General features: G+C 65.4%; 46 protein-coding genes and 2 pseudogenes (1 of these 48 running past the window's edge). 42 read left to right on the forward strand and 6 right to left on the reverse strand.

The features are described 5' to 3' along the window. Nucleotides 1-197 precede the first annotated feature (197 nt). Nucleotides 198-1,208, reverse strand: a complete 1,011-nt coding sequence (locus tag QP413_RS06650) for an NUDIX hydrolase (protein WP_284781226.1) — start codon at nt 1,206-1,208, stop codon at nt 198-200. A 126-nt stretch (nt 1,209-1,334) separates the two neighbouring features. Here QP413_RS06650 and QP413_RS06655 point away from each other — a divergent pair, with 126 nt between their 5' ends. Both QP413_RS06655 and QP413_RS06660 read left to right on the forward strand, forming a co-directional pair. After that, nucleotides 1,335-2,333, forward strand: coding sequence for an NAD(P)H-dependent glycerol-3-phosphate dehydrogenase (locus QP413_RS06655; protein WP_284781227.1), 999 nt, complete (start codon nt 1,335-1,337; stop codon nt 2,331-2,333). A gap of 66 nt (nt 2,334-2,399) precedes the next feature. Further along, nucleotides 2,400-3,488 carry a D-alanine--D-alanine ligase family protein gene (locus QP413_RS06660; protein ID WP_284781228.1) on the forward strand — a complete coding sequence of 363 codons (1,089 nt, stop codon included), beginning with the start codon at nt 2,400-2,402 and terminating at the stop codon, nt 3,486-3,488. Between the two features lie 117 nt (nt 3,489-3,605). On the opposite strand, the gene QP413_RS06665 is transcribed toward QP413_RS06660, so the two are convergent. Beyond that, complete coding sequence (locus tag QP413_RS06665; protein WP_284781229.1) at nt 3,606-4,733, reverse strand: DUF3515 family protein; 1,128 nt, start codon at nt 4,731-4,733, stop codon at nt 3,606-3,608. A 29-nt stretch (nt 4,734-4,762) separates the two neighbouring features. Between QP413_RS06665 and QP413_RS06670 the strand changes: the two genes are divergently transcribed. From QP413_RS06670 to ffh, 17 genes are all read left to right on the forward strand, one after another. Continuing rightward, the gene (locus QP413_RS06670) at nt 4,763-5,740 is read left to right on the forward strand and encodes a thiamine-phosphate kinase (protein ID WP_284781230.1); all 978 of its coding nucleotides are present in this window, start codon (nt 4,763-4,765) and stop codon (nt 5,738-5,740) included. Nucleotides 5,741-5,771: 31 nt separating this feature from the next. Beyond that, a complete protein-coding gene (locus QP413_RS06675) occupies nt 5,772-6,407 on the forward strand; it encodes a uracil-DNA glycosylase (RefSeq protein ID WP_148813334.1) in 636 nt (211 codons plus the stop codon). Nucleotides 6,408-6,417: 10 nt separating this feature from the next. Further along, nucleotides 6,418-7,992 (forward strand): DAK2 domain-containing protein, encoded by a 1,575-nt coding sequence (locus QP413_RS06680; RefSeq protein WP_284781231.1) that lies wholly within the window; start codon nt 6,418-6,420, stop codon nt 7,990-7,992. Further along, on the forward strand, nt 7,993-10,206 hold the full coding sequence (locus QP413_RS06685; protein WP_284781232.1) for an ATP-dependent DNA helicase RecG: 2,214 nt from the start codon (nt 7,993-7,995) through the stop codon (nt 10,204-10,206). It begins immediately after the preceding gene. Nucleotides 10,207-10,278: 72 nt separating this feature from the next. Further along, nucleotides 10,279-10,842 (forward strand): RsmD family RNA methyltransferase, encoded by a 564-nt coding sequence (locus QP413_RS06690; RefSeq protein WP_149121871.1) that lies wholly within the window; start codon nt 10,279-10,281, stop codon nt 10,840-10,842. A 70-nt stretch (nt 10,843-10,912) separates the two neighbouring features. Continuing rightward, a complete protein-coding gene (coaD, locus tag QP413_RS06695) occupies nt 10,913-11,407 on the forward strand; it encodes a pantetheine-phosphate adenylyltransferase (protein ID WP_070758831.1) in 495 nt (164 codons plus the stop codon). A gap of 102 nt (nt 11,408-11,509) precedes the next feature. After that, the gene (locus tag QP413_RS06700; RefSeq protein ID WP_070758832.1) at nt 11,510-12,244 is read left to right on the forward strand and encodes an ATP synthase F0 subunit B; all 735 of its coding nucleotides are present in this window, start codon (nt 11,510-11,512) and stop codon (nt 12,242-12,244) included. 84 nt (nt 12,245-12,328) lie between these two features. Further along, on the forward strand, nt 12,329-12,904 hold the full coding sequence (locus QP413_RS06705; protein ID WP_284781233.1) for a DUF177 domain-containing protein: 576 nt from the start codon (nt 12,329-12,331) through the stop codon (nt 12,902-12,904). Continuing rightward, a complete protein-coding gene (gene rnc, locus QP413_RS06710; RefSeq protein WP_148813344.1) occupies nt 12,888-13,625 on the forward strand; it encodes a ribonuclease III in 738 nt (245 codons plus the stop codon). The genes QP413_RS06705 and rnc overlap by 17 nt, the downstream gene beginning before the upstream one ends. Beyond that, nucleotides 13,618-14,487, forward strand: coding sequence for a bifunctional DNA-formamidopyrimidine glycosylase/DNA-(apurinic or apyrimidinic site) lyase (gene mutM, locus QP413_RS06715; protein ID WP_284781234.1), 870 nt, complete (start codon nt 13,618-13,620; stop codon nt 14,485-14,487). Before rnc ends, mutM begins: the two co-directional genes overlap by 8 nt. 69 nt (nt 14,488-14,556) lie before the next feature. Then, nucleotides 14,557-16,062, forward strand: coding sequence for a sodium:alanine symporter family protein (locus QP413_RS06720; RefSeq protein ID WP_015381515.1), 1,506 nt, complete (start codon nt 14,557-14,559; stop codon nt 16,060-16,062). Nucleotides 16,063-16,113: 51 nt separating this feature from the next. Further along, nucleotides 16,114-16,410: an acylphosphatase gene (locus tag QP413_RS06725; protein ID WP_284781235.1), complete on the forward strand. Its 297-nt coding sequence runs from the start codon at nt 16,114-16,116 to the stop codon at nt 16,408-16,410. A gap of 51 nt (nt 16,411-16,461) precedes the next feature. Continuing rightward, nucleotides 16,462-19,950, forward strand: a complete 3,489-nt coding sequence (smc, locus tag QP413_RS06730) for a chromosome segregation protein SMC (RefSeq protein WP_284781236.1) — start codon at nt 16,462-16,464, stop codon at nt 19,948-19,950. A gap of 79 nt (nt 19,951-20,029) precedes the next feature. Further along, on the forward strand, nt 20,030-23,584 hold the full coding sequence (locus QP413_RS06735) for a hypothetical protein (protein WP_284781237.1): 3,555 nt from the start codon (nt 20,030-20,032) through the stop codon (nt 23,582-23,584). Nucleotides 23,585-23,589: 5 nt separating this feature from the next. Next, nucleotides 23,590-25,272: a signal recognition particle-docking protein FtsY gene (gene ftsY / locus QP413_RS06740; protein ID WP_284781238.1), complete on the forward strand. Its 1,683-nt coding sequence runs from the start codon at nt 23,590-23,592 to the stop codon at nt 25,270-25,272. Nucleotides 25,273-25,489: 217 nt separating this feature from the next. Then, complete coding sequence (locus tag QP413_RS06745) at nt 25,490-26,830, forward strand: ammonium transporter (RefSeq protein ID WP_284781239.1); 1,341 nt, start codon at nt 25,490-25,492, stop codon at nt 26,828-26,830. A 144-nt stretch (nt 26,831-26,974) separates the two neighbouring features. Continuing rightward, nucleotides 26,975-28,561: a signal recognition particle protein gene (gene ffh, locus QP413_RS06750; protein WP_284781240.1), complete on the forward strand. Its 1,587-nt coding sequence runs from the start codon at nt 26,975-26,977 to the stop codon at nt 28,559-28,561. A gap of 78 nt (nt 28,562-28,639) precedes the next feature. On the opposite strand, the gene QP413_RS06755 is transcribed toward ffh, so the two are convergent. Further along, nucleotides 28,640-30,232: a protein adenylyltransferase SelO family protein gene (locus tag QP413_RS06755; protein ID WP_284781241.1), complete on the reverse strand. Its 1,593-nt coding sequence runs from the start codon at nt 30,230-30,232 to the stop codon at nt 28,640-28,642. A 31-nt stretch (nt 30,233-30,263) separates the two neighbouring features. On the opposite strand from QP413_RS06755, the gene QP413_RS06760 reads away from it, so the two are divergent. The 5 genes from QP413_RS06760 (at nt 30,264) to trmD (ending at nt 35,320) form a co-directional block, all read left to right on the forward strand. After that, nucleotides 30,264-31,400, forward strand: coding sequence for a hypothetical protein (locus QP413_RS06760; RefSeq protein WP_262369298.1), 1,137 nt, complete (start codon nt 30,264-30,266; stop codon nt 31,398-31,400). Nucleotides 31,401-31,640: 240 nt separating this feature from the next. Continuing rightward, nucleotides 31,641-32,156, forward strand: coding sequence for a 30S ribosomal protein S16 (gene rpsP / locus QP413_RS06765; RefSeq protein WP_070758844.1), 516 nt, complete (start codon nt 31,641-31,643; stop codon nt 32,154-32,156). Nucleotides 32,157-32,505: 349 nt separating this feature from the next. Beyond that, nucleotides 32,506-33,849 (forward strand): NADP-specific glutamate dehydrogenase, encoded by a 1,344-nt coding sequence (gene gdhA, locus QP413_RS06770; RefSeq protein WP_148813358.1) that lies wholly within the window; start codon nt 32,506-32,508, stop codon nt 33,847-33,849. 8 nt (nt 33,850-33,857) lie between these two features. Continuing rightward, complete coding sequence (rimM, locus tag QP413_RS06775; protein ID WP_015381525.1) at nt 33,858-34,442, forward strand: ribosome maturation factor RimM; 585 nt, start codon at nt 33,858-33,860, stop codon at nt 34,440-34,442. Next, a complete protein-coding gene (gene trmD, locus QP413_RS06780; RefSeq protein WP_284781243.1) occupies nt 34,439-35,320 on the forward strand; it encodes a tRNA (guanosine(37)-N1)-methyltransferase TrmD in 882 nt (293 codons plus the stop codon). Before rimM ends, trmD begins: the two co-directional genes overlap by 4 nt. Nucleotides 35,321-35,377: 57 nt before the next feature. On the opposite strand, the pseudogene QP413_RS06785 reads toward trmD, so the two are convergent. Next, nucleotides 35,378-36,412, reverse strand: a pseudogene (locus QP413_RS06785) (GMC oxidoreductase); the annotation flags it as partial. Here QP413_RS06785 and QP413_RS06790 point away from each other — a divergent pair. From QP413_RS06790 to QP413_RS06840, 11 genes and pseudogenes are all read left to right on the forward strand, one after another. Beyond that, a pseudogene (locus tag QP413_RS06790) lies at nt 36,402-36,722 on the forward strand (aldehyde dehydrogenase family protein); the annotation flags it as partial. The pseudogenes QP413_RS06785 and QP413_RS06790 overlap by 11 nt on opposite strands. A 114-nt stretch (nt 36,723-36,836) precedes the next feature. Next, nucleotides 36,837-39,023, forward strand: coding sequence for a choline BCCT transporter BetT (gene betT / locus QP413_RS06795; protein WP_284781244.1), 2,187 nt, complete (start codon nt 36,837-36,839; stop codon nt 39,021-39,023). 80 nt (nt 39,024-39,103) lie between these two features. Continuing rightward, a complete protein-coding gene (locus QP413_RS06800) occupies nt 39,104-41,467 on the forward strand; it encodes a Tex family protein (protein WP_284781245.1) in 2,364 nt (787 codons plus the stop codon). Nucleotides 41,468-41,597: 130 nt separating this feature from the next. Then, the gene (gene rplS, locus QP413_RS06805; RefSeq protein ID WP_012360058.1) at nt 41,598-41,939 is read left to right on the forward strand and encodes a 50S ribosomal protein L19; all 342 of its coding nucleotides are present in this window, start codon (nt 41,598-41,600) and stop codon (nt 41,937-41,939) included. A 140-nt stretch (nt 41,940-42,079) separates the two neighbouring features. After that, nucleotides 42,080-42,973 (forward strand): signal peptidase I, encoded by an 894-nt coding sequence (gene lepB, locus QP413_RS06810; protein ID WP_284781246.1) that lies wholly within the window; start codon nt 42,080-42,082, stop codon nt 42,971-42,973. A 2-nt stretch (nt 42,974-42,975) separates the two neighbouring features. Beyond that, nucleotides 42,976-43,701, forward strand: a complete 726-nt coding sequence (locus QP413_RS06815; RefSeq protein ID WP_284781247.1) for a ribonuclease HII — start codon at nt 42,976-42,978, stop codon at nt 43,699-43,701. After that, nucleotides 43,698-44,006, forward strand: a complete 309-nt coding sequence (locus tag QP413_RS06820; RefSeq protein ID WP_012360061.1) for a DUF2469 domain-containing protein — start codon at nt 43,698-43,700, stop codon at nt 44,004-44,006. Before QP413_RS06815 ends, QP413_RS06820 begins: the two co-directional genes overlap by 4 nt. A 236-nt stretch (nt 44,007-44,242) precedes the next feature. Next, nucleotides 44,243-44,707, forward strand: a complete 465-nt coding sequence (locus QP413_RS06825) for a YraN family protein (protein WP_284781248.1) — start codon at nt 44,243-44,245, stop codon at nt 44,705-44,707. Beyond that, a complete protein-coding gene (locus QP413_RS06830; RefSeq protein ID WP_284781249.1) occupies nt 44,707-46,323 on the forward strand; it encodes a YifB family Mg chelatase-like AAA ATPase in 1,617 nt (538 codons plus the stop codon). The genes QP413_RS06825 and QP413_RS06830 overlap by 1 nt, the downstream gene beginning before the upstream one ends. Continuing rightward, nucleotides 46,320-47,576, forward strand: a complete 1,257-nt coding sequence (gene dprA / locus QP413_RS06835; protein WP_284781250.1) for a DNA-processing protein DprA — start codon at nt 46,320-46,322, stop codon at nt 47,574-47,576. Before QP413_RS06830 ends, dprA begins: the two co-directional genes overlap by 4 nt. Next, nucleotides 47,563-48,621, forward strand: coding sequence for a tyrosine recombinase XerC (locus tag QP413_RS06840; protein ID WP_284781251.1), 1,059 nt, complete (start codon nt 47,563-47,565; stop codon nt 48,619-48,621). Before dprA ends, QP413_RS06840 begins: the two co-directional genes overlap by 14 nt. 47 nt (nt 48,622-48,668) lie before the next feature. Here QP413_RS06840 and QP413_RS06845 read toward each other — a convergent pair whose 3' ends face one another. Continuing rightward, nucleotides 48,669-49,229, reverse strand: a complete 561-nt coding sequence (locus QP413_RS06845; protein ID WP_284781252.1) for a peptidoglycan DD-metalloendopeptidase family protein — start codon at nt 49,227-49,229, stop codon at nt 48,669-48,671. 582 nt (nt 49,230-49,811) lie between these two features. On the opposite strand from QP413_RS06845, the gene rpsB reads away from it, so the two are divergent. The 5 genes from rpsB (at nt 49,812) to QP413_RS06870 (ending at nt 54,232) form a co-directional block, all read left to right on the forward strand. Beyond that, the gene (gene rpsB / locus QP413_RS06850; protein ID WP_070758859.1) at nt 49,812-50,621 is read left to right on the forward strand and encodes a 30S ribosomal protein S2; all 810 of its coding nucleotides are present in this window, start codon (nt 49,812-49,814) and stop codon (nt 50,619-50,621) included. A 178-nt stretch (nt 50,622-50,799) separates the two neighbouring features. Further along, nucleotides 50,800-51,618: a translation elongation factor Ts gene (gene tsf, locus QP413_RS06855; protein WP_070758860.1), complete on the forward strand. Its 819-nt coding sequence runs from the start codon at nt 50,800-50,802 to the stop codon at nt 51,616-51,618. Nucleotides 51,619-51,822: 204 nt separating this feature from the next. Then, nucleotides 51,823-52,518: a UMP kinase gene (pyrH, locus tag QP413_RS06860; RefSeq protein WP_222863800.1), complete on the forward strand. Its 696-nt coding sequence runs from the start codon at nt 51,823-51,825 to the stop codon at nt 52,516-52,518. 99 nt (nt 52,519-52,617) lie between these two features. After that, a complete protein-coding gene (gene frr, locus QP413_RS06865; protein ID WP_070758862.1) occupies nt 52,618-53,175 on the forward strand; it encodes a ribosome recycling factor in 558 nt (185 codons plus the stop codon). Between the two features lie 232 nt (nt 53,176-53,407). Further along, nucleotides 53,408-54,232: a phosphatidate cytidylyltransferase gene (locus QP413_RS06870; RefSeq protein WP_187440908.1), complete on the forward strand. Its 825-nt coding sequence runs from the start codon at nt 53,408-53,410 to the stop codon at nt 54,230-54,232. 7 nt (nt 54,233-54,239) lie between these two features. Here the strand turns inward: QP413_RS06870 and QP413_RS06875 are convergent, their stop codons facing one another. After that, nucleotides 54,240-54,677: a lipopolysaccharide assembly LapA domain-containing protein gene (locus tag QP413_RS06875; RefSeq protein WP_284757661.1), complete on the reverse strand. Its 438-nt coding sequence runs from the start codon at nt 54,675-54,677 to the stop codon at nt 54,240-54,242. Between the two features lie 133 nt (nt 54,678-54,810). Here QP413_RS06875 and rlmN point away from each other — a divergent pair, with 133 nt between their 5' ends. Both rlmN and QP413_RS06885 read left to right on the forward strand, forming a co-directional pair. Continuing rightward, the gene (rlmN, locus tag QP413_RS06880; protein WP_284781253.1) at nt 54,811-55,923 is read left to right on the forward strand and encodes a 23S rRNA (adenine(2503)-C(2))-methyltransferase RlmN; all 1,113 of its coding nucleotides are present in this window, start codon (nt 54,811-54,813) and stop codon (nt 55,921-55,923) included. 162 nt (nt 55,924-56,085) lie between these two features. After that, a protein-coding gene (locus QP413_RS06885) for a DMSO/selenate family reductase complex A subunit (protein ID WP_284781254.1) crosses the window boundary here: on the forward strand, nt 56,086-57,671 show its 5' portion. The gene runs 874 nt beyond the window's last position; only the first 1,586 of its 2,460 coding nucleotides appear in the window; the start codon lies at nt 56,086-56,088; its stop codon lies off the right edge, out of view.

A 57,671-nucleotide genomic window follows, 5' to 3' on the forward strand; every position in this document is an offset into this window, starting at 1 on the left:
GGTGGATCCCACCGTGACACCGTCATCACCAACACCAACCCTTCAGATCAGTGTTGCAACGACCACTAGAACTTAAGAGTGGCAGCAAAGCTGAAAAGACCCCGCCCCGGTCGGCCACAGAGCCGATCGAGGGGCGGGGGCTCGCCGTGCAGGCGGTGGGCCACTGGCAGTGGGTGCCTACCGCCCGGCCAGCCGGATTACTTCACCGGCAACGCGCTAGCCAGGTAGTCCGCACCCAGCAGCTGATCATCCTTGAAGTGCAGCACCCACACGCTGCCCTTCTTCACGCGCACGTCCTCGACCTCGATACCGCTCTCGGAAAAGAGGTGCTCCAGCATTGCCGGAATCGCCGCACCCTGGGAGGACACGGCGGCGACCTTGCTCTGCTCAACCGTGGCCTTCAGCGCAGCAACAGCCGCCGGGACGTCCGCCACGACCTGATCGTCGGAGAAGGTCGAGGACACCGTCAGCGGAAGGTCGAAAGCCTGGGAGAGCGGGGAGACCGTGTCGAAGCAGCGGTCCGGGCGCGCCGAGAACACCGCCGATGGCCCATAAGCCCCCAGCTGGGAGACGAGCATCTCGGACTGGCGACGGCCACGCTTATCCAGAATGCGCTTGTCGTCATCACCGCTCCACGTCCGCCGTGGCAGCGCACGGGCGTGGCGCGTCAGTAGGACCCGACGGTTCGCCCCCAGAGCCAGCAGCTCCAAAGCCGCGTCCAAAACCTGCTGGTCGAGCGGGTAGGTCAGCGACTTGCGCGCCTTCTTCGGCGACAACCAGCGCAGCTCGTCGACCTCGTCGTCCACATCATCGTTGCCCTCGAAGTAACCGTCCACGGCCTCTGCGGTCCAGTAATAAACCACCTTCGTGCGCTTGCGGACGGGGTAGTGGACGTAGCCCAGCAACCAGCCGAGCTCCACGCGGTAGCCAGTCTCCTCCAGGATCTCCCGGAACGCGGTGCCCGCGAGGTTCTCACCCGGGTCGACCTTGCCCTTCGGCAGCGTCCAGTCGTCGTAGCGGGGGCGGTGCTCCACCGCGATCTCCAGCTCACCCTGCTCGTTGCGGCGCCACAGCACCGCGCCCGCAGCGAACGTCGGGCGCTCGAACTCCTCGGTGGGGCGGGAGCCGATTCGCGCCACGTGGCCGCGCCCATTGATGGACTTCGCCAGGGATGTGGATAGGTCGCCGTCGCCGTTGTTCGTGATCACGCGGAAAATCCTCCCGTCCGGGGACTAGAATTGGGAAGCTGACTTAACAACAGTGATCCTATACGAGGCCATGCAGGATCAGATACGTAGGCATTCGGGATATAGATTTTAGGCGGTGTTCGCACGATGGTGCAGGTAGCAGTGATGGGGGCTGGTTCGTGGGGAACGACCGTGGCGAAGGTTTTCGCCGACTCCGGCAACCCCGTCACCCTGTGGGCTCGCCGCGATGAGGTCGCCGACGACGTCAACGACAATCACCGCAATAGCGCCTACCTCGGGGACGTGGTCCTTCCCGAAGGTCTTTCGGCGACGACGGACCCCGCCACGGCACTTCACGGTGCGGAGATCGTGGTGCTCGGCGTCCCCTCCCAGACGCTGCGCGGCAACCTGAGCAGCTGGCGGGAGCACATCGAGCCGAATGCCACGATCATCAGCCTCGCCAAGGGCATCGAGTACGAGACCGGGATGCGGATGAGCCAGGTCATCGCGGACGTCGCCGGGGTCACCAGCGACCGGGTCGCCGTGCTCACCGGCCCGAACCTCGCTAAGGAAGTCGCCCAGGGACAACCCGCCGCCACCCTCATCGCCTGCGAGGACGACGACCGCGCCCGCTTCGTCCAAGCCGCCGTCGCCGCGCCGTATTTCCGCCCCTACACCAGCCAGGACGTCCTGGGGGCCGAGATTGCCGGCACCTCCAAGAACGTCATCGCGCTGGCCGCGGGCATCGCTGCGGGCTGCGGCTTTGGAGCAAACACCAATGCCACCGTCATCACCCGCGGACTCGCCGAGACCACCAGGCTTGCCCTCCAGCTCGGCGCGGACGCGCGCACCATGGCCGGGCTCGCGGGCATGGGCGACCTGGTTGCCACATGTACCTCGCCACTATCCCGCAACCGCAGCTTCGGCCAGCGCCTCGGCGAGGGCGCAGGCCTGGAAGCAGCCGCCGAAGCCACCAAGGGGCAGGTAGCCGAGGGCGTGGTCAGCTGTCGCTCCGTCCAGGCGCTGGCGCGCAAGGCCGGGGTGGACATGCCCATCACGGATGCGGTGGTGCAGGTCTGCTACGAGGACGCCGGCCCCAAGGACATCATCAACCAGCTGCTTGGCCGCACCCGCAAGCCCGAGTGATAGGGGCGCGCCGTCCCCACGGTGGGCTACCGCGATTCACAGGCTTAAACGGGTAGGGTTAGCGCTGTGACTGCAGCTGAAAAACTCACCGTCGCCGTCGTTTACGGTGGCCAATCGACCGAGCACTCCGTGTCCTGCATCTCCGCGGGAGCGATCATCGACAACCTGGACCCAGAGCGGTTCACGGTCGTCCCCGTGGGCATCACCAGCGGGGGAGCCTGGGTGCCGGGGACCACGGATACCGCACAGCTGCGCGCTTCCGGCCGCGAGCTGCCCACCGTCGCCGATCACGGCGAGCACATCCAGCCGATGCTCGGCGCCGCCGGTGAAGCAACCGAATTCCGTTTCGTCACCGGTGACCGCACCGGGGACGTCTTCGCCACCGCGGACGTCATTTTCCCCGTCCTCCACGGCACCAACGGCGAGGACGGCACAATCCAGGGCCTCTTCGACCTGCTGGGCGCCCGCTACGTCGGCAACGGCGTGCTGGCCTCCGCCGCGGGCATGGACAAGGAGTTCACCAAGAAGATCGCCCGGGAGGCCAACATCCCGACCGGCCCGGAGGTTGTGCTGCAGGGCCGCGCCGAGCTCACGAACGATGAGCGCGAGCTGCTCGGCCTGCCGGTGTTCGTCAAGCCCGCGCGGGGTGGTTCCTCCATCGGCATCTCGAAGGTGGACAGCTGGCAGGACCTGCCCGCAGCCATCGAAGAGGCCGCCTCCCACGACCCAAAGGTCATCATCGAGGCCATGATCACCGGCCCCGAGGTCGAATGCGGCGTGCTGGAGCGCGAGGACGGCACCCTGGTCGCATCCTCCCCAGCCATGCTGCAGGGCACCGACGCCGGCGAGGAGGGCTTTTACGGCTTCGACGCCAAGTACCTCGACGACACCGTCAGCGCCACCATTCCAGCACCTCTCGACGAGGCCACGACGCGCCGGGTGCAGCAGCTCGCGATCGAGACCTACCGGGCGCTGGGCTGCACCGGCCTGGCACGCGTGGACTTCTTCGTCACCGATGCTGGCCCGATCCTCAATGAGATCAACACCATGCCTGGCTTCACCCCAATCAGCATGTACCCGCAGATGTTCCTGGCCGATGGTCTGAGCTACGCCGACCTGCTGACCACCCTGGTTGCTGGGGCTCGTCGGCACTAATACGACGCCCAAGGCAACGGAAAACGCCCGCCACGGTCATCGTGGCGGGCGTTGTCGTGTGAGTGGGGAAGCGGCCCCGGAATAACCCGGGGTGGGTTCACCACGCGTCGAGAGGTACTAGGAACGCTCGGCGCGCTTCGACATGCTCTCGGTGATCGCCTTCGTCACCGTGGGCAGAACATCGCCGCTGCTGAACTGCGGCATCGCGACGGCGACGACCTCCTCGTGGCCAATCGCGTACCAGTGACCGATCGTCGAACCCTGCGCGAGAGCAGGGGCGTCGAACCACGGGACGTCGTCGATCTGGGAGAGCCGCTCACCGCGCTCATAGGACTCCGGGAAGGCAACGCCACAGCGAACCACAACCGGCTCATTGCCATCCTTCTCGGGCTGGTAGACGACCAGAGAATCCGCCGCGGCGCCCTTGGCCTGCTCGATGAGGTCCGAGAGCTTCGGATCCCGCAGCGCGTCCTCGCCGGCCACGGCCGTGGCATTGTTTTCCATCAGCTCGCCCAGCTCCTCGCTGCTCAGGCGGCGGAAGCCAGCAATCTCCGCGGGTAGGGCCTCCTCGAAGGAACGGCAGGTCTGCTTGTTGCGGTCCTTAGCCACCGGCTCGTCGGCCAGCGGCAGGGCAGCCGGGGTCACGGGGGACTCAGAAGGCGCGACGTCGCCGAGAACAGGGGAGAGGTCCGCGACCGCGTCCTCGATGAGGTCGCCGTCCGCCTCAGAAGTCACCGCAACCGTCGGCTCCCCGGACACCGTGTACCAGGTGGTCAGGGTGGAACCAGGGGTGGCGTCCTGGGCGATGAACCAGCTTGCCCCCTCAGTCGCAGACACCGGGCTGATGACGGTGTACTGGTCCGGCATCGTCACGCCGCAACGGACGGTCAGCTGGGTACCGTTGGTATCCCGGTAAGCAACGGTGCCGTCTGGAACCGGATCCAGAATGCCCACCTTCCGGAACTTACCGACCTTCTCCGGGGCCTTCTCCACCAGCTGGGAGCACTCCGCAGCCAACGCATCCGGCGCATCAACGGCGCCGACCGAGACGTCCGAATACTTCTGCCGATCCGAAAGAATCTTGGCTCCCCCCAACACCGCGACGGTGAAGACGAGAGCTAGGATCAGACTGATCGTGACCAGTGAACGGGGAGCCCCTGCTCCACGGCTCCGGGCATCAGTCCCCGTAGTCGGGCCCTGCGAGGCGGCCGGGGATGCGCCCCGTGGATTACGCTGTGTGCTCATAGGCACTCATCTTATAAGGAGGCGGGCGGATGTCCCGATACACCGGGCCCACGGTGCGCGAGGTGGGGGAGGCAGCCACCATCCAGGCGATTCGGCGCGCGGCACCCAGCGAGCTCAATGGCGACGACGCGGCGATCCTGCGGCCCACCGCGCCGAACTCACGCCACGTGAGTTGCACCGACATCCTCGTCCTCGGACGCCACTTCCGGCCCGAATACTCCACGGCCTACGAGGTCGGCGTGAAAGCCATCACCCAAAACTTCGCCGACATCCAGGCCATGGGGGCCAGGCCCACCGCAGCGCTGCTCGGACTCGCGATCCCGGGCGAGACCCCGCTGAGCTGGGTCAGCGAACTCGCCGAGGGAATTGAGGCCACCGCCGAACCCTGGGCCGCCGAACTGGTGGGCGGGGACATCGTGCAGGGCAAAGAACTCCTCATCTCCATCACCGCACTGGGCGAGCTCACCGGCCCCGCACCCGCCCTGCGGGTCAACCGCGCCGCGCCGGGGCAGCAGGTCATCGTGCACGGCAAGCTCGGACACTCCGCGGCGGGGCTGGACATCCTCCGCCACTACGGCAGCCGGGCCGCGATCCCGGACGACGAGATACTGCAGGAGCTGGCCACCTGGCACTGCGCACCCACCCTGGTCGCGGGGCAGGGGACCGTCGCCCGGGCAGCCGGGGTCGCCAGCATGACTGATAACTCCGACGGGCTGATCTCCGACCTCAACCACATCGCGACGTCCTCCGGAGTCAGCATCGACATCGAAGAAGACAGCATTGCCCCCGACGAGATGCTTCAGCACGCGGCAGACGTCCTGAAGGAAGACCCGTGGAAGTGGGTCTTAAGTGGTGGGGAGGACCACAGCCTGCTGGCCACCACCGCAGCCCGCATCCCCACCGGCTTCCGGCGCATCGGAAGCACGGGCTCGCAAACCGGTTCGGGACCGAAGGTCACCATCGATCGCGCCACCCCGGCCTACACCGCGGGCTGGTCCTCGCTCTAAGCCACTCACGACACGTGCTAGGAGGCCCACCATGATCTACGTGCACCCCAATTGGCAGCTGCCCGGGCTGGCGGAAACCCTGCACAAGGCGCAGGCCGCCCACGCGCCGGGCCAGCAGGTCCTCCCACCAGAGGAATACATCCTGCGGGCCTTCGAAGTCGACCCGGCTGAGGTGAAGTGCCTCATCGTGGGGCAGGACCCATATCCCACCCCTGGGCACGCGGTGGGGCTCGCATTCTCCTCTGAAGGCGCGCAGATCCCGAAGTCCCTGCAGAATATCTTCACGGAATACAGCGAGGACCTGGGCCTGCCCCGGCCCACCACCGCGGATTTAAGCCCCTGGCTGGACGAGGGGGTGCTGCTGCTCAACCGGGTGCTCACGGTGCTCGCGGGACAGGCGAATAGCCACCGGGGCCTGGGATGGGAGGCCATTACTGAGGCCGCGGTCCGCCAGGTCGCAACCAACGAGCACTTCTGCGCGATCCTCTGGGGCAAACAGGCTCAACAGTTGGCGGGCATCATCGGGGCTGAGCGCTGCATCATGTCCCCGCACCCATCGCCGCTGTCTGCCTACCGCGGGTTCTTCGGCTCCCGGCCCTTCAGTCGGGCCAATGAAATCCTGCGGGCCCAGGGTGCCGATCCCGTGGATTGGCGCCTCGACCGTTAAGCTGGCAGGCATGTCCGAAACGATTTCCGCGCTCGCCGTCACCCATTGGGTGCGCCGGGCAGCAACACTGCTCGAGGAATCTCAGGCGGAAATCAACCGCATCAACGTGTTCCCCATCGCGGACTCCGACACCGGCTCGAATATGGCCCACACCGTCCGCGCTGCCTGCGAGGAACTCCAGTCGGCGGTCAGCGAGGGCACGCTGCCGGAACCGGAGGACGCCACCGACGCGAACCTCCCGGCCATCACCGCGCTATTGGCCACCGGCGCGGTCAAGGGTGCGCGAGGGAACTCCGGAATGGTGCTGAGCCAGGTCTTCCGTGCCCTCGCGGATGCCTCCGCCCAGGGGCCGATCGACGCGGCCGCGCTGGTTCGGATGCTCCAGGACGCCGTGGGATTTGCCGAGTCCACCATCGCCGCCCCCGTGGAAGGCACGATTCTCACTGTCCTGCGCCAGGCCGCCACAGGTGCGAGCACCGCCCATGAGGCGGGCCAGGGGATGAGCGAGATCGTCGACGCGTCGCTCGACGCTGCCCGCGAGGCACTCTTCGATACCCCCAACCAGCTCGAGGCCCTCGCCGAGGCTGGGGTCTACGATGCCGGCGGAGCAGGATTCATCCTCATACTCGAAGCGCTCAAAGACGTCCTGAGCGGTGGGGTCGCAGGGACAACGTTGAAGGACTCCGGCGCAGCGGGGCACGAGGGTCCCGGAGTTGGTAGTGCACCCGGCAGCCCCGCCGAATCTCACGGTGTCCCCGCCGAGCTGGAGTTGCTCTTCTTCTTCCACGGCGACGTCGACCCGCTGCGCGAGGTACTCGCCACGCATGGCGATTCAATCGTTATCGCCCCCGTGTCCGAGGGACAGGCGAAGGTGCACGTCCACACCCTTCAGGCCGGCCCGCTGCTCGAACAGGCCTTCGGCCTGGGACAGGTGACCGAGTTGCGGATTGAAGTGCTGCCCAACCAACCGGGCAAGCCTGTAGCCGCGACGCGCCGGGCGTCCCGTCCCATCATCGCGCTGGTTTCCGGTCACAACGAGGGCGCGAAAGATGCGGTAGGCGATTCCGGTGAGGATGTTGGGCAAGATATCTTCGCGGCCGTGGGGGCCGTCAGCCTTGACCCAGCAGCCAGCGAGGAGCAGACCCGGGCCGCCCTGGAGCAGCTGCCCGCCGGTGATATCGCTGTGCTCACCAACGGGGCGGACCCCGCGGCCATCCTGGAGGTAGCCCAGCGGGAGGGCAGTGGCCGTCAGCTCAACATCATCGACACCGACTCCCTGGTTGGGGGCCTGGCAGCGCTTGCGGTGTTCGATCCGACGAACGATTGGGAGGACAACACGGCGGACATGCTGGACGCCAGTGTGTCCCAGCGTTGGTGGCAGGGCCCGCCTGAGCAGCTGCCGCAGGCCGTGGCTGACCTGTTGGCTGATGGTGGGGAACTCGTCACCTTCATCACCTCCGAACCCGCTGTGGCTACGGCCGTGGAGGCCTTCGTGCAGCGCGCTCGCGAGCAGCACCCCAGCGTGGAATTCCACGAGCATCATGCTCGGGGCTTGGGCGCTGCGGTGCAGGTGGGTGTCGAGTAGATGCTCGGTTGGCAGGACACCCGCCCGCTCACCACGGCGACCACCCCCGACCGGGCGAAGAACCTGGCGGATAAGCCGGGGCTGAAGACCCTTCAGGATGTGTTGCTGACCTTCCCGACCCGCTACGCCAGGCTGGGGACGTCTGACCAGCTGGACATGCTCGTGCCAGGCGAAATGTACACCTGCGTGGCTCAGATCCTGGGGGTCGAGCAGAAAGAGAACTTCTCGGGCCGCGGGCCGCGAACCTTCATCCGCTTCCGCTTTACCGACGGCAGCGTGCAGATGGAGTCCGCGCTCTTCGGTAACCCGAAGATGCACCTGGGGGTGATCCAGCCCGGCGCGATCCTGCTGCTGCACGGCAAGCTGGATACGTTTCGCAACCAGTGGCAGCTGAAGAATCCCAGTTATGTGACGATCGACCCGGGCCCCAGCGCACGCTTTGGGGCTTATGGCTCGCTGAAGACCATCGTCACGATCGCGGGCAGCCAGGAGGCGGCCGAGGAGCTGCTGCGCATGCCTTACCTTCCTGGTTATCCGCGCAAGCGGGGGACCTCGACCGCGGAGCTGATCGGCGTGGTGGACCAGATCCTTCGCGGCCCACTCGCGCCGACGCCAGGGGGTGAGACGATCCCGGAGATGCTGCCGGATCCCACCGCGGCGGGGACGAGCGTGGACGGCGCCGAATCGGTGCCTGCGTGGCCGACCGGAGCTGACGGTGCGCCGCTGATCCATTTCGATGCGGCCCTACGAGGCATTCACCAGCCACCAGAGGAGGGGCCGGGCGCTGCGATCGAACGTTTGAAGTTTAATGAGGCCCTGGAGCTGCAGCTCGTCATGGCGCTGCGGGCGGCGGACTCCACGCGGCGCACCTCGCCGCGGGTGGATGCGCTGCACTCCGAGCTGCTGGCCTCCTTCATCCACAGCCTGCCCTATCGGCTGAGCGAGGGGCAGACGACCGCGTGGGACCGGGTCGCCGAAGCGCTCGATTCCACGGTGCCGGCGAACCTCATGCTCCAAGGCGACGTCGGCAGCGGTAAGACCCTGATCGCAGCACTCGCGATGGTGGCGGCCGCGGATGCTGGCTTGCAGTGCGCCTTCATTGCCCCGACGGAGGTGCTGGCGGTGCAGCACGCGCAGACCTTGACACGCCTGGTCGAGGGGCTCCCGATTACCATCACGGTTCTCACCGGCAGCCAGAACTCTGAGGTACGCCGCCGAGCCCTGCTGGACATCGTCAGTGGCCAGGCACACATCGTGGTCGGCACGCACGCGCTGATCCAGGATTCGGTGGAGTTCTTCAACCTGGGGCTCGTGGTCGTCGACGAGCAGCACCGCTTCGGCGTGCGGCAGCGCGACTATTTGAAGAACAAGGCCGCGACAGGCAAGACCCCGCACATGCTGGTCATGACGGCCACACCGATCCCCCGCAGCGTCGCGATGACGATGTTCGGTGATCTCGAACCCATCGTCCTGCCTGGGCTGCCGAGTGGACGCGGTGAGGTGCGCACCGCCGTCGTCCAGGCCGGTCGCCGCGCGTGGGTGGACCGCATGTGGCAGCGAATTTCCGAGGACGTCGCCGCCGGTCACCAGGCTTTCGTCGTGGTGCCGCGCATCGAGGGCGAGGACGGGGTTCTGGCCTGGGCGGAGAAGCTGGCGTCGGGCCCGTTGGCGCACTGCACGGTGGATGTGCTGCACGGCAAGATGGCGCCCGAGGAGAAGGCCGCCGCGATGGCGGGTTTCGCGGAGGGACGGACGGATGTGCTGGTCGCGACCACCGTCATCGAGGTCGGGGTGGACGTCCCGAACGCGACGGTGATGGTGATCATTGATGCCGAAAACTTCGGGGTTTCCCAGTTGCACCAGCTGCGCGGCCGCATCGGCCGAGGCTCGGCCGATGGCTGGTGCATGTTGCACACCACCACACTGCCGGGGTCTGCCAGCTATGACAGACTTGAGGCGGTCGCGGCGACGACCGACGGCTTCGCGCTGGCCGAGCTGGACCTCGAGCAGCGAACCGAGGGAGATATCCTCGGCGACGACCAATCCGGGGCCGGCTCCCGCCGAGCGAGCCTGCTGAACCTCGCAAGCGATGGTGAGATCATCATGCGGGCCAAGGATTACGCCCAGGAGCTGGTGGCGAAGCAGGAAGAGCTAGCCCGGCGACTCGTCGCGGACATTGAGTTGGAAGACCAGGCGTATATCCAGCGCGGCTAGCCCACAGGGCCATACAGCGCGGTCATTGGGTAGGCGCCAGGTGTGTAGAGGAACAAGGAGAGCCAAGGACTAATGAGCCGCATCATCGCCGGACAGGCGGGAGGCCGCAGCATCAAGATCCCCAAGCAGGTCACTCGGCCGACCTCCGACCGGGCCCGCGAAGGGTTGTTCTCCTCCCTGGAGGCCCGCTTCGGGCTAGCCGGGGAGGTTGTCCTCGACCTTTATGCCGGCTCCGGGGCATTGGGGCTCGAGGCCGCCTCCCGGGGCGCGGCGGATGTCACGCTCGTCGAGGCGCTCGACGGGGCGGTAAGCACCATCAAACGGAATATCGCGACGGTGGGGCATCCGAACACCCACGTGGTTCACGCCAAAGCCATGACCTTCCTGGCGACCGCGCCGAAGCAGCACTACACGATGGTGCTTGCCGACCCACCCTATGAACTGGCCGACGACGCGGTGGCGGACATGCTGGCAGCCCTGATCCCGGCGCTGGCGCAGGACGCCGTCGTCGTCGTCGAAAGAAACAGCAAGAGCCCGGAGACCGCATGGCCTGAAGGATTCGAGCCGACGGGTCAGAAGGTGAAGAAGCGCACCTTTGGCATCGCGCGCTTCGATATGGCGATCTGGCGGGGCTGAAGCAATTTGCATAAAAGGGGAGGGGAGCGGCGGGTGCCCGGCGGGGCGGCCAGCGCTACACTAAGACACCATGCGAGTAGTCTGCCCAGGATCTTTTGACCCGGTGACGAACGGTCACCTCGACATCTTCACGCGCGCTGCGGCCCAGTGGGATGAGGTCATCGTGTTGGTGACCTATAACCCCAACAAGAACGGGCTGTTCAATGAGCAGGAGCGGGTGGCACTCATCGAGGCAGCCATCGCGGACCTGCCGGAGGAGCGGCGTCCGAAGAACATTCGGATCGACACGTGGGACCGCCTGCTGGTGGACTACCTCACCGAGAACAACATCTCCGCACTCGTTAAGGGGCTGCGCAGCTCCCTGGACTACGAGTATGAGCTGCCGATGGCTCAGATGAACCAGCGACTCTCGGGGGCGGATACCTACTTCCTGCTCACGAGCCCGGAGTACGGTTACGTGTCCTCCACCCTCTGCAAGGAAGTCGCGAAGTACGGCGGGGATGTCTCTGGGCTGCTGCCGGAGCCCGTGGCTGAGGCAGTGAAGGCGAAGTTCGCCGAGTCCTAAAGCTCCGTGACCACCGACTCCAGCGAAAGAAAAAATTGTTAATTCCTGTGACCGGTGTGTTTCTCCGCGAGTGATGCCCTGGAACATGGAATAGTGGTGAGCATGTACAAAACCTTCCAAGGCATGGACGATCTCCAGCACATGGTGGAGCAGGCTTATAGCGTGCCCATGACATCCAATTGCATGGTGCCGCGCCGCGAGGTGCTCGACATCCTCGACGAGATGCGTAACGCCATTCCCATCGAGATGGACGACGCCCAGGACGTCCTCGACCACCGCGACAAGATCCTCCACGACGCTGAGGATCGCGCCGACGGCATGGTCGCCGACGCTGAAGCCGAGCGCGACCGGATTCTTGAGGAGGCACACGCCCGCGCGGAGGCGATGGTGCGCGACGCCGAAGAGCGTGCCACCACCACGGTCGCCCAGGCTGAGGACGAAGCTGACCGCCTGGTTACCGAGGCCCGCAACGAATACGACCACGTCACCTCCCGCGCCGCCGCGGAATCCGACCGCCTCATCAAGGCCGGCAACGATTCCTACCAGCGCTCCGTGGACGAGGGCATCGCCGAGCAGCAGCGCCTTGTCTCCGAATCCGAGGTTGTCCGCAACGCCGAGGCGGAGTCCCAGCGCATCGTGCAATCCGCCCACGCGGACTCCGACCGCCTGCGCAACGAGTGCGACCGCTACGTGGATTCCACCCTCGCGGAGTTCGAGGAATCCCTCTCGGCAACCCTGCGCAGCGTGGGCCGCGACCGCGCCGCACTGCGCAAGGGGGCTGGCGTCTCCGGACTGCGCAGCGACTCCAACTACGGGGACCACAGCTACGAGGGCTAAACCTCGGGCTCAACGCGCGGGACGAAGCGAACAGGGCGTCGTCCCAAATGGCGGCGGGGAGGCTAAAGCGGGTACAAAAGGGGTATGAGCAACCCCTTCATCCTCGATGTTCAGGACATCCTCGGCCAGCAAGGTGGCCCGGAGCACGTTCACACCACCGGTGAAACCCCGCACAACCTCGGCGGGGAAATGTTCGGAATCGCCCCCGGCACCAGCGTTGATATCGACTTGATCCTCACCAACCTGGGCGAGGCCATCATGGCCCAGGGGACGGTCAGCGGGCAGGCCAACGTCGAGTGCGGTCGCTGTCTCCGCCGCTTCACGACGGACCTCAGCATCAAGGTCGACCAGGTCTTCGGCACGTCTGCTGACTTCATCACCACCGAGGACGAGGATTCCGACGAGGAGGGCGACGAGCTGCCGCCGCTGGTTGAGGACGACCGCATCGACCTGACGCAGACGGTGCTCAACGAAGCCGGGCTCAACGCCCCGTTCAACCCCGTCTGCGCTGATTACGGCCTCGAGTGCGAGACCAACGTCCCAGAGCCAGACGGCATTTCCGAGGAAGAAGCGGAAGAGGAGAAGGTCGACCCGCGCTGGGCCGGCCTGTCCGCCATTAAATCCCAGCTGGCCGGGGGTGACGATGGCTCGCAAGCGTAGACTCACCGGCGAGGCAGCACTTCGCGCCGCATACTCCAAGCACGACCACGCCCCGCTGCTTCAGGCATGGGGGATTGACCTTTCCGATGAGATGTTGCGGCTGGCGCTCACACACCGTTCCTTCGCGCACGAGAACGACAATGTGCCGAATAACGAGCGCCTCGAGTTCCTCGGCGACGCGGTGCTCGGGCTCTCGGTCGCCGAGCAGCTGTACACACAGTTCCCGCAGCGTAGTGAGTCCGATATCTCCAAGATGCGCGCGGGTGTGGTGAATATGTATGCCCTCGCGGGGCTGGCCCGCAGCCTCGGGCTGGGGGAATATATCCTGCTCGGCCGCGGCGAGATGAAGACCGACGGGCAGGATAAGGACTCGATCCTCGCGGACACCGTCGAGGCAATTCTCGGCGCGATCTACCTGGAGCATGGCTTCGCTGTTGCGAAGGCGACCGTGTTGCGGCTGTTTAAGTCCATGATCGACAAGGCCCCGACCGTGGGGCTCACCATGGACTGGAAGACCACCGTGCAGGAGCATCTGCGCGAACACGATCTGCCGATGCCGGAATACGAGGTCACCTCCTCCGGGCCGGAGCACGACAAGGTCTTCTTCGCCACGCTCCTGCTGGATGGCAAGGAGCGCACTCGCGGCCAGGGGCGTACGAAGAAGGAAGCGGAGCACCAGGCGGCTCGCGCCATGGTGGAGGAACTCGGCAACCGTGCCTGAGCTGCCTGAGGTGGAGGTCGTCCGCCGCGGGTTGGAAGAGCACCTCCGCGGTGGTGTTATTCACGACGTCGACGTCCGTCACCCCCGCGCCGTTCGCGCCCAGCCCGGCGGGGCAGCGGAACTCGTCTCGCTTCTGGACGGCGCCCGCATCCAGTCCTTCGAGCGCCGGGGCAAGTACATGTGGCTCGTGCTGGATAGTGGCCACGCGCTGTTCGTCCACCTCGGGATGAGCGGGCAGATGCTGATCCACGAAGCTGCCGATACGGCTCTGCCCACCACGCACGTCCGGATTCGCGCGCGCGTCGACGTGGGGGTCAAGGAGCTGGTGCTGAGTTTCGTGGACCAGCGCACCTTTGGCCAGTGGCAGGTCACACCCGTCGTGACAGACCCGCACGGGGGCTTTACGGGGGTGCCGGTGCCGGTCGCGCACATCGCCCCTGACCCCTTCGAGGCGGTCTTCGACCCGGTGGTCGTGGCGCGGCGCCTCCGGGCGAAGAAGACCGACGTGAAGCGCGCACTCCTGGACCAAACGCTGGTCTCCGGCATCGGAAACATTTACGCCGACGAGGCGCTGTGGGCAGCAGGCGTTGCTCCCGGCCGACGCACCCGGGGTATGCGCCAGCGCGATGCCGTGGCTGTATTGGAGCAGGCCGAGGCGGTGATGCGCCGGGCGCTCGCCCAGGGCGGGACCAGCTTCGACTCTCTCTACGTCAACGTCAACGGCGCGAGCGGTTATTTTTCCCGCTCGCTCAACGCCTACGGCAGGACTGGGAAGCCGTGCCCCCGCTGCGGGGAACCGATCGTTCGGGTGCAGTGGACGAACCGCTCCTCGCACTTCTGCCCGCAGTGTCAGCCCAGCTAGCGTTCAGAACGGGGCTGGGTAGCGGGCAGGCTATTCCAAGAATTGGTGGCGGAGCTCTACAATGCCCCTATGGAAAAACTCACTGAGCTCGTTGATGGCTCGATCAACGGTGTCATCTGGAACATCATCCCGTGGCTGTTGATCGGCGCGGGCATCTACTTCGGCTTGCGTACCCTTTTCGTCCAGGTCCGCCTGCTGCCCGCGATGTTGAAAGCCGTCGCGGAGAAGCCGCCGGTCGCTCGCGACGAGCAGGGCAACGAGATCAAGGATGGCGAGCGCGTCGGCATCTCGGCCTTCAAGGCCTTCACGATTTCCGCCGCCTCCCGTGTGGGGACCGGCAACATCGCCGGCGTGGCGCTGGCGATCTCCATCGGTGGGCCGGGCGCGGTCTTCTGGATGTGGATGATCGCCATCGTCGGTGGCGCCACCGCCTTCGTGGAATCCACCCTGGCTCAGCTGTGGAAGTCCCGCGACGCCGACGGCCATTATCACGGTGGCCCGGCCTTCTACATGACCCGCGGCCTAGGCTGGAAGCCGCTCGCCGTCATCTTCGCCGTAGCGCTGTCCTTCACCTACGGCTTCGTCTACAACGCGATTCAGACGAATTCCATCGTCGACGCGGTGGGTGTGTCCCTCAACAGTGACTCCATGACCCTCAAGTTGATCGTCGCGGTCGTCGTCGCCTCCCTGACCGCGCTCGTCATCTTCGGCGGTGTCACCCGCATCGCCAGCGTGACGCAGATCGTCGTGCCCCTGATGGCCGTGGCCTACATCATCGTGGGCCTCATCGTCGTGCTCATGAACCTCGGCGAGGTGCCCGGCATGATCGGGCTCATCGTCGGCCACGCCCTCGGTATTAAGCAGGTCGCGGGCGCGGGCATCGGCATGGCCTTCGGCATCGGCATGCGTCGCGGACTGTTCTCCAACGAGGCCGGCCAGGGCTCCGCGCCGAACGCCGCCGCGACCGCGACCGTCTCCCACCCGGTCAAGCAGGGCCTCGTCCAGACCCTCGGTGTGTATTTCGATACCCTCGTTGTCTGTACCATCACGGCTTTTGTGGTGCTGCTGGGTCCTGCCGTGGCCTACGGCCGCGACGACATTCAGGGCGTGTCCCTGACTCAGGCCGCGCTCGCCGACTCGGTTGGCGCGTGGGGTGCGCACTTCATTACCTTCATCCTCTTCTTCCTGGCCTTCTCCTCGGTCATCGGCAATGTCTACCTGGCCCAGGCCAATATCGAGTACCTCTCCGAGTCGAAGAAGGTTATGACGATCTTCCGCCTCGGCGTGATCGCTTTCGTCTTCTTCGGAGCCTTCGGCTCCCTGCCGCTGGTGTGGGCGCTGGGCGACACGATGGCTGGCACCATGGCGATCATCAACATCATCGCGATCGTCCCGCTGGGTGGCATCGTCTTCAAGCTGCTGAAGAACTTCAACGATCAGCGCAAGCAGGGTCTGGACCCGGTCTTCCACCGGGATATGCTGCCTGAGGCGAAGAACGTCGAGGTCTGGGACGGTTCCGACTCGGCGACCCGCCGCGGTTGGCTCCAGCGCCGCTCCCTGCGCGAGTTCACCTAAAAGCGACGAGAAGACTGCGCCCGGAATACGGCGAGCTAAGGAGAAACGGAAGTGACTGAGCAACCACAGGTCCGCCTCACCGCCTGGTGCCACGGCCACGTCCAGGGCGTGGGCTTTCGCTGGTGGGTCGCCGGCCAGGCCAAGGCCCTGGGGCTGGCAGGCTCGGCTACCAACTACTCGGACGGGCGGGTGCTTGTTGTCGCGGAGGGGGCGCGGCACCTGGCCGAAGAATTGCTCGACCGGCTCCAACCCGGCGCGTTGACGAACCCGCAGCGCCCGGGTCAGGTCACCACGGTCGTCGAGCTGTGGGGCGAACCCAAGGGTGCGGTCGGCTTCGAGCGTCGCTAACGCGCGAGCCTGTGCTTAGAGCTTGTCCGCACGCAACGATAAGATAACCGCATGCACCTCAAGTCGTTGACCCTCAAAGGATTCAAGTCCTTTGCGTCTTCGACGACCCTGAAACTCGAGCCGGGAATCTGCGCGGTCGTCGGCCCCAACGGCTCGGGTAAGTCCAATGTCGTCGATGCCCTGGCATGGGTGATGGGGGAGCAGGGGGCGAAGACCCTGCGCGGCGGCAAGATGGAGGACGTCATCTTCGCCGGTGCCGGTGACCGCAAACCGCTGGGGCGGGCGGAGGTCACCCTCGTCATCGACAACTCCGACGGCAAGCTGCCAATCGAGTACTCCGAGGTCGCGGTCACCCGCCGCATGTTCCGCGACGGGGCCAGCGAATACGAGATCAACGGCGCCAAAGCCCGGCTCATGGATATTCAGGAGCTGCTGAGCGACTCGGGCATCGGCCGCGAGATGCACGTCATCGTCGGTCAGGGCAGACTCTCCCAAATCCTGGAGTCCAAGCCCGAGGAGCGCCGCGCCTTCATCGAGGAGGCCGCGGGCGTGCTGAAGCACCGGCGCCGCAAGGAGAAGGCGCAGCGCAAACTGGTGGGCATGCAGGCCAACCTGGATCGCCTCCAGGACCTGACTGACGAGCTGCACCGCCAGCTGGGGCCCCTGGCCCGACAGGCCGACGCCGCGCAGCGGGCGTCCACCGTGCAGGCCACCATCCGGGACCGTCGCACGGTGCTGGCCGCCCACCACGTCCGCACTCTGTCGGAGAACCTCCACGAGGCCAACGCCGAGGCCGAGCGGCTCATCGAGGAACGCGAGTATCTCACCGAGCAGCTCGAAGAGCACTCCGGAGAGCTCGCCGAGGTGGAGGAAGAGCTGCGCACCGCGTTGGAGGACGCGGAGTCTGCCCGCACCCTCTGGTACCGGCTCTCTGCGGTCGCGGAGAAGAACTCCGCCTCTCTGCGCATCGCGGCCGATCGCGCTCAGGCCAGCGAAGAGACTGCCTGGCTGGGGCCGGACCCGGCTCATCTGCTGGAGCGCGCCGAGCGGGCCGATGCCGAACAAGAGGAGCTCGACGAGGCCGTCGAGATTGTCCAGGAGAAACTCGAGGGCATCAGGGAGACCGTCGCCGAGGCTCAGGACGCCGCCCGGCAGGCAGAAAACGAGCACCTCGCCCAGGTCCGGGCCATCGCGGACCGGCGTGAGGGCGTGGTGCGGCTGCTCTCCCGCCAGGAGGCAGCCAGCGAGCGGTTGGCTAACGCACAAGCCGAGGTGGAGCGCAGCGAGGACGCTGTGGGCGAGCACACCGAGGAGCTAGAAAACCTCAGTGAGGAACTCGCGGAAGCCGCCGACGCGCTGGCGGATATCGAAGGCGGGGGCGAGGAACTCCGCGCAACCGCAGAGCAGCTCGCCCGCGAGGTGCAGACCGTCGAGCAGCGCGCAGAGGAGCTACGCAACCAGGAACGCGCGCTGGAACGCGAGATCGCCGGCCTGGAGGCCACCATCACCGGCTGGCAGGAGCGGCTCCGCCCCACCGACGGCGCCGCCCGAGCGACCTCCGCCGCCGAGGAGCAGGGGCATGCGGTGAGCACCCTGGCGGAGAACATCACGATCACCGGCGACTGGTCCGCTGCGGTGGCCGCCGTCCTAGGCGCGATCGCGCCCACTGGGGTGGTGACTGCATCGGACGACGCCGTACTCAGCGCACTCGAGGGCAGCGATGAAGGCCGCGCCCTCGTCATCGAATCCGGCTCCGAAACCAAGGAGACGGCCGGCTGGCGCCTCGATGCTTCCCTGCCCGCGGGGCAGTGGCTGCTCGACGTCATCGAACCCAGCCATAAGGTCGCCGCCGCGCTGAACGCGATGCTCGTCGACGTGGTCGCCGTGGCAGACGCCGCTGAGGCTCGCCGCGTCGTGGCCGCCGACACCAGGCTGCGGGCAGTGACCAAAGCCGGCAGCCTCTTCGGTCCCGGTTGGTTCGCGGCCGGCCGCGGGGGAGCCACCCCAGCGGTGGAGCTTGCTGCGAAGATTGACCAGGCCAGTACGGACGTCGCCGAGAAGAAGGAACAGCTCGCTGACCTGAAGGCAAGCCTCGACGCTGCGCTGGAAACCACCGCCGAGCGCCGCGCCGCTGCCAGCAGCGCCAAGGCCGCCATCCAGGAACAACGGGCACGCGTCCAGGCGGCCCAGCATCGCTTCAAGGCGGCGGAGAACGCGGAGGAATCGGCGCGCCGCAGCGTCGAGCGCGCCACCGTCCAACGCAACCAGGCCGAGGAGCGGGCGCGGCAGGCTGATGAGGAACTCGCCGAGGTTCGGGACCGACTCTCGCGCGTGCAGGAGCCGGAAGAACAAGAGGAGCCTTCCACCGCGCAGCGCGACCGCACGGCCCAGGAACTCACGCAGGCGAAAGCCATGGAGATGGACGCGCGTCTGCAGCTGCGCACCGCGGAGGAACGCGCCGCCGCCACCCGCGGCAAGGCGGAAAACCTGCGGCGCCAGGCTCGCCAGGAGGAGGCCTCGCGCAAACAGCACGAGATCGCGCGGGCCCGCCGCGAAGCTAAGCGTCAGGCCGCGCTCATCGTGCAGGAACAGGCCGAACGGGTCGGCCAGCGCATTGCTGATGCGCTCCATCGTGCCCAGGAGTCCCGCACCCTGACCGAGCAGGCACACCGCCAATGGCAGGAACGCATGCGCCAGCAAAAGGCTGAGGTCAATAAGTACAACAGCCAGCTCGGGGCGGTCACCCAGCGGGCGCACGAGGCGGAGCTGAAACGCAACCAGGCACAGCTCAAACTCGAGCAGGCCGCGGAATCCGCGATGGAGCAGCTCACCATGACTCCCGAGCAGCTGCTGGCCGTCGAGCTTCCGGAGGATTTCGACCAGGCCACAGCCCGTAAGGAGCTCAAGCAGGCGGAGAAAGACCTGAACTCTCTCGGCAAGGTCAACCCCTTGGCTCTGGAGGAGTACAAGGCGCTGGAGGAGCGCTATTCCTTCCTTGCCAGCCAGCTCGACGACGTCCAGCGCGCCCGCGAGGACCTCAACGGGGTCATCAAGGACGTGGACAACACCATCCTCACCCTCTTCGTGGACGCCTGGCACGACGTGGAGGAGCAGTTCCCCAAGGTCTTCGAGACCCTCTTCCCGGGCGGATCCGGCCGCCTCGTGCTGACCGACCCGGAAGACATGCTCACCACCGGCATCGAGGTGGAGGCCCGCCCGCCGGGCAAGAAGGTCAAGCGGTTGAGCTTGCTCTCCGGCGGTGAGAAGTCGCTGACCGCGCTGGCCCTACTCGTCGCCATCTTCCGTGCGCGACCTAGCCCCTTCTACGTCATGGACGAGGTCGAGGCCGCTTTGGACGACGTCAATCTGCGTCGCCTGATCGCGCTGTTCGAGGAGCTGCGGAAGGACTCCCAGCTGATCGTGATCACGCACCAGAAACCGACGATGGATGTGGCCAACGTTCTCTACGGCGTAACCATGCGCGGGGACGGCGTGACGCGCGTTATTTCGCAGCGCATGAAGCCATTGGAAGCCAGTTAGCCCAGGCCAGCCCGCACACCGGGGGAGCCGGCTGGGGCGCGCGGGATCGCCGCCGGGCCAGAGGCTAGGATTGGCGGACGTGACTACCAGCCCGATTGCAGACCTGAATGACACGCTCCTTGCCTGGGCCTCCAGCGCCGAGGCGGAACTCGCGACGAAGCTCAAGGACGTCCAGCTTTTTGTGGAGTTGGACATCAATGGTGATGAACTCGAGCGACTCACCCGCTTCTATGGCACCTTTCTAGGCCGCCAGATCGCTGCCGGCGCGGACGATGCCGCGCTGTTGCAGACCTGCCCGGCGCTGACCGCCGCGGTGCTGATCTCGCGCGCCGCGAAGCTCAACGAGGTTCCCCAGGTGGCCGCCGAATTCTGGGCCGGGCTCGGCCTGGAGTCCACCGAGGATCGGGTGGCGCTCATCGAAGGCCATTTCGCGGAGATTCTGCAGGCGGCTGGGCTGGACCCGATGGATGACCTCGCCGGCGGTCCGGACGGTGAGATGGGGCGGCTCTTCGGGCACGTTGGCATCGCCAGCGACTGGACACCGGAGCTCATCGAGCTGATCGATACCCGCCGCATGTCGGGAGAGGCTGCCGAGGACTTGAGCGAGGAGGCAGCGGCGGTCGTCGCTGAGCTTGCGACCCAGCGACTGCAATTAGGGCCGCTGTGCGCGACCTCCCCTGAGCTGGCTCAAAAGTTGATTGAGCCGGTCGTCCGGGTGGTGCACCAGGGGGCCGTGGAAGGGCAGTGGCACCGCGTGCTGCAGAAGAACTCCGTCTTCCCGCTGGTCGCCGAGGAGATCGCGGCGGAGCTGCGGGAGCGCCCCATCGGCACCGTGGATCGCCGCTACACGGTGGGCGTGGCCCACGCGGAGGATCGACCGCGCCTGCGCCTCGATGTGCTGCGCCGCAGGGTGCTGCTGCGCCTGCCGGAGCAGGAGCTGGCAGATAGCCACTTCACCAACCCCGATGAGGTGCGTTGGCGCCTGGACTTCGACGGCAGCCCGTCCGCATTCATCACCAGCAAGGCGGACCGCCCGGGAGCGAAGACCAGCGAGATTTTCGACATTCCGGTGCGCCGGCCCCTGCGTGAGATTTGGGTGCGCAACGTTGCCTCCCGAGAGCAGTGGCAGGTTTCCATGGTCAGCACGGATAATCCCAGCCTGATCTTCACCGAGCGCGGCGGCGACCTGACGGAGATGGCCACCCTGCACCACGCTGCGGTGTGGGTGGTCTGCCCCTCCGACGCTCGCGCGGTGGACCCGGTGAGCGACCAGGAGATCCCGGTACTTGAGGAGCACGAGGTCAAGGCCTGGGAAGGCTGGACAATCCGCCTGCTCGATCTCTCCGAAGCTCTCTCGCTGCATCTTGAGCGCCCGGGGGAGCGCCGTCCGTCGATCGGGAGCGTGCGCGCCGTCGACCCGCGGCAGCGTGTGCGGTTTGTCGAGCCGGGTCAGCCCGTCCCGGGGCTACGCACCCAGTCTGGTCGCCCGATTCTCTCCGAGTCCCTGCTCGTGGAGTTCCCGCCGACCCAGTCGGGAGCGGTCGAGACCTGGTTCTTGACGATCGGTGCCTACGCGGGCCCCGGCGAGTACGGCGACACGGTCGCCGATGAGGAACCCCTTGAGGTTCCGCCGGAGGGCGGGTCCTTCGAGGTCTTCGACCCGGAGGCTTATGACAGCCCATGGGCGGGCGAGTACCTGGTGCGCCTGCGTGGACCGCGTAACGAGTCCTTCCGGCACGAGTACGGACTGGTCGAGGGGCTCAGCACCGACGTCGAAATCGATGGTCCCTCCGCACTGACCCGGCTGCCGCAGGCCGGGGGCCTCAGCCCAACCACGGTGAAGCTGCTCGCCGGTGAGAAGCCCTTCTCCCGCCGGGTGAAAGCCACCGTCGGCCCCGATCAGAAGTACGTCACCACGGTCGTGGAAACCGATGCCGGCGACGCGCTACCGGTTGTGGTGCACCCACCACGGCTGCGCTACCAGCTCACGCTGCGTGGCGAGGAGCCGATGTGGCGCACGGAAGCCGTGCGCACCAGCTCCTCCTGGCTGGACCAGGACACCAAATTCCGCGTCCGCCCCGGCAGCCCCCTGGACCAGCCGCTCGAGCGTCCGAGCCTTGTCATCCGCGACCGCCACGGCGCCCCGGTGCGCACGCTGAAGCTGGAGACGGAGGACAACATCACCTGGTCCGCAGAGTTCGCCGCCGCAGCGTCCTCCCTCGCCGTGCTGTCGCAGGGCAGCTTCGAGCTGGAGTTCATCGACTCCGTGGCCCGCCGCCGCGTCTCCGTCCGACTGGCGAACATCGTCCCGGCACCGACCTGGAATGTGTCCTACGCCGACGGTTCGCTCGTCTTCGACACGGGCGCGGATGCTGACGCCCCCGACCTCGGCTGCTGGAGTGCGTGGGTCTGGCCCGTCACGGCACCGTGGCAGCCCGCCCGTACCGTCACCATCGGTGCCACGGGTGAACCTGTCGAGCTTCCCGCCGAACTGCAGGACGCCGGTCCGCTCGCCGTTCAGCTGTTCGCCCCGGATCGTTTCTCCTTCCTCCGTCCCCCCTCCGGCCCGGGCGAGCGCGCGCAGACCGTCGAGGCCGAGGGCTACTTCGGGCGAGGGGAGGACACCCCGTGGTCGCACCTGTCTGCTTTCCTTGTCGGTCAGGCCGAGCAGGCCCCGTCTGACCCGGAGATTCTGCCGACCCTGTGGGACGTGCAGGCCGGTTGGCTGCAGAAGCGCGCCCAGGTGCCGCCTGCGCTCTCTCAGCGGGTGCGCGAGGCGCTGACCCACGATGCGCGCGCGTCGGTGCACGCGATGGGGCGATCTCTGGTCGCCACCGCGGATCGCCCGGCGCAGTTCATCGCCTCCGGCCTGGTGCATTCCTCCTTCGACGTCACCCAGGAGGAGCTGATGAGCCCCGCGGAGCAGAAACGGGACGAGATCGGCACCCCATGGATCCACGCCCTGGACATCCTGGGCGCGATCGCGCGGCTGGACGAGGATGACGCCGAGCAGCTGCCGAGCATCAAGGCGCTGAAGAAGCAGCTGGCAGCCACCGCCGGTGAGGGGGCCGTCAAGACCCTGGAGATGGGGCACGACCGATCCCTGGAGAACTCCTGCATCGACGCCACCACCGTCCAGATCGCGCACATGAACGAGGATCAGCAGAAGGCAGTGCTCGCCATGTTCTTCGGCGACGCCGGTCTGGTCCCGGGTGCGATTTCGGACGAGAACAGCCGACTCATCGCCGTATTCGATACCTTCACCCACCGTGTGGCGCTTTCCGAGCTTCTCGGGGATCCGACATTGATGACGACGGCGGTGGCGGTGCTGCGCCGGATCAAGTCCGCGAACCGCCAGCTGTACCTGTCCGCGCGGGTGCGTTTCGAGCGCCTCGACGGGGTGGATACCGATGATCCGCAGAACCGCTGGGCACTGGCGCCGGTGATCTCCATGGTCTTCGCACTGGCCACGCGCATGCACGCGCACGGCCACCTGCCGACCCTGGGCAAGCTGCCGCAGGCCTATGAGGGCTGGGCGAAGATGGCCCAGCTGGTTCCAGACCTCGTGACCGGCGATGTGGTCCTCGCCGATGCGATGGTTCTCGGTGTGTTCGGGCCAAATCTGAAAGACTAGGGATTATGAACGTTTTCATCTGGGTACTCATTGGCCTGGTGGTGCTGGCCACCATCGTGGCGATCGTCGTGGTGGCGGGCCTGCGCCGCAACAAGTCCAAGCAGATCTCCTTCGAGAAGAGTCCGGAGATCGAGAAGAAACCGTCTTCGGGCGACTACCAGGCCAAGGGTGGGTTTAACTTCACCTCTGGCGGGGAATCCCCGGCGCCGACCTCGGAGGATGCAGGCCGCCCGACGATGGATATCGGCGGGGTGAGCGTCCCGGCTCCCTTCGAGAAGGAGAAGGAGGCTCAGCCGCGAGGCGAGGCTCCTGCGGAGTCTTCTGAGAAGCCGGCACCGGCGAAGGCTGAGCCAGAGCAGCCTGCGGCTGAGAAGGACGAAGCGGAAAAGGTCGAACCGGAAGAGCCGGCATCCGTCGCACCCGAGGAAAAGAAGCCGGTTCCACCAGCAGCGCCCGCTGCCCCGGCAGCCCCTGCCGCCGAGCAGGAGAAGCCGGTCGCGGAGAAGGCAGCCGACGAGCCGCAGGGCGAGCAGGCTGGAAGCGAGAAGCCGGTCACGGCCGAGCCTGCCCCGAAACAGGAGACCACCGCACCGGCTGACGTCCCGGCTGCGCCGGCCGCGACCCCGGAGGCGCCTGCCGCGGAGAAGGAAACCGGACAAGACGACGGGACCGTCGCTGCGACAACGGCTGAGGATGAGCCCGTAGACGCGGTTGAGGACGCCACCACCCCGGCAGAGAAGCAGGAGGCCGCCCGCACCCAGGAGATCGCGCCAGTTGAGGGGCGCCTGGGCAAGCTGCGTGGTCGCATGGCGAAGTCCCAGAACGTCATCGGTCGCGGCGTGCTCGGCATTCTCAGTGCAGGCGACCTGGATGAGGATGCCTGGGAGGAAATCGAGGACACGCTGCTCATGGCGGACCTTGGTGCCGACACCACGATGAAGGTCGTGGACTCCCTGCGCGAGCGCATCGCCTCCCAAGGCGTGGAGAGCGAGGAACAGGCGCGCGCGATGCTGCGCGAGGTGCTCATCGAGGCCGGCAAGCCGGAGCTGGACCGCTCCATCAAGGCGATGCCTTATGAGGGCAAGCCGGGCGTGATCATGGTTGTTGGCGTGAACGGTACGGGCAAGACCACCACGACCGGCAAGCTCTCCCGCGTGCTCGTCGGCATGGGCAAGCACGTGGTGCTGGGTGCTGCCGATACCTTCCGCGCGGCCGCTGCCGACCAGCTGGAGACCTGGGGCAACCGGGTGGGCGCCCGCACCGTCCGCGGCAAGGAGGGCGCGGATCCGGCGTCCGTGGCCTTCGACTCGGTGAGCCAGGGCATGGACGAGCAGGCGGACGTCGTCCTCGTGGATACCGCAGGTCGACTGCACACCTCCGTTGGTCTGATGGACCAGCTCGGCAAGGTCAAGCGCGTCGTGGAGAAGCGCGCCCGCGTGGACGAGGTGCTGCTCGTGCTGGATGCCACGGTGGGGCAGAACGGGCTGATGCAGGCCCGCGTGTTCCGCGATGTCGTGGACATCACTGGTGTGGTGCTGACCAAGCTGGACGGCACGGCTAAGGGCGGCATCGTCTTCCAGGTACAGGAAGAGCTCGGCGTGCCGGTCAAGCTCGTCGGCCTCGGCGAGGGAGCGGACGACCTCGCACCATTTGAGGTGGAGAGCTTCGTGGACGCGCTCCTGGGATAAAAAGAGCTTTTCAGCCCAGTTTTGGGGCTTTTAGCGGCGGAACCTCGTAACGGGTTCTGCCGCTTTTTTCGTATTTTTCTCTGTTTTTGCGCTGTCGCATAGTGATAAATTTATTTTCTGTAATCACGATCAACTGATTACAAGAACACTTTGCAACTGGTTTGTCGATTGAAAGAAATGGACGCCTGATCGTATCGACTGTTAAGGATTCCCAACCATGGCTTCTCAAGAATTGGCCACTTCACCAGGCAATATAGCCTGGATGCTCATCAGCGCGGCCCTCGTGCTGCTGATGACCCCAGCACTCGCGTTGTTCTACGGCGGCATGTCCCGCCAGAAGTCCGCGATCAACATGATGATGATGTTCTTCGGGGCAATGGCCGTCGCGGGCGTGATGTTCGTGATCTGCGGCTGGTCCATGGCCTACGGCACCCACTCCATTGCCGGCATCTTCGCTAATCCGACCGAGTTCTTCGGTCTCGCGCACAGTATCTTCGACGCTTCCGGGAATCCTCTCATCGACGCGCACGGCATGCCGAACGCCGTCAACGTCCTGTTTCAGATGACCTTTGCCATGATCGCCACCGCGATCATCTCCGGCTCGCTGGCCAACAGGGTGAAGATCCACACCTGGCTGATCTTCACCGCAGTATGGGTCGTCCTGGTTTATGCGCCGATGGCCCACATGGTCTGGGGCGGCGGACTCCTCGGCGAGGGAGCCAACAGCCTGTCCGCGTGGCTCTTCGGGGCCCATGTGGAAGGCTCCGAGACTATCGCGAATATTGCCCCCATCGACTTCGCAGGCGGCACGGTCATCCACATCAACGCCGGGGTGGCTGGCCTCGTGCTGGCACTCATCATCGGCAAGTCCCAGAGTTTCATGAAGGAGCCGGATACCCCGCACAACCTGCCACTAGTGATGCTGGGTGCAGCACTGCTGTGGTTTGGTTGGTTCGGTTTTAACGGTGGCTCCGCTATGGCTGCCGACGGCAGCGCGGCACTGGCCTGCTTGAACACCTGTGTTGCGGTTTGTGCCGCGATGCTGGGATGGATGGTCAGCGAAAAGATCCGAACAGGCTACGTCACCTCCCTGGGCACGGCTTCCGGCGTGGTCGCCGGCCTGGTCGTCATCACTCCGGGGGCGGGGGATATGTCCCCGCTGACCTCGATGCTCGCCGGTGTCGTCGGCGGCGTACTGGCTTCTTTTAGCATCTCGCTGAAGTACCGCCTCGGCTTTGACGATTCCCTGGACGTCGTTGGTCTGCACCTCGTCGCTGGGTTGTGGGGGACCATCGCCCCAGGCTTGTTCGCCACCGACCGCGGGCTGCTCACCGGTGGTGGGATGGACGGCGTCAAGCTGCTCGCAGTTCAGGTACTCATCGCCGTCATTGCCGCTGCTTTTGGTGCCGTGCTCACCGCCGTGATCGCGTTGCTCCTTAAGCACACCCTCGGCTGGCGAATTAGCGCCGAGGAGGAGAACACGGGCATCGATGTGACGCACCACCGCGAACGGGCCTATCACGCGCTCGTCGATGCGGCGGTCGCTCAGCGGGAGTAGCCCCGCAACTGACTCTCACACGCCCGGTCGTTGCCGGACAACGCCCCCGCCGCGCTAAGGTGGCAGGGATAACTACTTAACGTTGTTCGCCCCGACCGGGCGTTGAGACGTTTTCAGCGATCGTATTAAGGGAGACACGAGAACGTGTTTGAGTCACTTTCAGACCGGCTATCAGGTGCCCTCAAGGGGCTGCGTGGCAAGGGCCGCCTCACTGAGCAGGACATCAACACCACCGCACGCGAAATCCGTCTCGCGCTGCTCGAGGCGGACGTCTCCCTGCCCGTCGTGCGCGCCTTCATCAAGCGCATCAAGGAGCGCGCCAACGGCGTCATCGTCTCCGAGGCGCTGAACCCGGCCCAGCAGGTCATCAAGATCGTCGACGAGGAGCTCAAGGAGATCCTCGGTGGCGAGACGCGCCGCCTGACCCTGGCCAAGCACCCGCCGACCGTCATCATGCTCGCCGGTCTGCAGGGTGCGGGTAAGACCACCCTGGCCGGTAAGCTCGCCCGCTACCTGTCTACGCAGGGCCACACCCCGATGCTGGTGGCCTGTGACCTCCAGCGCCCGGGCGCGGTGCAGCAGCTGCAGATCGTCGGTGAGCGCGCTGGTGTGACCACCTTCGCCCCGGACCCGGGCACCAGCCTGGAATCTCACGACCACGAGATGGGCACCTCCACGGGCGACCCGGTCGAGGTCGCCGAGAAGGGTATCGAGGAGGCCTACCGCACCCAGCACGACATCGTCATCATCGATACCGCAGGCCGCCTCGGCATCGACGAGACGCTGATGACGCAGGCGCGCAACATCCGCGACGCCGTTGAGCCCGACGAGGTGCTCTTCGTCATCGACGCCATGACTGGTCAGGACGCCGTGACGACCGCCGAGGCCTTCCGCGACGGCGTTGACTTCACCGGTGTGGTCTTGACCAAGCTGGACGGCGACGCCCGCGGTGGTGCCGCACTGTCCATTCGTGAGGTCACCGGCAAGCCGATTCTGTTCGCCTCCACGGGTGAGAAGCTCGAGGATTTCGATGTCTTCCACCCGGACCGCATGGCCTCCCGCATCCTGGGCATGGGTGACGTCCTCACCCTGATCGAGCAGGCCGAGCAGGTCGTGGACCAGGAGAAGGCCATGAGCTCTGCCGAGCGCATGGCATCCGGCGAGCTGACGCTGGAGGACTTCCTCGAGCAGATGATGATGATCCGAAAGATGGGTCCGCTCGGCAATATCCTGAAGATGCTGCCTGGCGGCTCCCAGATGTCCCAGCTCGCGGACATGGTCGACGAGAAGCAACTGGACCGCATTCAGGCCATCATCCGAGGTATGACCCCGGCGGAGCGCAACGACCCGAAGATCCTGAACGCCTCCCGCCGCAAGCGCATTGCTGCCGGTTCCGGCGTCCAGGTCTCCGAGGTCAACCAGCTGGTCGAGCGCTTCTTCGAGGCGAAGAAGATGATGGGCCGCATGGCCGGTCAGTTCGGCATGCCCGGTGGGCGTTCTGCGACGAAGAAGCAGAAGAACCACCGCAAGGGCAAGGGGAAGAAGGGCCGTAACAAGAACCGTCGTTCCCCGCAGCGCATGAACCGTCAGGGCATGCCGGGGATGCCGGGGATGCCAGGCATGGGTGGCGGAATGCCGTCGATGAAGGAACTCAAGGCGCTGCAGGACCAGCTGCCCCCGGGCATGGAGGGCATCGATGTGGAGAAGATGTTCGGCGGAGGCAAGAAATAACCTCCACCCGCTCCGCGTCAGCACGTCGCGGCTGGGGAGTGCCGCCAGTGTTTCCTGCTGGCGGCTAGCGGCTGGCGGCTAGGTGCCGCACACGGTGCGGAAACCCGTTGGGGAGGGGGTGGGCTTCTCCCAGCGCTCCAGGCCCACGCGGCGGGTGAAGGGGGCGCGCAGAGCGTCCCACAGCTGATCGAAGGGGGCGTAGTCGCCGCCGAGGGCCGCTGCCAGGGCCTCCTCGACGTGGGCGTTGCGGGGGTAATACACCGGGTTGGTGCGGGCCATGAGCTCTCTATCGGGTTGTGCACCCGACCACTGCTCACGCCAGTGCGAGAGATCGCGCAGTGCAGCGCGGTTATCGCCCAGCGCGCCGTTGGCTGACCACGTGTCGTGCCACGCTTGGCTACCGAGCCCTGCCGGGTTGGCATCGGTGTCGGTGAGCTGGCGCAGGACCTGCGCTACATCGAGCTGATGCTCCTCGGCCAACACCTGGAACTCGCTCAGCACGTGTTGGTGGGAAGGCTGCTGCGCGTCGAGGCCGAGTGCGTCGGCGAATTCCGCATCGAGCGCGTGCCGGTAGATCGCCGAATACTCATCCAGAACGTCTTGCGCCGCGGCCACCGCGCTGCGATTCGCTTCGGCCGAGTCCATGCCCGGCGCTGGGGTGAGCAGCGGCAGCATCGCCTCGGCCAAGCGTGCCAGGTTCCAGCCACCGATAGCAGGCTGATTGCCGAAGGCATAGCGGCCGTGGGCGTCGATCGAGCTGAACACGGCCTGCGGGTCGAAGCGATCCAGGAAGGCCGCGGGGCCGTAGTCCAGCGTGAAGCCACCGATGGCGGTGTTATCCGTGTTCATCACCCCGTGGACGAATCCGAGCCGCATCCACTGCGCGATCAGCCGGGCCTGCGCTGCCGCGACATGCCGGTACAGCTCCAGGTAGCGCTCCGGGGCCGAAAGCTCGGCGAGTTCAGGGAAGTGGCGCTGGATTGCCATGTCTGCCACCCGCCTCAGTAGGCCCGAGGCGTTCTCCGGGTCCCGCATGCGCGCTGCCTGAAAGGTCCCGACCCTTAGGTGGCTGGTGGCGACCCGGACGATGGCCGCTGCTGGCTCGGTGCGGTGTCGACGCACCGCCTCGCCGGTGCTGAGCACCGCGAGGCTCCGGGCGGTAGGAACGCCCGCGGCATGCATAAACTCACTGAGCAGGAACTCGCGCAACGCTGCCGTCAGTGGCGCCTTGCCGTCCGAGCCGAGACGCGAGTACGCGGTGGTGCCCGCACCCTTGACGTGAAGGTCCAGCAGTTTTTTGGTGTCGGGGGTGCGACGCTCACCCAGCAGGACGGCACGCCCGTCGCCCATCTGCGGGTTGAAGCTGCCGAACTGGTGGCCGGTGTAGAACTGGGCGACTGGGCGAGCCTCGGAATCAGTTCCGCGACCGAGCAGAAACTGCACGCCAGCGGGGGAGCCGAGCCAGTCAGCATTCAGGCCCAGCTCGGCTGCCAGGGGTTCGTTCAGCACGAGGATCCGTGCCCCAGGTAGTGGGGTGGCAGGCTCATAAGGCGCGGTGAGCTCCGGAAGCTGGTGGGCGAAGTTGTATTCGAGCGTCGGCGAACCCGTGGCGCCGTCATGGGGGTGATGGCCACTGGGTGCCGCGGCCTCGCTGGAGTTTCGGAAACACATAGTGCCCACGGTATCGGCTTATGATGACCGGGTGATTCGTGAAACGTTAAAGATCGCCTTCGCCTTCGTCGGTGTGATCGTGGGCGCTGGGTTCGCCTCTGGCCAGGAGGTCATGCAGTACTTCGTGGGCTTCGGCCTCGACGGCCTGTGGGGCGTGGGCCTATCCGCCCTGGTGGTCTGCTCGATGGCGCTGATCATCCTGCAGCTGGCCTCCTACTTCCAGGCCAAGGAGCACGGCGAGGTCTTCGACCGCGTCTCCCACCCGGTGCTTGCGCGAGTGCTCGATATCGGAGTGAGCCTGACCCTGTTCGCCACCGGCTTCATTATGTTCGCTGGTGCCGGCTCCAACCTGAACCAGCAGTGGGGTCTGGAGACCTGGATCGGCGGGGTCCTCATGGTGCTGCTGATCCTCGGCGCAGGCCGGTTGGACGTCGACCGGGTGACCACGATGATCGGAGCTGCAACTCCCTTCATCTTCGGTTTCATCGGCCTGGCCAGCCTGTACGTGATCTTCTTCGTCGACCACCCGCCGCTCGCGGAGCTGGACGCTGAGGCGCTGGCCATCGGTTCCCCACTGCCGCACTGGTCTATCGCCGCGGTGAACTACGTGGGATTCAACCTGATGGTCGCGGTGTCCATGGCGGTCGTCATCGGCGGGCAGATGTTCAACCCCAGGCTCGCGGGACGAGGCGGGTTCTTGGGAGGCGTGATCCTTTCTCTGATGATGGCGATCAGTACCATCACGCTGTTCCTCGCGGTCCGCGAGGTGGGGCACGACGACCTGCCGATGCTGAGCCTTATCGTGCATATTCACCCGGCTCTGGGGCACATCATGGCGGTCGTCATTTACGCGATGATTTTCAATACCGCGCTCGGAATGTTTTACGCGCTGGCCCGCCGCATGAGCGCCTCCCGACCGGAGTATTTCTATCGCTATTACCTGGGAACAGTGGTGGTGGGCTTCGTGCTCTCCTTTGCGGGCTTCAAGAATCTGATCGGCTGGATCTACCCGGTGTTGGGGTACATGGGTCTGCTGCTCATCGCGGTGATGACATTCGCTTGGGTTCGGCGCTATAAGCAGATCGCCCAGGAAGCTGACCGCCGCCTGCGCCTGGTGGACCTGTGGCGGGCCGGCCGGGAAGGCGAGCCCGCCGGTGATGCGCAGTAGCGCTGCAACTTAAGCGATAGCACTCCCGGGTTTGGGTTTCCTGGCGCAGATGGCTAATATGGTTCGGGTTGTGGCTACGGCGGTTGTGCTGTGGCCATGCCATGCGAACGCCCTGCGGTATACCGATCCCGACCACGGTCGGCCGGTAGTCACCCGCAGGATAAACATCAAGGGTTGAACCGGTTTCCCATCAAGGGGAAGCGACAAGAACTGCCCAGTGACCAGAAAAGGAGCCACATCATGGCTGTCAAGATCAAGCTTCAGCGCGTTGGTAAGATCCGCACCCCGCAGTACCGCGTGGTCGTCCAGGACGCTCGTGCCCGCCGCGGCGGTGCCGTCATCGAGAACCTGGGTATCTACCAGCCGGCAAACCAGCCTTCCGTCATCGACATCAACTCCGAGCGTGCTCAGTACTGGATCGGCGTTGGCGCTCAGCCGACCGACACCGCACTGGCACTGCTGAAGCTGACCGGTGACTGGCAGAAGGCCAAGGGCCTCGAGGGTGGCGAGAACACCGTGAAGCCGCAGCCGGAGAAGAAGTCCAAGCTGGACATCTTCAACGAGGCGCTGGCTGAGGCTGCCGAGGGGCCGACCGCTGAGGCCATCACCGAGAAGCGTCGCAAGGCGAAGGAAGAGGCCGAGGCTAAGGCTGCTGCTGAGGCAGAGGCCGCCGAGAAGGCAGAGGCTGAGGCAGCTGAGAAGGCTGAGGAAGAGGCTGAGGCTGCAGAGGAGTCCGAGGAGGCTTCCGCCGAGTAATCATTGCCCCCTTTGGGGTGTGATTTCCTCATAACGGGGAGTCGCTGCGCACAAGCGTGGTGGCTCCCCGCTGTTCTTTATCTGATCGTTGGCTGGCGGGGGCACCCGAGGTGAGGGGTGCCCCCAGCGGGGTGGTTCCGCGTTCCGATTGACGAAAAAGGCGCCCCGAGTGGTGTAATCAAGATCTCACAAAACCTTGGGCAATTAAATAATTATTGTTCAACAAGTTCTTGTGGGATCGGGTGCATCGTGACCAGCGTTGCTTAGCTCCGACCCAGTGTTCGGTCTGACCACGCAGTGGAATATGATGTACATCACGTGAGATTTAGCATCCGTAGAGGAGAAACCGGTGGACGTTGATAAGACCGTCAATCAGTACTACGAACAGATCCTGAAGCGAAATGCAGGCGAACCGGAGTTCCATCAGGCCGTCGCAGAAGTTCTGCAGTCGCTGAAGTACGTTCTGCACAAGGACGAGCACTACGCGCAGGATGGGCTCATCGAGCGCATGTGCGAGCCAGAGCGCCAGATCATCTTCCGCGTGCCCTGGATCGACGACAACGGCAAGGTGCAGGTCAACCGCGGCTTCCGCGTGCAGTTCAACTCGGTGCTGGGCCCTTACAAGGGCGGTCTGCGTTTCCACCCTTCGGTGAACCTGGGCATCATCAAGTTCCTCGGTTTCGAGCAGATCTTTAAGAACTCCCTGACCGGTCTGCCGATCGGCGGCGGTAAGGGCGGTTCCGACTTCGATCCGAAGGGCCGCTCCGATCACGAGATCATGCGCTTCTGCCAGTCCTTCATGACCGAGCTGCACCGCCACATCGGTAAGGACACGGACGTCCCGGCTGGCGACATCGGCGTCGGTGGCCGCGAAATCGGCTACCTCTTCGGCCAGTTCCGCCGCATGAACAACCGCCACGAGTCCGGCGTGCTGACCGGCAAGGGCCTGAACTGGGGTGGCTCCCTGGTCCGCAAGGAGGCCACCGGTTACGGTGCCGTGTACTTCGTCCAGGAAATGATGATGGCCGAGAAGGAGCGCCTCAACGGCGCCCGCGTCATCGTTTCCGGCTCCGGCAATGTCGCGATCTACGCGATGGAGAAGGCTCAGGAACTCGGCGCCACCGTCGTGGCGTTCTCCGACTCCTCCGGCTACGTCTCCACCCCAGACGGCGTGGATCTCGAGCTGCTGCACCAGATCAAGGAGGTCGAGCGCGGCCGTGTGTCCGACTACGCCAAGCGCATCGACGGCGTGACCTTCCACGAGAAGGGCAACATCTGGGAGGTCGAGGCTGACGTCGCCCTTCCATGCGCCACCCAAAACGAGCTCGATGGCGACTCCGCGGTCATCCTGGCCGATAACGGCTGCCGCTTCGTGGCAGAGGGCGCGAACATGCCGAGCACCCCGGAAGCCATCAGCGTCTTCCGCAAGCGCGGCATCCACTTCGGCCCGGGCAAGGCCGCCAACGCCGGTGGTGTGGCGACCTCCGCTCTGGAGATGCAGCAGAACGCCTCCCGTGACTCCTGGTCCTTCGAGTACACGGACAAGCGCCTCCGCGACATCATGCACCGCATCTTCCGCACCGCCCAGCGTGCGGCCGCAGAGTTCGATGCCGAGGGCGATTACATCATCGGCGCCAACATCGCGGGCTTCCGCAAGGTGGCAGATGCAATGCTGGCGCAGGGAGTGATTTAATAGCCTGCATGCCAGATTTGCAGATTGGTCGAGTCATCAAGCCCCACGGCGTGAAGGGGGAGGTCGTGGTGGATCCGTCGACCGACCACGTGACGGAGCGCTTCGCCATCGGCGAGGCGCTTCGCGCCGTTCAAACGGGTAAAGAACGCCAGCTCACGGTCGCCGGTCTACGCCGTCACCAGAACCGCCTTCTCGTCACTTTCGAGGAGGTCCGGGACCGCGACGAGGCCGAGTCCCTGCGCGGGGCACGGTTCATGGCAGCGCCGCTGCAGGATGATTCCGACGACGGCTACTACGACCACGAGCTCATTGGCCTGCGGGTGCTCAACGTCGGGGCCGTGGACGCCGATACCGCCAATCGCCGTGCCTACGAGGGGGAGCAGCCCGAGCCCGTGGACATTGGCGAGGTCACCGGGGTCAGCCACGGCCCGGCCGGAGCCACCCTCGAGGTCGCCGTGGACGCAGATGTGGACCTGCCTACCGCGGGCTCCACGATCCTCATCCCGTTCAAGCTGGCGATTGTGCCCATCGTGGACCTCGACAATGAGGCCCTCGTCGTCACCCCACCGGAAGGGCTGCTGGAGCTGGCATGAGACTCGACGTTGTCACGATCTTCCCCGAGTACCTCGACCCGCTGCGCCACGCGCTGCTGGGTAAGGCCATCGAATCCGGCCGCCTCGAGGTTGGTGTGCACGACCTGCGGCAGTGGGCTACCGATCGCCACAAGTCCGTCGACGACACCCCCTATGGCGGTGGGCCCGGCATGGTGATGAAGCCCAGCGTATGGGGGGCCGCCCTCGATGACGTCATCGCGGGCACCGGACCCGCAGCCACCGCACGCGACCTCGAGACCTCCCTGGCCCACAAGAAGCTGGCACCCCTCGACGATCCTGCTCCGGCGGGTGGGGGAGAAGCGAAGGACGACGGCGACGGAGACGGTAACACCGCACCGCGCGGCCCCGTGGTCGTCGTCCCCACGCCCGCGGGCGCACCCTTCACGCAGGAGATGGCGGCCCGGTGGTCCAAGGAGGAGCACCTCGTCTTTGCTTGCGGCCGCTACGAGGGCATCGACCAGCGAGTCGTTGACGACGCTGCCCGCAACTACCGCGTCGAGGAGGTCAGCATCGGCGACTATGTGCTCATCGGCGGGGAGGTCGCCGTCCTCGTCATGGCAGAGGCCGTTGTTCGGTTGATTCCCGGTGTGCTCGGTAACCAGGCTAGCCACGAGGAGGACAGCTTCCAGGACGGGCTGCTCGAAGGCCCCGCCTATACCAAGCCACGGCAGTGGCGGGGGTTGGATGTCCCGGAGGTGCTCTTCAGCGGCAATCACGGTCTCGTTGACCGCTGGCGCCGCGAGCAGGCCTTGCTGCGGACACAACAACGCCGCCCGGAGCTCATTGAGAAGCTCCGAGCGGCGGGTGGGCTGAGCGCGGCGGACGAGCAAGTGCTCGACGCTCACCGCGAAGCCTAAGCGGCTGTCAACCACGCGGGCACCGGGCGGGCGCTTGGCCGCGCCCGGTGGTGGTATTTACCAGTCCGCGCCGTCGATGGCCTTGGTGTGATCGCGGACCTGCTCACCCTCAGCGTAGAGCGGCATGTCCTTCTTCGCCTGGTAGAACGGCACGTTGATCGGTGCCTCCGGCTTGCGGCCGCGGATCAGGTCTGCGGCCTTCTCGGCCAGCATCAGGACCGGGGAGTAGATGTTGCCGTTGGTGACGATCGGCATGGCCGATGCATCGACGACGTACAGGCCCTCCACGCCGTGGACCTGCATGCTCTCCGGGTCCACGACGGCCATCTCGTCGTCGGCGGAGCCCATCTTGGCGGTGCAGGATGGGTGCAGTGCGGTTTCGGCGTCGTTGCGCACCCACTCCAGGGTCTCCTCGTCGGTCTGAACGGCATCACCCGGGGAGATCTCGCCGTCGGTGAACTCGCGCATGGCATCGGTGTCCAGCAGCTCGCGGGACACCTTGATGGCCTCGACCCACTCGCGGCGATCCTGCTCGGTCTTCAGGTAGTTGAAGAGGATCTCCGGCTTCTCGTGCGGGTCGGTGCTCTTGATCTTCACGTGGCCGGAGGTATCGGAGTACATCGGGCCGACGTGGAACTGGAAGCCGTGCTCACCCTCCGGCTGGCTACCGTCGTAGCGGATGGCCATTGGGAGGAAGTGGAACATGAGGTTCGGGTAGTCCTCGTTCTCATTGGAGCGAGCGAAGCCGCCGGCCTCGAAGTGGGAGCTAGCAACCGGGCCGCGGCGGGTCAGCAGCCACTGCAGGCCGATGATCGGGCGCATCCACATCTTGTAGTACGGCTGGGAGCTGACCGGCTGGGTGCAGTTGTACTGGACATAAACCTCCAGGTGGTCCTGCAGGTTCTGGCCCACGCCCGGCAGGTGCTTGCGCACGTCGATGCCCAGGGAGCTCAGGTGCTCCTTATCGCCGATTCCGGAGAGCTGCAGCAGCTGCGGGGTGTTGAACGCGCCGCCGCACAGGATCACCTTGTCCGCGTACACGCGACGGGTCTTGCCCTTCCAGGTGTACTCCGCGCCGATGGCCTTCGGTCCGGTCGTCACGGTGGAGACCTTCCGCACCGAGGATGAGGCTGTCGCGATCGCCAATGACACGGAGTACGGCCTCGCCGGCGCCGTGTGGACCAGCGACGCCGGTAAGGCGGAGCGAGTCACTGCGCGCCTGCGTCACGGCACGATCTGGATCAACGACTTCCACCCGTACCTGCCGCAGGCAGAATGGGTCGGCATGAAGCAGTCGGGCAACGGCCGGGAGCTGGGACCGACCGGCCTGGCTGAATACCAGGAGCAGAAGCACGTCTACCACAACATCGCGCCTGCGGTGACCGGCTGGTTCCAAGGCTAAGTCTCTGCCCAGAACCTCAAAGGCTCCTGCGGGAAACCTGAGACTCCACTAGGGTGGAGGAGTGGTATAGCGCACATTTGTGGCTGACCAAAGGTTTTCTCCAAGGAGTCAGGAATGGCAGATTCTGCACGCACAGCGGCGGGGAGCGAGGCTCCAGCCAAGGAAAAGGGTGCCTCCCGCATCCGAACCTTGCTTGGCAAGCCCGCACCCGCCGAAGCAAAAATGAAAAAGGGTGACGAGGCCAACTGGCCCGTCATTGTCACGACGCTCGTGGTCACGGTCGCCGTCGCTATTTGGGCGGCCGCCGGGGCCGAGAGCTTCGACAAGATCGTCGGCGGCACGGCCAGCTGGCTGACCGGAAACTTCGGCTGGCTATACGTCGCCGTCGTGGCGATCACTCTGATCTTCATGATCTGGCTGGCCGCCTCCAAGGCCGGCAATATTCGGCTGGGACCCGATCACTCCCGCCCCCAATACTCCCTCTTCTCTTGGTCCGCGATGCTCTTCGCTGCGGGTATTGGCATTGGAATCCTGTTCTACTCCGTCGCCGAGCCGCTGGCGCAGTACGCTAATCCGCCGGTTGGTCCGGGCGAGACCGAGGAGGCGATGAAGGAGGCCGTGCTGTGGACTCTGTTCCACTACGGCATCTCCGGCTGGGGGCTCTACGCCCTGATGGGCCTGGCCTTCGGCTACTACGCCTACCGCCTCAATATGCCGCTGGCGATTCGTAGCGCCCTGTATCCGCTGATCGGTAAGCGAATCCACGGACCCATCGGCGATGCGGTCGATATCGCCGCCCTGCTGGGCACCGTCTTCGGCGTTGCTGCCTCGCTGGGTATCGGCGTGGTGCAGCTGAACTTCGGCCTGAACCTCGTCTTCGACCTGCCAGAGGGCAAGGCTATGCAGATCGCGCTGGTGGTGCTGGCTGTCGCTGCGGCCACGCTCTCCGCAGTATCTGGCGTGGATAAGGGCATTAAGCGCCTCTCGGAGTGGAACGTCTACCTCGCCGTCGCGCTGCTCGTCATCGTCGTCGCTGGTGGCCGCACCGGCTGGCTCTTCGACTCCCTCGTGAAGAATATGGGTGACTACCTGACCACCCTGCCACGCTGGACCTTCGAAACCTTCTCCTACACGACCACCCCGGCCTCCACCCAAGAGTGGATGGCCAACTGGACCCTGTTCTTCTGGGCCTGGTGGGTGGCCTGGGCGCCGTTCGTCGGCCTGTTCCTGGCCCGCATTTCCCGCGGCCGCACCTTCCGCCAGTTCATCGTCGGCACCCTGCTGGTTCCGTTCCTGTTCCTGGCGCTGTGGGCATCCTTCTTGGGCAACATGGCCCTCGACCGCGTCGTTAACAACGGCGACCGCGACCTGCTGGAGCAGACCGTTAACTCACCGGAACGCGGTTTCTACATGGTGCTGGAAGGCCTGCCGTGGCCGACGCTGGCGCTGGTGCTGGCGATGATCGTCGGCCTGCTGTTCTTCGTCACCTCCGCGGACTCCGGTGCGCTGGTGATGGCGAAGTTCTCCTCCCGCACCACCGACCCGGCAGCCGATGGCGCGGTCTGGCTCCGCGTGCTGTGGGCTGTGGCCGTCGCTGTGCTGACGGTCGCGATGCTGCAGGTCGACGGCATCGGCACCCTGCAGATGGCGACATTGATCATGGGACTGCCGTTCATGATCGTGGTCTTCCTCATCATGGCCGGCCTGGTGCTCTCAGTCAGACAAGAGGTCCTACAGATGGACTCCCGTGCAGTCGCCCTGCACGGGGCGATCTCCGGGCGCACGGATAGCCAGCATGGTGATTGGCGCACCCGCGTGGAGCGCGCCGGCACGTGGCCGACCGCCGAACAGTCGCAGTCCTTCATCATGGAGGTCGCCAAGCCGGCTCTGAAGGACGTCACCGAGGAGCTGATGAACAATGGCCACGAGGCAACGTTGACCACGGTGGCTGACAAGCACACCGGTATCAACCAGCTCGACCTGTTCGTCACCTTCAAGGGCGATCCGGACTTCCGCTACCAGCTCTACCCAATCGAGGAGCGCCTGCCGAAGTTCGCCCGCCGAGGCAGCCACGGCGCGAATTACTACCGCGTCGAGGTCTTCGGTATCAACGGCTCCCTGGGCTATGACGTCTTCGGCTACACCCGCGAGCAACTCATCGCGAACGTGCTGGACCTGTTTGAACGGCACATGGAGTACCTGCACATGCAGCGGAACCAGCCGGGCGAGACCGACCTCTCGGCCTACAACACCGAGATCCCGGAGTGGCAGGAGGACTTCGGCGACAACCACGCCGACTAATAAGCGTCTTGCGCCAGCACAGGCTCGCTCCGGGTGAACCTGGTGCAAACCGGCACAGCCCGGCACCTACAATGGCTTAAATGATCGCAGAGATTTTAGCCGAGGAACTAGGTGCCGGGCTGTCGCACGTCCAGGCCACCATCGCCCTGCTCGACGAGGGCAATACGGTTCCCTTTATCGCCCGCTACCGCAAAGAAATCACTGGCGGGATGGATGATTCCCAGATCCGCCAGCTGGACACCCGCCTGAATTACCTGCGGGAGCTGGAGGAGCGTAAGGAAACTATTCTCAAGGCCATCGAGGAGCAGGGCAAGCTGACCGACCAACTTGCCGCCGAGATCCGCGCCGTGCAGACGAAGTCCCGCCTCGAGGACCTCTACCTGCCCTATAAGAAAACTCGGAAGACCAAGGCCACCATCGCCCGCGACGCTGGGTTGGAGCCACTCGCGGACACGCTGCTGGCCCCGGGGGTCGCCGAAGACCCGGCAAGCATCGCCGAGGGCTACCTCTGCGAGGGATTCGAGGACACCAAGGCAGCACTGGCCGGGGCACGCGCCATCGTCGTCGAGCGAATCGCCACGGACGCGGACCTGGTTGGCGAAGTCCGTGAGGAGTTCTTCAACCGAGGTGTCGCCGAGGTCGGCGTCGTCGATGGGAAAGAAACAGAAGGGGTGAAGTACCGGGACTACTTCGACTTCTCCGAGCCACTCGACAAGCTTCCCAGCCACCGCATCCTCGCCATCCTGCGTGGCGAGAGTGAGGGCGTGCTCCACGTGAACCTCACGGGAGGGGAGGAGGACGAGTTCTACCAGGGAATCATCGCCGACAGGTTGGATCTCGGCCCGCAGGGGGATACGGCCGATAAATTCCGCGCCGAGTGCGTCCGCTTCGGCTGGCGCACCAAGCTCGCCGTCAGCTCCGCCGTGGATGCCCGGGTGAAGTTGAAGGAGCGGGCGGACGCCTCCGCCGTGGACGTCTTCGCGAAGAACCTGCGTGACCTCCTGCTCGCCGCACCCGCCGGCCAACGGGCCACCCTGGGGCTAGACCCTGGCTACCGTAACGGTGTGAAGTGCGCGGTCGTGGACGCCACCGGCAAGGTGGTGGACACGATCATCGTCTACCCGCACTCCGGGGCCGCGAAGTGGGAACAGGCTCGTACCCAGCTTGCGGGTCTGGTTGCCGAGCACGGCGTCGAACTGCTCGCGGTGGGTAACGGGACGGCCAGCCGCGAGACCGAGAAGCTCGCCCGGGAGATTGCCGATCTCATCGCCGAGGCCGGCGGGAAGCGCCCGACTCCGGTCATCGTCAGCGAGGCCGGGGCATCCGTCTACTCTGCCTCCGAGGTTGCGTCGCGGGAGTTCCCGGACATGGATGTCTCCCTGCGTGGCGCGGTCTCGATCGCCCGGCGCCTGCAGGATCCGTTGGCCGAGCTGGTGAAGATCGACCCGAAGTCCATCGGGGTGGGGCAGTACCAGCACGACGTGAATCAGACGTGGCTGACCCACTCCCTGGACTCGGTGGTCGAGGATGCCGTGAACTCGGTCGGGGTGGACGTCAACTCCGCCAGTGCCGAGCTGCTCGAACGGGTCGCGGGAATCACGAAATCCGTGGCAGAGAATATCGTCACGCACAGGCACGACAACGGTGCCTTTCGCTCCCGCAAGGAACTGCTGAAGGTGCCGCGCCTGGGCCCACGCGCCTTCGAACAGTCCGCCGGCTTCCTCCGCATTCATGACGGGGAGGACCCGCTGGACGCCTCCGCCGTCCACCCCGAGGCCTACACTCTGGTGCGCGCCATCACGGAGGACACCGGGGTGGCGGTGCCACAACTGATCGGCAACTCCGCGGTGCTGACGAAGCTGCGACCGGAGGATTACGCAAACGAGACTTTCGGTGTGCCGACGGTGCGCGACGTGCTCGCAGAGCTGGATAAGCCAGGCCGTGACCCACGCCCGAGCTTCAAGACTGCGAGCCTGGCCGAGGGGGTGGAGAAGGTCTCCGACGTGCGCCCCGGCATGGTGCTGGAGGGCACGGTGACCAATGTGGCCGCCTTCGGCGCCTTCGTCGATATCGGAGTGCACCAGGACGGCCTCGTCCACGTCTCAGCGATGGCCGACCGATTCGTCCAGGACCCCCACGAGGTGGTCCACTCCGGTCAGGTCGTCAAGGTGAAGGTGATGGACGTCGACGTGGACCGACAGCGCATCGGCCTGAGCCTGCGCCTGAGCGACGAGCCAGGTGGTGACCAGGGGTCCGGCTCCGGTCGGGCAGGTCGCCGCGGGGAGGCAGGAGAGAGGAATTCCCGGGCTGGCCGGGGACGCAGTCGTGGTGGACAGCGTGGCGACAATCGTGGTGGTTCCCGTGGCAAGCGGGGTGGACAGCGCGGCGGCGGTTCAACAGCCGGTGGCGCAATGGCCGCTGCTCTCAAGCAGGCCGGCTTCTAACTGGTTTGGTTTCTGCCGAATCGGCTGGCATACTATCCGAGTTAACTATGTTCCGGGTACGAACCCGTAGGCGCGATGAGCATCGAAAAGCCGCGAGGATCCTCTATCCAGGCAAGCAAAGGATTAATCCATGCATATTCTTGACAAGGTCGATGCAGCACAGCTGCGCGACGATATCCCAGAGTTCCGCGCAGGTGACACCGTTGACGTGCACCTGAAGGTCATCGAGGGCAGCAAGTCCCGCGTGCAGGTCTTCCGTGGCGTTGTGATCAAGCGCCAGGGCTCCGGCATCCGCGAGACCTTCACCGTCCGCAAGGTCTCCTTCGGCATCGGCGTGGAGCGCACCATCCCAGTGCACTCCCCGAACATCGACAAGCTCGAGGTTCTGTCCCGCGGTAAGGTCCGTCGCGCGAAGCTGTACTACCTGCGCGATCGCCACGGCAAGGCAGCCAAGATCAAGGAGAAGCGCTAATCTGCGCCACCGCACATTGTGCGCGTGAGAGGGGAACGGAAGTCACTTCCGTTCCCCTTTTTTCTTGCCTGACTGAGGTGGTGACCCGGGGAATGGAACGTCCCAGTGCCGCAGGTGGCCGCCTGGTAGTCTGAACCCTTGTGACTACCGATCCCAAGAAGCACCAGCCCAACCCCGACGCAGCAGCCCCGCATGCAGGCGGCGCTGCACCTCAGCAGGCGGCAGGTCAAACCGCTGCGCAGCCGGGGGATGGGACAGCACGTGCGGGGGAGGGCACGGTAACCGAGAATCACAAGACCGCCGACACGTCGCAGGCAAAGGCCAAGGAGAAGAAGACCTACCCGTGGTGGGTGGAGATGCCCATCATCCTGGTTGCCACCATGCTGATTCTTGGCATGTTCAATATCTTCGTCGGCAGGCTCTACCTGATCCCGTCCGAATCCATGGAGCCCACCCTGCACGGCTGCGAGGGGTGCACGAATGACCGGATCTTCGTCAATAAGCTCGCCTACCTCGGTGGTAAAGAGCCGAAGCCGGGGGACGTCGTCGTCTTTGTCGGTGAGGACTCCTGGAACACGACCTACGTCTCCCAGCGTTCGGACAATGGGCTGATCAAGGGGCTGCAGAACGCCGGCAGCATGATCGGCATCATTGCCCCGGATGAAAACGCCCTGGTCAAGCGAGTCATCGCCACCGGTGGGCAGACTGTCCAGTGCCGCCCCGGCGACCCCGGCGTGATGGTCGACGGCAAGAAGGTGGACGATTCCTACACGATGAACCCGTTGGTGAACCCGGTGGACCCGGCAACCGGCTCCGATGCCTGCCAGGGAGAGTACTTCGGCCCCATCACCGTGCCGGATGACCACCTGTGGCTGATGGGCGACAACCGCACCAACTCCCTGGACTCCCGCGGCCACGTGGGCGACGAGCACCAGGGCACCATCCCGGTGGAGAACGTGGTGGGTAAGGTCTCCGCGCGCGTGCTGCCGATCGACCGCATCGGCGGGGTCGCTCACCTGGATATCCAGCAGTAGCCATGGCGCGTCCCACCCCACAGTCGGCAGCACGCGCCCGCGGCGCCGAGCTGGTGCAGCAGGCGCTCTCCGAGGGCTATAGCTTCGTCGACGACTACCTGCGATTCCACGGGTTTACCCACGTGGCCGGGGTGGACGAGGCCGGTCGCGGTGCCTGCTGCGGCCCCATCACCATCGCCTCCTGCGTCCTGCCTGATCACGACGTTCCCGAGATGGAGGGACTCAACGACTCCAAGAAGCTCACCCCGCGCCGCCGCGAGAAGCTCTTCGACGCCATCACTGAGCACGCGGTGGCCTATAAGATCGTCCATATACCCGCCGCCGAGATCGACCAGAAGGGGATCCAGTACGCCAACATCAACGGCATGTACCGCGCCGTTGCGGGGCTATCCGTGGAGCCAGACGTGGTCCTCACCGACGCGGTGCACCTGCCGGAGCTTGCGTGCGAGCACGCGCCCCTGGTCAAGGGGGATGCGTTGTCCCCGGCGATCAGCGCCGCGAGCATTCTGGCGAAGGTGTCCCGGGACCGCCTGATGGTGGAGATGGACGGGCAGTATCCGGACTATGGCTTGGCCGGCCACAAGGGTTACGGCACGGCGAAGCACATGGCTGCGGTGCGCCTCCATGGTGGCTGCCCGGAACACCGTTACACTTACTCTAATGTCGCCACCGCACATGCCGAGTGGGCGAGCACACAACCGCGTGAGGAAGGACATCCTGGCCAGTGAGCGCTGAAGAGCTAGACGACTACGAGGCAAACGTTGAGCTGTCGATGTACCGCGAGTATCGCGACGTCGTGAGCCAGTTCTCCTATGTCGTGGAAACCGAGCGCCGGTTCTACCTAGCCAACGCGGTGGAACTCACGCCCCGCAACTCCGGTGGCGAGGTCTACTACGAGATCCGGATGTCGGACGCCTGGGTATGGGACATGTACCGCCCGGCCCGCTTCGTTCGCTACGTCCGCGTGATCACCTACAAGGACGTCAACATCGAGGAACTCGACAAGCCCGAGCTGCAGCTGCCGGAGCACTAGCCCGGTACCTCCCGCGGGCTTCCTGCTCCGTTTGCCCCGCTGTTATCCACACCCCAGCGCCTATCCACAGGCTCCTGGGGTTTTCTTCTTCCAGCTTTCTTTTCAGGACGTCAACGCCCTGGCCACCGTGCTTGGCTAGCCTCACACGCTGCCCTGGTACGACAGCTGCGTGGGCAGGGCATGGGTGAAGGAATTTTCCACGCGCAGCGGAAGACAACGACAGCGAGGTACGGGGGATGGATAGCGCAACGCAGGTGGCACAGGTCGGCCGAAACGTGACCGGTCGGGGTCCGGTTCGCCAGGGTGCGGTTGGACAGGACTCGGTCGGCCAGAGCTCGGTTGGCCAGAACTCGGCGGATTCAACGGTGGGGGTAGGCCGACAAGGTGAGAACCTGGCCGGGGAATATCTGGTGAATCAGGGCTGGAGAATTGTGGAGCGCAATTGGCACTGCCGGTTCGCGGAGCTCGACATCATTGCTCTCGACCCCGCAGGCGAGATGGTGTTCGTGGAGGTCAAGTATCGCAAGGACACCGCCCACGGCACTGGTGTGGAAGCAGTGACACAGACCAAGCTGCGCCGGATGCGACTGGCGGCGGGGAAGTGGCTGGCGGAACAGCAACGCGGGGTCGATGTGGTGCGTTTCGACGTCATCGACGTGGGCCCCGCTGGCGTGCGGGAACACGTGGTGGGGGTGGCGTGATGGCAGTCGGGCAAGCCAGAAGCATGGCCCTTCACGGGTTGGACGGGATGCTCGTGACCGTGGAATGCGACCTGGGGCGGGGGCTGCCCGGGGTCAGCGTAGTCGGGCTGGGGGATGCGGCGGTGGTGCAGGCTCGTGACCGGATTCGCGCGGCGATGCTGAACAGCAGTTTGCCGTGGCCGAAGTCGAAGGTCGTGATGAGCCTGTCGCCGGCAGACGTGAAGAAGGAGGGCTCCAGCTACGACTTGGCGATGGTGGCGTCGATCCTGGCAGCCCAGGGTTTATCCGAGTTCGCGCTGGAGCTCCTGAGTGACACGGTGGTCGTCGGGGAGCTCGGACTGGACGGTACGGTGCGCGCCGTCGCCGGGGTTGTCCCCATGATTCTGTCCGCACAACGCCGGGGGATGCGTCGCATCGTGATCCCAGAGGAGAACCTGCCCGATGCTCAGCAGCTCGTCGACGTGGTTGCCGGTCTGGACATCCTCGCCGTGGGCAGCCTGAAGGAATTTCACGCATGGCTGCGTGGCTCCGGCAGCATTGTCCCCGTGAGTAAACCCGTGGGCGCGCTGCCCCCGGATTCCGGGCACGGGGCACGGGATGAGGAGGTCGACATGGCCGACATCGTGGGGCAGGCCGAAGCGCGCCGGGCGCTGGAGATTGCCGCCGTGGGCGGGCACGCCATCATGCTCACCGGACCGCCGGGCAGTGGAAAGTCGATGCTCGCAGAGCGCCTGCCGACGATCCTGCCTCCGCTGTCGGCCACCGAGCAGGTCGAGGCGGCCGCGATTCACTCGATTGCCGGTGGCCGGGGAGACCTTGGCCCGATCTGGGCCGGGGTGAGACCCTTCGTCTCCCCGCACCCTTCGGTGACCCAAGCCGCGCTTGTTGGTGGCGGGCCGAACCTGCAGCCCGGCGCGATCAGCCTGGCCCACCACGGTGTGCTGTTCTTGGACGAGGCCGCGGAGACCCGCTCGGGGGTGCTGGACTGCTTGCGGATCCCGATGGAGTCCCGCCGGGTGGAGATCGCGCGTGCCCGCCGCAGTGTCTCCTACCCGGCGGGATTCCAGCTGGTGATGGCGGCGAACCCGTGCCGTTGCGGCGCTGAGGATCCAAGCATGTGCACGTGTAGTTCGACGGACCGCCGCCGCTATTATGCGCGGGTCTCGGGTCCCATCCGCGACCGGATTGACGTCTTCGCACAGACCCGCAGGCAGCGGCTGATCGGTCAACAGTTCCCGGTGAGTGCGCAGGCAACGGCCACGAGTGGAGCCGACAGCGAGGAGGGACGAGCGGAGAGCTCAGCGGTGGTGGCGGAACGGGTCGCCCAGGCCAGGGAGCGTTCCCACCACCGTTGGCGAAAACTCGACCTAGGGGAGGCCGTGACGAATGCGACGATTCCCGGCAGGCTGCTGCGCTCCGAGTGCGCGGCGAGTTTCGAGGGAATGGTGGCGCTGCAGGAAGCCTATGCCTCCGGTGCGCTCTCGCAGCGTGGGGTGGACCGGGCGTTGCGGGTGGCGTGGAGCCTCGCCGACCTCGCCGGGGTGGCCCGGCCCGGGGTTGGGGAGGTTCTGGACGCTGCCGAGCTCTTTTCCGACACTGAGGAGGTGCCAGCATGAGCCCTGGTGGCACCACGGAGGAACGCCAGAACCTGCTCGCGTGGATCTACCTGCGGCAGACCATCGAAGCCTCAAATACGGATATTCTCAACCTCCTCTGGCCTGAAGGGTGGGAGAATCGGCTCGCGGACCGGGACGCGGGAAAGGGAGTGGCTCCCGATGTGCGGGGGCTCGCCAGCCGCATTCGCCACCGTGACCCCAGCCTGCCGCGCAGGATCCTGGAATCGACTGCCACGCGCGTGGACTGCGATCCGGAAGCCGAACTCGACGCCGCAACGGCTGCGGGGTTCCGGCTGATCACCCCGCTGGACCAGGAGTGGCCAGAGACCCTGGATCACGCCTTCGCCCGGATTGATGACCGCGGCAGCGACCAGAACTCGGCCGTCCGGGGCCTTGCCGCAGCACCCTTTGCCCTCTGGCTACGGGGCAACGGCAACCTGCGGAACTTAAGCCGCCAGTCGGTGACCGTCGTTGGCACCAGGCAGCCCAATGCTTATGGGGCGCAGCTGAGCACCCAGCTCAGCACGGACCTCGCCCTGGAGGGCTACAGCATCGTCTCAGGCGGAGCCCGCGGAGTGGACCGCTGCGCCCACACCGCCGCCCTGCGCGCCGGGGGCGCGAGCATCGCGGTGCTCGCCTGCGGACTCGACGTGGATTACCCCAGGCAGCACGTGGGGATGTTCAACCAGATCGCGGAGTCCGGGGTTGTTGTTAGCGAGTACGCGCTGGGTACCCACCCCGCCCGGCACCGCTTCCTCACCCGGAACCGACTGGTCGCCGGCCTGTCCGCAGGCACCATCGTGACTCAGGCCGCCAACCGCTCCGGGGCGCTGAACACCCTCAACTGGGCGGAGGTCATGCTCAACCAGCCCATGGTGGTGCCCGGCCCCGTGGATACATCACTCAGCCAGGGGGTGCTCCACCGCCTGCGGGACGGCCGGGCCCAACCGGTCTGGACCGCCAGCCACGTCCGGGAGCTGGTGGAGGACTCCAGCCAGTTCAACGCGCAAGTGCCCGAACAGCAGGCGATGGTCTTCGGCTCCGGCACCGGGGTGCAGAGCATGTCGCTGAACCAGGTCACCGTCTACGACGCAGCCGGATTGCCTGGCGGAGGCGGTGGAACGCTGCGCGACATCCAGCAGGAGACCGGGCTCTCCATCCAGCTGGTGATGCGGACGCTCAAGGAACTGGACAAGCAGGGACTCATCACCAGGGAAGGAGAGCGTTGGGTCCGGGTGGATGGGCAAGAGTAGCTGGGAGGCTGTTGATCTGCGGCGACAGCTCCATTGCGCGGCAACAGCTATGCTGAGCTGCATGCCGAAAGCCCGCGACCCGCAACTCCTCCTCGAGGACTACGTGGACTACCTGCGCTATAACCTCGGCCGGTCGGAAAACACGATCCGGGCCTACCAGCGGGACCTCACCGACGCTCTCGAGGGGCTGCGGGATATTGAGTCCTTCACCCTCGACCACGCACGCGACGTGCTGGGGTACGCCGCCGACGATGGCGCCAGCCGGTCCCGGCTCTCCCGTCTGGCCTCCAGCATGAAAGGCTTCGGGAAGTTTCTCGCCCAGCGCGAGGTGCTCCCCGCGAACCCGGTCTCTGCGCTCCGGCTGCCCAAGGGAGAGAAGACACTGCCCCGCGTGCTGCGCAGCGACCAGGCCCGCACCCTGCTCGATGGGCTCAAGGGTGAGGCGCTCGAACCCTCGGCTGCCCAACAGGACGGCTGCGATGCCCCCGCCGCCACGGGCCCGGCAGGTGAGAAGCAACAACGGCACGCCACGGCGCGCCGGGTGCGGGACTGGTTCATCGCCGAGCTGCTCTTTGGCACCGGAATCCGTGTTGGCGAGGCCGAGGCCATCGACGTCGAGGATTTCGACCGGGCCAACCGGCTCTTGCGTGTCACCGGTAAGGGAAATAAGACCCGCGTGGTTCCCTACGGCGGAATCATCGACGAGGCTCTCACACACTGGCTTTCCCACCGCGGTGAGCTTGCCCAGCCTGGTAATCCGGCGCTGCTCGTTGGGGTGCGCGGGGGTCGGCTCAACCAACGGGAGATCCGCCGAGTAGTTGACCAGGCCATCCGCCGCCACCCGGAGCTCACAGTGGGGCACATGTCCCCACACGGGTTCCGCCACTCCGCAGCAACCGCCGTGCTCGAAGGCGGGGCGGATCTGCGGGTAGTCCAGGAACTTCTGGGGCACGCCTCGATGAACACCACTCAGATCTACACCCACGTCGGCGCCGAGCGGCTCAAGGCCGCCTACCGCCAAGCCCACCCGCGCTCGGGAGAATAACGGCCCGCACCACGAAGCCCGCAACATGCGCCCCACACCACGCGGAGCTAGCGCAATAGACGCACGCGCACCGAGCCCAAGAGCTCAAACGGATCGAGGTATCGCTTCCGCCCATCCGTGCCCTTGACCCACGCGCCCCAGGACAACCCATCCGGCTTCCGGGCACTATCGCCCAACAACGCCGCATTCGCGAGCCGACCGATTCGCTGGCCCCGGGATACGGACTCACCCTTGGTGACCTCCGCGTGTACGGGCTCGTAGGTGGTGTGTAGCCCATCCCGGTGCCGGATCGTCACCACCGGTGTGCCCGCGACGGTTCCGACGAAGTTGACTTGCCCGCCCATACTGGCGAGGACGTCCGCACCTGGCGCTGCCCGCAGGTCCACGACGCGGTGGCCGGGTAGCCAGTCCTTCTCCGGAATATCGAGCGGCCGGGTCACCAGAGCTTCCGCCGCAACGGGGGAGGTCGGGGAGTCCGTGACGAGCGGCACGCGGTGGGAACGGTTCAGCCGATCAGTGCCCCGCAGCACGCCCCCGCGATCTTGTTGCGCTTCCTCCACGGCGGAAGCCACTGGCGGAACCGGAGCCACCGCGATGGTCGACGTCAAGCTGAAAACACTGGCCGCTGCGAACAGTCGGCCACAGAAACGAGCGGAAGAAAGAAAGCGGAACATGCCTCAAACCTGCCGCAGGCGACGTCCTCAAAAGAAGGGCGAAGAACGGGCTGTGGACAGGGAAGATCGACGGATACACACCGGGTAGGGAACCACTTGGATTAACAAGCCAGAGCGACTAAAGTATCCGGGTGCAGTGTGCTCACGTTTCCCGCACTACCCGGGGATGATGCGCCGCGCGAACCGTGCCAGCGGAGAACACGAGGCCTCCCGCTAGTGGCGATCGCAGCGACGTCAAGAACACAACACCCCGGGCAACCGGCGGCGAGATAGCGAGCAGACTGACTACACGTAGATGCCTCGTGTCCCCAACAGGTTCCACCTACGGTCCCGCTGATTGCGGGTCAATACAGGTGGCGCAGCCCGGGGAGTCTGCCGGCCGGTCGCATAAGCCGAATGGAAGTTCGTCGAGTGCGCCGAAGAAGAAAACCGTAAAACCCCAAACTTTCGAAAGCGAGGAAGGGGCGGCAACGCTACAAGGCGAAGAAAACGCTTCAAAGCTGCCCCTGTAACACCATGGCTGTTGTTACTATGCGCGAACTGCTGGATGCAGGCGTCCACTTTGGTCACCAGACCCGTCGTTGGAACCCGAAGATGCGTCGTTTCATCTTCACCGACCGCAACGGCATCTACATCATCGACCTGCAGCAGACCCTGACCTACATCGACGAGGCCTACGAGTTCGTCAAGGAGACCGTCGCCCACGGCGGCAACATCCTGTTCGTCGGCACCAAGAAGCAGGCTCAGGAGGCCGTTGCCAACGAGGCTGAGCGCGTTGGCATGCCGTACGTCAACCACCGCTGGCTCGGTGGCATGCTCACCAACTTCCAGACCGTCTCCAAGCGCCTGGCCCGCATGAAGGAACTGCAGGCTATGGACGCAGCCGAGGACGGCTACCAGGGCCGCACCAAGAAGGAGATCCTCCTTCTGAACCGCGAGCGCGAGAAGCTGGAGCGTGTCCTGGGCGGCATCGCCGACATGACCAAGGTCCCGTCGGCAATGTGGGTCGTTGACACCAACAAGGAGCACATCGCTGTCTCCGAGGCGAAGAAGCTGGGCATCCCGGTTGTCGCCATCCTGGACACCAACTGCGACCCGGACGAGGTCCAGTACCCGGTCCCGGGCAACGACGACGCGATCCGTTCCGCAAACCTGCTGACCTCCATCATCTCCTCCGCTGTTGAGGAGGGCCGCAAGGCTCGCGCGGAGCGTCAGGCAGCTGCTGCGAAGGACGCTGCCGGCGACACCGGCAAGTCCGAGGCGGACGCTGAGGCTGTGAAGGCTGAGGCTGCAGCCGAGGAGAAGGCCGAGTCCACCGAGGCCTAAAGGGTGTTGAGCGGGGCGCGCACGCCCCGCTCGATGCCTCACACGGAAAGGCCGTATCTCGGCCTGCCCAGTGAGTGTGCTGCCCGCCGCCACACGTGGCGGGGATTTGCCTCTAGACTTATTGGCTGACAGCACATTCATTCTTTCACCACTTCCATACGAAGGAGGGTCGCCACTGATGGCGAACTACACCGCTGCTGATGTCAAGAAGCTCCGTGAGATGACCGGCTCCGGCATGATGGACTGCAAGAAGGCTCTCGTCGAGGCTGAGGGCGACTTCGATAAGGCCATCGAGATCCTGCGTATCCAGGGTGCCAAGGACGTCGGCAAGCGCGCTGAGCGCTCCGCATCCGAGGGCCTGATCGCAGTCTCCGGTAACACCATGATCGAGGTCAACGCTGAGACCGACTTCGTGGCCAAGAACCAGGAGTTCATCGACTTCGCGAACAAGGTTGCTCAGGCAGCCGACGCTGCGAACGCTAACTCCCGCGAGGAGCTCGAGGCAGTCGAGGTCGACGGCGCGAAGGCTGTCGACGCCCTGCAGGAGCTCTCCGCCAAGATCGGCGAGAAGCTCGAGCTGAAGCGCGCTGTCACCCTGGAGGGCGACAAGGTTGCTGTCTACCTGCACCAGCGCTCCGCTGACCTGCCGCCGGCAGTCGGCGTGCTCGTTGCTTACGAGGGCGAGAATGAGGAGGCTGCACGCGCGGCCGCCATGCAGGTCGCCGCTCTGAAGGCCAGCTTCCTGTCCACCGATGACGTCCCGGCCGAGACCGTCGCCAAGGAGCGCGAGATCGCCGAGGCTACCGCTCGTGAGGAGGGCAAGCCGGAGAAGGCTCTGCCGAACATCATCGAGGGTCGCCTGAAGGGCTACTTCAAGGACGTCGTCCTGCTGGAGCAGCCGTCCGTCACCGAGTCCAAGAAGACCGTCAAGCAGGTCATGGACGAGGCAGGCGTGAAGCTGACCGGTTTCGTGCGCTACGAGATCGGCCAGGGCTAAACCCGACACTGATCCCGTGCCATCACGGCGTGGCTTAGTCGCTTAGCACGGCACCGCGCCACGGCATGGCGATAGTTTGAGCCGCCCACCCGTTTCACACGGGTGGGCGGCTTTTATTGTGCGCTATAATCCTGTTCAACATCTGAAGCGAGACAAGGAGATTCGTTGAGTAACGCGCCACACAGGTCCGGTTATAAGCGGGTTATGTTGAAGCTGGGCGGTGAGATGTTCGGTGGGGGAGCCGTAGGCATCGACCCAGATGTCGTTCAGAACGTCGCACGCCAGATCGCCGAAGTCGCTAACAGTGGCGTGCAGGTGGCCGTGGTCATCGGCGGTGGAAACTTCTTCCGCGGCGCGGAGCTGCAGCAGCGTGGCCTCGACCGTTCCCGCTCTGACTACATGGGCATGCTGGGCACCGTCATGAACTGCCTGGCCCTGCAGGACTTCCTGCAGCAGGAAGGCGTGGACTGCCGCGTGCAGACCGCCATCCAGATGACCCAGGTCGCTGAGCCCTACCTTCCGCTGCGCGCGGACCGCCACCTCGAGAAGGGGCGTGTGGTCATCTTCGGCGCCGGCATGGGCATGCCCTACTTCTCCACGGACACCACCGCAGCCCAGCGCGCCCTCGAGATCGGTTGCGAGGTTCTGCTGATGGCCAAGGCGGTTGACGGCGTGTACTCGGATGACCCACGCACGAACCCGGACGCTGAGCTCTTCCACGAGATCAACCCCCAGGACGTGCTTGAGCGCAACCTCAAGGTCGCCGACGCGACGGCCTTCAGCCTCTGCAAGGACAATGACATGCCGATCCTGGTGTTCAACCTCCTGGAGCAGGGCAATATCGCCCGCGCTTGCGCCGGCGAGCGCATCGGCACGCTCGTCAGCTCCGAGGTGAAGTAACCCGCCGCGATGGCGGCACGCGGGTGAGGCGGGCAAGAACAGTCCGCCTCGCCGCACCAAACAGGAGAGTTGGGGGCAAGGGCTGCTAAATTGGTAGCCATGATGGACGAAATTCTCCTGGAATGCGAAGAGCGCATGACGAGCTCCGTCGAGTTCGCGCGCGAAGACCTCACGACGATCCGTACCGGGCGTGCTAACCCGGCCATGTTCAATAGCGTGATCGCCGAGTACTACGGTGTCCCGACGCCGATCACCCAGATGGCGACGATCAGCGTTCCCGAGGCGCGCATGATGCTCATCAAGCCCTATGAGCAGTCCCAGATCCAGGTTATTGAGAACGCGATCCGCAATTCTGACCTGGGCGTTAACCCGACCAACGACGGCCAAGTGCTGCGCGTGACGATCCCGCAGCTCACCGAGGAGCGCCGCCGCGAGATGGTGCGCCAGGCCAAGTCCAAGGGTGAGGACGCGAAGATCGCGATCCGCAACATCCGCCGCCACGGTATGGAACAGCTCGCGAAGATCCAGAAGGACGGCGATGCCGGCGAGGACGAGGTTCGCGCCAGCGAGAACGAGCTCGAGAAGACCACCTCGAACTACGTCAAGCAGGTCGACGAGCTTGTTGAGCGCAAGGAAGAGGAGCTGATGGAGGTCTAGGGACCTCCTTGAGGAGGGCTCCTTGAGCTCTTGATAGCCCTTTAAGCACACAACACATGCCCGCTCGCGTTGTGAGCGGGCATGTCGCGATAAGAGGGCAAAGTGCACACACTCATGAGGGGCCGCCGGCAGGCGGCCGGAAAGGCGAGGTGCGGTGGCAGCTCACGCGTCGAATCCCGCATCGGAGCCCGGGAGCACCGCCCCGGGGGAGGCGGCCAAGCCCGCCAAGCAGATCAACCCTGGGCGAAACCTTAAGCATGCGATCACGACGGCGTTGATTCTCGGCGCCATCGTCATCCTTTCGCTGCTCTCGCCGTTGCTGTGGTACGCCCTGCTCGTCGTGGGCATGGGCCTGGCGGTCTACGAGGTCTGGCGCCGCCTACTGGAGGCCGGCTATGTGCTGAGCCTCCCGGTGCTCGTGGTGGGATCCACCGCGATGATCCTGCTTTCCTGGCCCTTTGGCCCCACGGGGTTGGTGGCAGGGTTTGCCAGCAGTGTGCTGCTGTTGATGGTTACCCGCCTGTTTCACCACGGCAGACACTCTCCACCGCATAACTACGTGCGCGATATGGCGGTGGGGGTGATGGTGTTGACGTGGATTCCGATGTTCGGCGCGTTCGCGGCGATGCTGTCGCGATTGGAGTCCGCCGACGCCCCCGGAGCCTTCTACATCATCACCTTCATGCTTTGCGTGGTCGCCAATGATGTGGGCGGCTATGCATTCGGCGTGCTCTTCGGCAAGCACCCCATGGCTCCTGCGGTGAGCCCGAAGAAGTCATGGGAGGGCTTCGCAGGCTCAGTGACGAGCGCCGCCGTGGTCGGCGCGCTCGCGGTGGCCCTGTTGCTGGGTGGTCCCTGGTGGTTGGGGATCGGGCTGGGCGTGGGGCTGTCCGTCTGCGCCACCCTGGGAGACCTGGTGGAATCCCAGTTCAAGCGGGATCTGGGCATCAAGGACATGTCCGGCATGCTGCCTGGACACGGTGGGCTGATGGACCGCCTCGACGGGATGCTGCCCGCGGCGATGGTGACCTGGGTGGTCCTCAACCTGATCGGCTAGGCCGAAGTTACTTATAGCCGCGCTTGATCTGGCGGCGCAGCTGCGTCATCCGCACGATGCCGACCATCGCCATGATGAGGGCTCCTGCGATCGCGGCGATCAGCATGCCGATGCCGATGGGGAAGCTCCACTCCCAGCCGAAGAAGACCAGCTGGGCCTCCGTCTGATTCTGCAGGATGAACACCAGCAGGAGAATCAGCACGAGAGCGCCGATGATCAGCGCCGCCCACGTGCTGGCTGCGACGGAGCCCTTCACGTTCTGGTGGGTACGCTCTTGCTGCTCAGCCTGCGCTACGGGGGCGACCTCCCCCTGGGTGGGTGCTGTTGCCGAGTTGTTTTCTGCGGCGGGCTCGGCGGGTAGTTGAGCCTCTGCCGGAGGCTCGTTGAAGGCCTCGCCGGCGGGCTGGAAATCAGGATTCTGGGGGTTGGTGCCTGGGTTCGTCATACCTCTATTCAAACGAACTGTGCGGCCAGCTGCCATCACCGGGGTGCCCTCGCTACTCTTCGGCACCGGCTTATCTGGGCTCATGGCCCGGAATCGCGAGGTAGAGGACATACGTGGAATAATGGGGCTCACTATGGCTACCCCCGTGAAACTGAATTTTTCCGCGCCTCGCCGCGGCCTTCCGCCCAAGCACTTCGCCGACCTGACGGCTGAGCAGGTTGAGGAGGCAGTGGTGGAGCTCGGGCTTCCGAAGTTCCGTGCGAAGCAGCTGTACAACCAGTATTACGGTCGCCTCGAGGGCGACCCGATCGAGATGACGGACCTCCCGGAAGCCAGCCGACAGGCCGTCAAGGAGAAGCTTTTCCCGGAGCTGATGACCCCGCTGCGCAAGCTCGATGCCGATGATGGGGAGACCCGCAAGACGCTCTGGCGGCTGCATGATGGCACGCTGCTGGAATCCGTCCTGATGCGCTACCCGGGCCGCGCCACCTTGTGCATCTCCTCCCAGGCCGGCTGTGGCATGGCATGCCCGTTCTGCGCGACTGGCCAGGGTGGGCTGGATCGCAACCTCTCCGTGGGTGAGATCGTCGAGCAGGTGCGCAACGCCGCCCGCGCGATGCGCGATGGCGAGGTCGCCGGCACCGAGGGCCGACTGTCCAACATCGTGTTCATGGGCATGGGCGAGCCGCTGGCTAACTATAAGCGCGTGGTCGAGGCCGTGCGTCAGATCACCCAGCCGGAGCCGCACGGCTTCGGGATCTCCCAGCGCAACGTCACCGTGTCCACCGTGGGCCTGGCTCCGGCGATCCGTAAGCTCGCCGATGAGGACATGTCCGTCCGACTGGCCGTGTCCCTGCACACCCCGGACGACGAACTGCGCGACACTCTCGTCCCGGTCAATAACCGCTGGTCCGTCGAAGAGGTTTTGGACGCCGCCGCGTACTACGCGGAGAAGTCCGGTCGCCGCGTGTCCATCGAGTACGCGCTCATCCGCGACATCAACGATCAGCCGTGGCGGGCCGACATGCTGGGCAAGAAGCTCCACAAGGCACTGGGTAGCAAGGTGCACGTCAATCTCATTCCGCTGAACCCGACCCCGGGCTCGAAGTGGGATGCGTCCCCGAAGGAGCGTCAGGATGAGTTCGTCCGGCGTGTGATCGAGCAGGGCGTGCCGTGTACCGTGCGCGATACGAAGGGGCAGGAGATCGCAGCGGCCTGTGGCCAGCTCGCTGCCGAGGAGAACTAGCGACCCCCAGGGGTTCCGTGAAAACAAGGCGCCTGTACTGATGGGAAAACCCCACCAGTACAGGCGTTTTGTGATCAACTTTACGCCGGAAAACCTCGACTCTGCATTCTCGGGATTGCTAAAATCCGAATAAGAGTCCATAGGTTTAGTGAAGGCGTTCAATTGGCTAATCTTAATAAAGTCACTCGTCGGCGTTTTCTCGGTTGGTCGGCCGCGGCCGGCGGTGCCGGCGCCCTGGTCGCCTCGGGCGCGGGGGACATCCTGAGTAAGCAGTTCCTGGGCATCCCAGCGATGGGCCAGGAAGAGGCCAATGAAAAGATCGTGTGGTCCGCCTGCACCGTCAACTGTGGCTCGCGCTGCCCGCTTCGCCTCAAGGTGAGGGACGGTCAGATCGTCCAGGTCATGGCCGACAACACCGGCGACGCGGAACTGGGCACCCAGCAGATTCGCGCTTGCGTCCGCGGCCGTTCGATCCGGCACCGCATCTACAACCCGGACCGTCTGAAGACCCCGCTGAAGCGCAAGCCCGGCACCAAGCGGGGCGACGGCGAGTGGATCGAGATCTCCTGGGAGCAGGCCCTCGACGAAATCGCCGAGAAGATGAAGGACATCAAGTCCAACTACGGCAACGAGGCCTTCTACCTTCAGTACGGCACCGGCGTCATTGGGGCGACGATCGCGCGTTCCTGGCCGCCCGTCGAGACACCCTTCGCGCGCCTGATGAACCTGTGGGGCGGTTACCTCAATCACTATTCGGACTACTCCACGGCCCAGATCACCTCGGCCTACCCGTACCACTACGGGGAGTGGATCGGCTCGAACTCTTTCGACGACGTCGCGAACTCCAAGCTCCAGGTCATGTTCGGTAATAACCCGCTGGAAACCCGCATGTCGGGCGGTGGGGAAACCTTTGTAACCCAGAAGATCAAGCAGGAGCACGGGGTCAAGACCATCGTCATTGACCCGCGGCAGTCCGAAACCTCCGTCGCGCTCGCCGATGAATGGGTGGCCCTGCGCCCCGGCACTGATGCCGCGCTCGTCGCCGGGCTCATTCACGTCATGCTGACGGAGAACCTCCAGGACCAGAAGTTCCTCGACAAGTACACCGTTGGCTTCGACGAGCACACCCTGCCCGACTCGGCACCGAAGAATTCCTCCTACCGTGCCTACGTCATGGGCAAGGGGCCCGACGGCATCGAGAAGACCCCGCAGTGGGCCGCGAAGGTCACCGGGGTTCCAGCGGACCGCATTACCCAGCTAGCCCGCGAGATCGCCCAGGCTAAGCCCTGCGCCATCACCCAAGGCTGGGGCCCACAGCGGCACGCCAACGGCGAGAACCAAGCCCGCGCCATCTTCCTACTCGCAGCCGTGATCGGGCAGATCGGCATCAAGGGCGGCGGCACCGGCGCGCGCGAAAGCTCCGCGAACCTCGGCATGGCCAGCCCCTTCAACACCCAGCACGAAAACCCGATCGAAACGGCGATCCCGGTCTTCGGCTGGACCGAGGCCGTCGAACGTGGCGAGGAGATGACCGCCACCCGCGACGGCGTGCAGGGCAAGGACAAGCTGGACGTTCCGATCAAGATGATCTGGTCCTACGGCGGAAACGCCAATACCAACCAGCACGGCGACCTCAATCGCACGATCGAGCTGCTGCGCAGGGAGGATAAGGCAGAACTCATCGTCGTCAGCGACATCCAGATGAGTGTGTCCGCCCGCTACGCCGACTACGTCCTGCCGGATGCGTC

Source organism: Corynebacterium sp. UMB4614, assembly GCF_030217065.1.
In the GTDB taxonomy this organism is placed as follows: domain Bacteria; phylum Actinomycetota; class Actinomycetes; order Mycobacteriales; family Mycobacteriaceae; genus Corynebacterium.

What these genes read in the sequence shown, in the direction of transcription:
- QP413_RS06655 (WP_284781227.1), top strand. Translation starts at nt 1,335, where the DNA reads ATGGTGCAGGTAGCAGTGATGGGGGCTGGTTCGTGGGGAACGACCGTG.
- QP413_RS06665 (WP_284781229.1), bottom strand. Translation starts at nt 4,733, where the DNA reads ATGAGCACACAGCGTAATCCACGGGGCGCATCCCCGGCCGCCTCGCAG.
- QP413_RS06670 (WP_284781230.1), top strand. Translation starts at nt 4,763, where the DNA reads ATGTCCCGATACACCGGGCCCACGGTGCGCGAGGTGGGGGAGGCAGCC.
- QP413_RS06675 (WP_148813334.1), top strand. Translation starts at nt 5,772, where the DNA reads ATGATCTACGTGCACCCCAATTGGCAGCTGCCCGGGCTGGCGGAAACC.
- QP413_RS06680 (WP_284781231.1), top strand. Translation starts at nt 6,418, where the DNA reads ATGTCCGAAACGATTTCCGCGCTCGCCGTCACCCATTGGGTGCGCCGG.
- QP413_RS06685 (WP_284781232.1), top strand. Translation starts at nt 7,993, where the DNA reads ATGCTCGGTTGGCAGGACACCCGCCCGCTCACCACGGCGACCACCCCC.
- QP413_RS06690 (WP_149121871.1), top strand. Translation starts at nt 10,279, where the DNA reads ATGAGCCGCATCATCGCCGGACAGGCGGGAGGCCGCAGCATCAAGATC.
- coaD (WP_070758831.1), top strand. Translation starts at nt 10,913, where the DNA reads ATGCGAGTAGTCTGCCCAGGATCTTTTGACCCGGTGACGAACGGTCAC.
- QP413_RS06700 (WP_070758832.1), top strand. Translation starts at nt 11,510, where the DNA reads ATGTACAAAACCTTCCAAGGCATGGACGATCTCCAGCACATGGTGGAG.
- QP413_RS06705 (WP_284781233.1), top strand. Translation starts at nt 12,329, where the DNA reads ATGAGCAACCCCTTCATCCTCGATGTTCAGGACATCCTCGGCCAGCAA.
- rnc (WP_148813344.1), top strand. Translation starts at nt 12,888, where the DNA reads ATGGCTCGCAAGCGTAGACTCACCGGCGAGGCAGCACTTCGCGCCGCA.
- QP413_RS06720 (WP_015381515.1), top strand. Translation starts at nt 14,557, where the DNA reads ATGGAAAAACTCACTGAGCTCGTTGATGGCTCGATCAACGGTGTCATC.
- smc (WP_284781236.1), top strand. Translation starts at nt 16,462, where the DNA reads ATGCACCTCAAGTCGTTGACCCTCAAAGGATTCAAGTCCTTTGCGTCT.
- ftsY (WP_284781238.1), top strand. Translation starts at nt 23,590, where the DNA reads ATGAACGTTTTCATCTGGGTACTCATTGGCCTGGTGGTGCTGGCCACC.
- QP413_RS06745 (WP_284781239.1), top strand. Translation starts at nt 25,490, where the DNA reads ATGGCTTCTCAAGAATTGGCCACTTCACCAGGCAATATAGCCTGGATG.
- QP413_RS06755 (WP_284781241.1), bottom strand. Translation starts at nt 30,232, where the DNA reads ATGTGTTTCCGAAACTCCAGCGAGGCCGCGGCACCCAGTGGCCATCAC.
- rpsP (WP_070758844.1), top strand. Translation starts at nt 31,641, where the DNA reads ATGGCTGTCAAGATCAAGCTTCAGCGCGTTGGTAAGATCCGCACCCCG.
- rimM (WP_015381525.1), top strand. Translation starts at nt 33,858, where the DNA reads ATGCCAGATTTGCAGATTGGTCGAGTCATCAAGCCCCACGGCGTGAAG.
- trmD (WP_284781243.1), top strand. Translation starts at nt 34,439, where the DNA reads ATGAGACTCGACGTTGTCACGATCTTCCCCGAGTACCTCGACCCGCTG.
- betT (WP_284781244.1), top strand. Translation starts at nt 36,837, where the DNA reads ATGGCAGATTCTGCACGCACAGCGGCGGGGAGCGAGGCTCCAGCCAAG.
- QP413_RS06800 (WP_284781245.1), top strand. Translation starts at nt 39,104, where the DNA reads ATGATCGCAGAGATTTTAGCCGAGGAACTAGGTGCCGGGCTGTCGCAC.
- rplS (WP_012360058.1), top strand. Translation starts at nt 41,598, where the DNA reads ATGCATATTCTTGACAAGGTCGATGCAGCACAGCTGCGCGACGATATC.
- QP413_RS06815 (WP_284781247.1), top strand. Translation starts at nt 42,976, where the DNA reads ATGGCGCGTCCCACCCCACAGTCGGCAGCACGCGCCCGCGGCGCCGAG.
- QP413_RS06825 (WP_284781248.1), top strand. Translation starts at nt 44,243, where the DNA reads ATGGATAGCGCAACGCAGGTGGCACAGGTCGGCCGAAACGTGACCGGT.
- QP413_RS06830 (WP_284781249.1), top strand. Translation starts at nt 44,707, where the DNA reads ATGGCAGTCGGGCAAGCCAGAAGCATGGCCCTTCACGGGTTGGACGGG.
- dprA (WP_284781250.1), top strand. Translation starts at nt 46,320, where the DNA reads ATGAGCCCTGGTGGCACCACGGAGGAACGCCAGAACCTGCTCGCGTGG.
- QP413_RS06840 (WP_284781251.1), top strand. Translation starts at nt 47,563, where the DNA reads ATGGGCAAGAGTAGCTGGGAGGCTGTTGATCTGCGGCGACAGCTCCAT.
- rpsB (WP_070758859.1), top strand. Translation starts at nt 49,812, where the DNA reads ATGGCTGTTGTTACTATGCGCGAACTGCTGGATGCAGGCGTCCACTTT.
- tsf (WP_070758860.1), top strand. Translation starts at nt 50,800, where the DNA reads ATGGCGAACTACACCGCTGCTGATGTCAAGAAGCTCCGTGAGATGACC.
- pyrH (WP_222863800.1), top strand. Translation starts at nt 51,823, where the DNA reads ATGTTGAAGCTGGGCGGTGAGATGTTCGGTGGGGGAGCCGTAGGCATC.
- frr (WP_070758862.1), top strand. Translation starts at nt 52,618, where the DNA reads ATGATGGACGAAATTCTCCTGGAATGCGAAGAGCGCATGACGAGCTCC.
- QP413_RS06875 (WP_284757661.1), bottom strand. Translation starts at nt 54,677, where the DNA reads ATGACGAACCCAGGCACCAACCCCCAGAATCCTGATTTCCAGCCCGCC.
- rlmN (WP_284781253.1), top strand. Translation starts at nt 54,811, where the DNA reads ATGGCTACCCCCGTGAAACTGAATTTTTCCGCGCCTCGCCGCGGCCTT.